General features: G+C 70.1%; 55 protein-coding genes and 2 pseudogenes (2 of these 57 only partly in view). 37 read left to right on the top strand and 20 right to left on the bottom strand.

Annotation, left to right across the window (positions count from 1 at the left end):
* Together ACZ6IM_RS31475 and ACZ6IM_RS31470 are read right to left on the bottom strand one after the other, a co-directional pair.
* Positions 1-673 carry the 5' portion of a M48 family metalloprotease gene (locus ACZ6IM_RS31475; RefSeq protein WP_469561150.1) on the bottom strand. 257 nt of this gene lie to the left of the window's left edge, so only the first 673 of its 930 coding nucleotides appear in the window; the start codon lies at positions 671-673; its stop codon lies beyond the left edge, outside the window.
* Positions 670-1,059: a BlaI/MecI/CopY family transcriptional regulator gene (locus ACZ6IM_RS31470; protein WP_011030855.1), complete on the bottom strand. Its 390-nt coding sequence runs from the start codon at positions 1,057-1,059 to the stop codon at positions 670-672. Before ACZ6IM_RS31470 ends, ACZ6IM_RS31475 begins: the two co-directional genes overlap by 4 nt.
* A gap of 135 nt (positions 1,060-1,194) precedes the next feature.
* Between ACZ6IM_RS31470 and ACZ6IM_RS31465 the strand changes: the two genes are divergently transcribed.
* The 6 genes and pseudogenes from ACZ6IM_RS31465 to ACZ6IM_RS31440 all read left to right on the top strand — a co-directional run.
* Entirely contained in the window at positions 1,195-1,863 is a 669-nt protein-coding gene (locus ACZ6IM_RS31465) for a DedA family protein (protein WP_052842361.1), read from the top strand.
* Positions 1,860-2,465 (top strand): phosphatase PAP2 family protein, encoded by a 606-nt coding sequence (locus ACZ6IM_RS31460; protein ID WP_011030853.1) that lies wholly within the window; start codon positions 1,860-1,862, stop codon positions 2,463-2,465. Before ACZ6IM_RS31465 ends, ACZ6IM_RS31460 begins: the two co-directional genes overlap by 4 nt.
* Positions 2,462-3,280 (top strand): phosphatase PAP2 family protein, encoded by an 819-nt coding sequence (locus ACZ6IM_RS31455; protein ID WP_319127595.1) that lies wholly within the window; start codon positions 2,462-2,464, stop codon positions 3,278-3,280. Before ACZ6IM_RS31460 ends, ACZ6IM_RS31455 begins: the two co-directional genes overlap by 4 nt.
* Positions 3,234-3,896 carry a response regulator transcription factor gene (locus ACZ6IM_RS31450; protein WP_052842331.1) on the top strand — a complete coding sequence of 221 codons (663 nt, stop codon included), beginning with the start codon at positions 3,234-3,236 and terminating at the stop codon, positions 3,894-3,896. The genes ACZ6IM_RS31455 and ACZ6IM_RS31450 overlap by 47 nt, the downstream gene beginning before the upstream one ends.
* Positions 3,893-5,272, top strand: a complete 1,380-nt coding sequence (locus ACZ6IM_RS31445) for a sensor histidine kinase (protein ID WP_469561144.1) — start codon at positions 3,893-3,895, stop codon at positions 5,270-5,272. The genes ACZ6IM_RS31450 and ACZ6IM_RS31445 overlap by 4 nt, the downstream gene beginning before the upstream one ends.
* A gap of 863 nt (positions 5,273-6,135) precedes the next feature.
* A pseudogene (locus ACZ6IM_RS31440) lies at positions 6,136-6,561 on the top strand (hypothetical protein); the annotation flags it as partial.
* A 22-nt stretch (positions 6,562-6,583) separates the two neighbouring features.
* Here the strand turns inward: ACZ6IM_RS31440 and ACZ6IM_RS31435 are convergent.
* Positions 6,584-7,666 (bottom strand): LacI family DNA-binding transcriptional regulator, encoded by a 1,083-nt coding sequence (locus tag ACZ6IM_RS31435; RefSeq protein WP_052837646.1) that lies wholly within the window; start codon positions 7,664-7,666, stop codon positions 6,584-6,586.
* Between the two features lie 48 nt (positions 7,667-7,714).
* On the opposite strand from ACZ6IM_RS31435, the gene ACZ6IM_RS31430 reads away from it, so the two are divergent.
* Entirely contained in the window at positions 7,715-8,110 is a 396-nt protein-coding gene (locus tag ACZ6IM_RS31430) for a discoidin domain-containing protein (RefSeq protein WP_469561140.1), read from the top strand.
* A 66-nt stretch (positions 8,111-8,176) separates the two neighbouring features.
* Here ACZ6IM_RS31430 and ACZ6IM_RS31425 read toward each other — a convergent pair whose 3' ends face one another.
* Both ACZ6IM_RS31425 and ACZ6IM_RS31420 read right to left on the bottom strand, forming a co-directional pair.
* Entirely contained in the window at positions 8,177-10,009 is a 1,833-nt protein-coding gene (locus ACZ6IM_RS31425) for a glycoside hydrolase family 35 protein (RefSeq protein ID WP_469561137.1), read from the bottom strand.
* Between the two features lie 284 nt (positions 10,010-10,293).
* On the bottom strand, positions 10,294-11,028 hold the full coding sequence (locus ACZ6IM_RS31420; protein ID WP_469561134.1) for a lytic polysaccharide monooxygenase: 735 nt from the start codon (positions 11,026-11,028) through the stop codon (positions 10,294-10,296).
* A gap of 235 nt (positions 11,029-11,263) precedes the next feature.
* Between ACZ6IM_RS31420 and ACZ6IM_RS31415 the strand changes: the two genes are divergently transcribed.
* Positions 11,264-12,871, top strand: a complete 1,608-nt coding sequence (locus tag ACZ6IM_RS31415; protein ID WP_469561131.1) for an amidase family protein — start codon at positions 11,264-11,266, stop codon at positions 12,869-12,871.
* Between the two features lie 253 nt (positions 12,872-13,124).
* On the opposite strand, the gene ACZ6IM_RS31410 is transcribed toward ACZ6IM_RS31415, so the two are convergent.
* The 8 genes and pseudogenes from ACZ6IM_RS31410 to ACZ6IM_RS31375 form a co-directional block, all read right to left on the bottom strand.
* On the bottom strand, positions 13,125-13,532 hold the full coding sequence (locus tag ACZ6IM_RS31410; protein ID WP_052837641.1) for a DUF6278 family protein: 408 nt from the start codon (positions 13,530-13,532) through the stop codon (positions 13,125-13,127).
* Positions 13,533-13,676: 144 nt separating this feature from the next.
* Positions 13,677-14,456 carry an exodeoxyribonuclease III gene (locus ACZ6IM_RS31405; protein ID WP_052837640.1) on the bottom strand — a complete coding sequence of 260 codons (780 nt, stop codon included), beginning with the start codon at positions 14,454-14,456 and terminating at the stop codon, positions 13,677-13,679.
* 60 nt (positions 14,457-14,516) lie between these two features.
* Positions 14,517-15,152 carry an MBL fold metallo-hydrolase gene (locus ACZ6IM_RS31400; RefSeq protein ID WP_052837705.1) on the bottom strand — a complete coding sequence of 212 codons (636 nt, stop codon included), beginning with the start codon at positions 15,150-15,152 and terminating at the stop codon, positions 14,517-14,519.
* Between the two features lie 44 nt (positions 15,153-15,196).
* Entirely contained in the window at positions 15,197-16,540 is a 1,344-nt protein-coding gene (gene pcaDC / locus ACZ6IM_RS31395; RefSeq protein ID WP_052837639.1) for a bifunctional 3-oxoadipate enol-lactonase/4-carboxymuconolactone decarboxylase PcaDC, read from the bottom strand.
* Positions 16,541-16,883: 343 nt separating this feature from the next.
* Positions 16,884-18,248 (bottom strand): tyrosine-type recombinase/integrase, encoded by a 1,365-nt coding sequence (locus ACZ6IM_RS31390; protein ID WP_469561126.1) that lies wholly within the window; start codon positions 18,246-18,248, stop codon positions 16,884-16,886.
* Between the two features lie 1,002 nt (positions 18,249-19,250).
* Positions 19,251-20,132 (bottom strand): aminoglycoside phosphotransferase family protein, encoded by an 882-nt coding sequence (locus ACZ6IM_RS31385; protein WP_469561123.1) that lies wholly within the window; start codon positions 20,130-20,132, stop codon positions 19,251-19,253.
* Positions 20,129-21,148, bottom strand: a complete 1,020-nt coding sequence (locus ACZ6IM_RS31380; RefSeq protein ID WP_318296102.1) for a hypothetical protein — start codon at positions 21,146-21,148, stop codon at positions 20,129-20,131. Before ACZ6IM_RS31380 ends, ACZ6IM_RS31385 begins: the two co-directional genes overlap by 4 nt.
* Before the next feature lie 204 nt (positions 21,149-21,352).
* A pseudogene (locus ACZ6IM_RS31375) lies at positions 21,353-21,532 on the bottom strand (helix-turn-helix domain-containing protein); the annotation flags it as partial.
* Positions 21,533-21,690: 158 nt separating this feature from the next.
* Here ACZ6IM_RS31375 and ACZ6IM_RS31370 point away from each other — a divergent pair.
* Positions 21,691-22,152 (top strand): ATP-binding protein, encoded by a 462-nt coding sequence (locus ACZ6IM_RS31370; protein WP_359578372.1) that lies wholly within the window; start codon positions 21,691-21,693, stop codon positions 22,150-22,152.
* Positions 22,153-22,433: 281 nt separating this feature from the next.
* On the opposite strand, the gene ACZ6IM_RS31365 is transcribed toward ACZ6IM_RS31370, so the two are convergent.
* Together ACZ6IM_RS31365 and ACZ6IM_RS31360 are read right to left on the bottom strand one after the other, a co-directional pair.
* Positions 22,434-22,931, bottom strand: coding sequence for an SAM-dependent methyltransferase (locus tag ACZ6IM_RS31365; RefSeq protein ID WP_193458526.1), 498 nt, complete (start codon positions 22,929-22,931; stop codon positions 22,434-22,436).
* Positions 22,932-23,003: 72 nt separating this feature from the next.
* Positions 23,004-24,392 (bottom strand): Tat pathway signal protein, encoded by a 1,389-nt coding sequence (locus tag ACZ6IM_RS31360; RefSeq protein ID WP_193458623.1) that lies wholly within the window; start codon positions 24,390-24,392, stop codon positions 23,004-23,006.
* Between the two features lie 189 nt (positions 24,393-24,581).
* Between ACZ6IM_RS31360 and ACZ6IM_RS31355 the strand changes: the two genes are divergently transcribed.
* The 8 genes from ACZ6IM_RS31355 (at position 24,582) to ACZ6IM_RS31320 (ending at position 32,349) form a co-directional block, all read left to right on the top strand.
* On the top strand, positions 24,582-25,079 hold the full coding sequence (locus tag ACZ6IM_RS31355; RefSeq protein ID WP_469561118.1) for a DUF6415 family natural product biosynthesis protein: 498 nt from the start codon (positions 24,582-24,584) through the stop codon (positions 25,077-25,079).
* A gap of 229 nt (positions 25,080-25,308) precedes the next feature.
* Positions 25,309-27,210 carry a glycoside hydrolase family 15 protein gene (locus tag ACZ6IM_RS31350; protein WP_469561115.1) on the top strand — a complete coding sequence of 634 codons (1,902 nt, stop codon included), beginning with the start codon at positions 25,309-25,311 and terminating at the stop codon, positions 27,208-27,210.
* A gap of 26 nt (positions 27,211-27,236) precedes the next feature.
* Positions 27,237-28,754 carry a sensor histidine kinase gene (locus tag ACZ6IM_RS31345; RefSeq protein ID WP_469561112.1) on the top strand — a complete coding sequence of 506 codons (1,518 nt, stop codon included), beginning with the start codon at positions 27,237-27,239 and terminating at the stop codon, positions 28,752-28,754.
* A gap of 61 nt (positions 28,755-28,815) precedes the next feature.
* Positions 28,816-29,331 carry a roadblock/LC7 domain-containing protein gene (locus ACZ6IM_RS31340; RefSeq protein WP_469561109.1) on the top strand — a complete coding sequence of 172 codons (516 nt, stop codon included), beginning with the start codon at positions 28,816-28,818 and terminating at the stop codon, positions 29,329-29,331.
* On the top strand, positions 29,328-29,735 hold the full coding sequence (locus tag ACZ6IM_RS31335; RefSeq protein WP_469561106.1) for a DUF742 domain-containing protein: 408 nt from the start codon (positions 29,328-29,330) through the stop codon (positions 29,733-29,735). Before ACZ6IM_RS31340 ends, ACZ6IM_RS31335 begins: the two co-directional genes overlap by 4 nt.
* A 43-nt stretch (positions 29,736-29,778) precedes the next feature.
* On the top strand, positions 29,779-30,369 hold the full coding sequence (locus tag ACZ6IM_RS31330) for a GTP-binding protein (protein WP_469561103.1): 591 nt from the start codon (positions 29,779-29,781) through the stop codon (positions 30,367-30,369).
* Positions 30,369-31,010, top strand: coding sequence for a GAF domain-containing protein (locus ACZ6IM_RS31325; protein WP_469561100.1), 642 nt, complete (start codon positions 30,369-30,371; stop codon positions 31,008-31,010). The genes ACZ6IM_RS31330 and ACZ6IM_RS31325 overlap by 1 nt, the downstream gene beginning before the upstream one ends.
* A gap of 85 nt (positions 31,011-31,095) precedes the next feature.
* The gene (locus ACZ6IM_RS31320; RefSeq protein WP_469561097.1) at positions 31,096-32,349 is read left to right on the top strand and encodes an acyl-CoA dehydrogenase family protein; all 1,254 of its coding nucleotides are present in this window, start codon (positions 31,096-31,098) and stop codon (positions 32,347-32,349) included.
* 168 nt (positions 32,350-32,517) lie between these two features.
* Here the strand turns inward: ACZ6IM_RS31320 and ACZ6IM_RS31315 are convergent, their stop codons facing one another.
* On the bottom strand, positions 32,518-33,732 hold the full coding sequence (locus tag ACZ6IM_RS31315; protein ID WP_435195462.1) for an IS110 family RNA-guided transposase: 1,215 nt from the start codon (positions 33,730-33,732) through the stop codon (positions 32,518-32,520).
* 247 nt (positions 33,733-33,979) lie between these two features.
* On the opposite strand from ACZ6IM_RS31315, the gene ACZ6IM_RS31310 reads away from it, so the two are divergent.
* The 12 genes from ACZ6IM_RS31310 to ACZ6IM_RS31255 all read left to right on the top strand — a co-directional run bounded on the left by ACZ6IM_RS31310 (position 33,980) and on the right by ACZ6IM_RS31255 (position 45,352).
* Positions 33,980-34,453, top strand: a complete 474-nt coding sequence (locus tag ACZ6IM_RS31310) for a LuxR C-terminal-related transcriptional regulator (RefSeq protein ID WP_469561093.1) — start codon at positions 33,980-33,982, stop codon at positions 34,451-34,453.
* Positions 34,454-34,536: 83 nt separating this feature from the next.
* A complete protein-coding gene (locus ACZ6IM_RS31305; RefSeq protein ID WP_469561091.1) occupies positions 34,537-35,100 on the top strand; it encodes a hypothetical protein in 564 nt (187 codons plus the stop codon).
* Positions 35,097-35,672, top strand: a complete 576-nt coding sequence (locus ACZ6IM_RS31300) for a DUF6624 domain-containing protein (protein ID WP_469561088.1) — start codon at positions 35,097-35,099, stop codon at positions 35,670-35,672. The genes ACZ6IM_RS31305 and ACZ6IM_RS31300 overlap by 4 nt, the downstream gene beginning before the upstream one ends.
* A gap of 74 nt (positions 35,673-35,746) precedes the next feature.
* A complete protein-coding gene (locus ACZ6IM_RS31295) occupies positions 35,747-36,214 on the top strand; it encodes a DUF6082 family protein (protein ID WP_469561086.1) in 468 nt (155 codons plus the stop codon).
* Positions 36,215-36,421: 207 nt separating this feature from the next.
* A complete protein-coding gene (locus ACZ6IM_RS31290) occupies positions 36,422-36,589 on the top strand; it encodes an FxLD family lanthipeptide (RefSeq protein WP_127435970.1) in 168 nt (55 codons plus the stop codon).
* Positions 36,590-36,695: 106 nt separating this feature from the next.
* Positions 36,696-36,827, top strand: a complete 132-nt coding sequence (locus ACZ6IM_RS31285; RefSeq protein ID WP_007491158.1) for an FxLD family lanthipeptide — start codon at positions 36,696-36,698, stop codon at positions 36,825-36,827.
* Between the two features lie 37 nt (positions 36,828-36,864).
* Positions 36,865-37,044 (top strand): FxLD family lanthipeptide, encoded by a 180-nt coding sequence (locus ACZ6IM_RS31280; protein ID WP_007491157.1) that lies wholly within the window; start codon positions 36,865-36,867, stop codon positions 37,042-37,044.
* An 86-nt stretch (positions 37,045-37,130) separates the two neighbouring features.
* Positions 37,131-40,229, top strand: coding sequence for a lantibiotic dehydratase (locus ACZ6IM_RS31275; RefSeq protein WP_469561082.1), 3,099 nt, complete (start codon positions 37,131-37,133; stop codon positions 40,227-40,229).
* Entirely contained in the window at positions 40,216-41,475 is a 1,260-nt protein-coding gene (locus ACZ6IM_RS31270) for a lanthionine synthetase C family protein (protein WP_469561079.1), read from the top strand. Before ACZ6IM_RS31275 ends, ACZ6IM_RS31270 begins: the two co-directional genes overlap by 14 nt.
* 18 nt (positions 41,476-41,493) lie before the next feature.
* A complete protein-coding gene (gene fxlM, locus ACZ6IM_RS31265) occupies positions 41,494-43,584 on the top strand; it encodes a methyltransferase, FxLD system (RefSeq protein ID WP_469561077.1) in 2,091 nt (696 codons plus the stop codon).
* Position 43,585: 1 nt separating this feature from the next.
* Complete coding sequence (locus tag ACZ6IM_RS31260; protein ID WP_469561075.1) at positions 43,586-44,695, top strand: hypothetical protein; 1,110 nt, start codon at positions 43,586-43,588, stop codon at positions 44,693-44,695.
* 96 nt (positions 44,696-44,791) lie between these two features.
* Positions 44,792-45,352 carry a peptide deformylase gene (locus tag ACZ6IM_RS31255; protein WP_469561192.1) on the top strand — a complete coding sequence of 187 codons (561 nt, stop codon included), beginning with the start codon at positions 44,792-44,794 and terminating at the stop codon, positions 45,350-45,352.
* Between the two features lie 105 nt (positions 45,353-45,457).
* Here ACZ6IM_RS31255 and ACZ6IM_RS31250 read toward each other — a convergent pair whose 3' ends face one another.
* From ACZ6IM_RS31250 to ACZ6IM_RS31235, 4 genes are all read right to left on the bottom strand, one after another.
* Positions 45,458-46,051, bottom strand: a complete 594-nt coding sequence (locus ACZ6IM_RS31250) for a phosphatase PAP2 family protein (RefSeq protein ID WP_318296081.1) — start codon at positions 46,049-46,051, stop codon at positions 45,458-45,460.
* Positions 46,041-47,240 (bottom strand): MAB_1171c family putative transporter, encoded by a 1,200-nt coding sequence (locus ACZ6IM_RS31245; protein ID WP_469561072.1) that lies wholly within the window; start codon positions 47,238-47,240, stop codon positions 46,041-46,043. The genes ACZ6IM_RS31250 and ACZ6IM_RS31245 overlap by 11 nt, the downstream gene beginning before the upstream one ends.
* Complete coding sequence (locus ACZ6IM_RS31240) at positions 47,237-47,791, bottom strand: secondary metabolite protein (protein WP_469561069.1); 555 nt, start codon at positions 47,789-47,791, stop codon at positions 47,237-47,239. Before ACZ6IM_RS31240 ends, ACZ6IM_RS31245 begins: the two co-directional genes overlap by 4 nt.
* A 180-nt stretch (positions 47,792-47,971) precedes the next feature.
* Positions 47,972-48,424 (bottom strand): helix-turn-helix domain-containing protein, encoded by a 453-nt coding sequence (locus tag ACZ6IM_RS31235; RefSeq protein WP_469561067.1) that lies wholly within the window; start codon positions 48,422-48,424, stop codon positions 47,972-47,974.
* Positions 48,425-49,110: 686 nt separating this feature from the next.
* On the opposite strand from ACZ6IM_RS31235, the gene ACZ6IM_RS31230 reads away from it, so the two are divergent.
* The 8 genes from ACZ6IM_RS31230 to ACZ6IM_RS31195 all read left to right on the top strand — a co-directional run.
* A complete protein-coding gene (locus ACZ6IM_RS31230; protein ID WP_469561064.1) occupies positions 49,111-50,007 on the top strand; it encodes a helix-turn-helix domain-containing protein in 897 nt (298 codons plus the stop codon).
* A 2-nt stretch (positions 50,008-50,009) separates the two neighbouring features.
* Entirely contained in the window at positions 50,010-50,723 is a 714-nt protein-coding gene (locus ACZ6IM_RS31225) for a zinc finger domain-containing protein (RefSeq protein WP_061441538.1), read from the top strand.
* Between the two features lie 160 nt (positions 50,724-50,883).
* Positions 50,884-51,525: a WhiB family transcriptional regulator gene (locus ACZ6IM_RS31220; RefSeq protein ID WP_406721904.1), complete on the top strand. Its 642-nt coding sequence runs from the start codon at positions 50,884-50,886 to the stop codon at positions 51,523-51,525.
* The gene (locus tag ACZ6IM_RS31215; RefSeq protein WP_469561060.1) at positions 51,522-53,153 is read left to right on the top strand and encodes a hypothetical protein; all 1,632 of its coding nucleotides are present in this window, start codon (positions 51,522-51,524) and stop codon (positions 53,151-53,153) included. Before ACZ6IM_RS31220 ends, ACZ6IM_RS31215 begins: the two co-directional genes overlap by 4 nt.
* Positions 53,150-53,341 carry a hypothetical protein gene (locus ACZ6IM_RS31210; protein ID WP_007491133.1) on the top strand — a complete coding sequence of 64 codons (192 nt, stop codon included), beginning with the start codon at positions 53,150-53,152 and terminating at the stop codon, positions 53,339-53,341. The genes ACZ6IM_RS31215 and ACZ6IM_RS31210 overlap by 4 nt, the downstream gene beginning before the upstream one ends.
* A gap of 584 nt (positions 53,342-53,925) precedes the next feature.
* Complete coding sequence (locus ACZ6IM_RS31205) at positions 53,926-54,321, top strand: plasmid mobilization protein (RefSeq protein ID WP_061446781.1); 396 nt, start codon at positions 53,926-53,928, stop codon at positions 54,319-54,321.
* Complete coding sequence (locus tag ACZ6IM_RS31200; RefSeq protein ID WP_469561056.1) at positions 54,318-56,060, top strand: relaxase/mobilization nuclease domain-containing protein; 1,743 nt, start codon at positions 54,318-54,320, stop codon at positions 56,058-56,060. Before ACZ6IM_RS31205 ends, ACZ6IM_RS31200 begins: the two co-directional genes overlap by 4 nt.
* Positions 56,061-56,272: 212 nt before the next feature.
* A protein-coding gene (locus tag ACZ6IM_RS31195) for a hypothetical protein (RefSeq protein ID WP_469561053.1) crosses the window boundary here: on the top strand, positions 56,273-56,299 show its beginning. Its footprint extends 417 nt past the window's final position; 27 of the gene's 444 nt are visible here — the first part of the coding sequence; it begins with the start codon at positions 56,273-56,275; its stop codon lies beyond the right edge, outside the window.

Here is a 56,299-nt window from a genome sequence, read left to right as displayed (position 1 = left end):
TGGCGATCAGGCGCCGGTCTCCGGTGACCTCGGCAGCGGCCTCGTCGGCAGCCCGCTCGGCGGCCAGCCGGATGGTGGCGCGGGTGGTGCGCAGGGCGGGGTGGCAGTGGGCGGCGAGTTCAGCGGCGGCCAGGAAGTAGTGGTGCCCGGCCCGGTTGTGGGCGCGTTCATGGGCGAAGAGGGCCTCACGCTCGGCAGGTTCCAGCGTGCGCAGCATGGCGGTGGTGACGACGATGCGGTGGGGTCGGCCGGGCAGAGCGTAGGCGTCCGGATCGGGCGAGTCGATCACGCACAGGTCGCCGGCGGCGGGGCGGCGGTCGGCCTGAGTGCGGGCGGTTTGAAAGGCTCGGGTCTGCCGGAGGGCCGAGCGGGCGAGGGTCCAGACGCTGAGGGTGAGCACCCCGGTGGCCGCCATGGCGGCGGGGAGGACGAAGTAGTCCGAGGGGGTCCGCAGGGGGTGGGCGAGTTCGCCGAGGGCGGCGAAGGCGGGGAGTTTGAGCAGTCCGGTCAGGACCAGCGCCCCGAGGGCGGCGACGCAGGCTCCCGCCAGGGCCAGGGCTGTGGCGGTGAGGACCCACAGGGCGGTGGCGGGGGCCAGGCGGTCGAGGGCCCGGCGGGCCAGTGCCGGCGCGAGGAAAGGCAGGACCAGCGGGAGGAGCAGCAGAGCGGTCATCGCTCGTCACCCTCCAGGAGCCGGCGCAGGTGCTGCTCGTCGCCGGGGCCGAGCTGGGCCACGAAGCGGGCCAGGACCGTCTCCCGATCGGTGTCCCGGTCGAGTTCGGTGTGCATGCGCCGGGCGGTCAGGCCGGGCGCGTCCTGGACGGGGAAGTAGGCGTAGCCGCGGCCCTGCCGTTCCCGGTCGACGACGCCCTTTTCGTGCAGGCGGGTCAGTATGGTCGCCACCGTGGTCCGGGCCAGGCCGGAGCCGAGTTCGGTCTGCACCCGTCCGGGCGTGAGGGGGGCCCCGGCGGCCCACAGCGCGGCCATGACGGCGGCTTCGAGCTCACCGGCCGGCCGCCTCTCGTCCCTCGCGTCCGTCTTGTCCCTCGCTTCGGTCATGGGAACGTTCCTCACTCCGCCATCGTCTACAGTTCAGTAGACCGTCTACAGGATTGTAGTCAGTCGCCGGATGCCGCCACGCCACCGTTCCGCCGCATCCGACAGTCCGGAAGAACGATGAAGGGGCCCCCGACGATGACCACAGCCATACACCTATCGTCGCAGCTCGCCGTCAATGTGCTCGACGCGCGGTCGCTGCTGTCCGCCTTCGGCGTGCTGGGCGTGGGCGTCGTGCTGTTCGCCGAGACCGGACTGCTGATCGGCTTCTTCCTCCCCGGCGATTCCCTGCTGTTCACGGCCGGTCTGCTGTGCACCGGCACCGCCGGGAGCGGCCTGACGCTGTCACTCGCCCCGCTCCTGGTCGCTGCGGCGGTGGGAGCGCTGGCCGGCTCACAGTGCGGCTACCTCCTGGGCCGGCGAGCGGGCGGCACCCTGCTCGCCCGAAGCCGCTCGGCCCGTCTGCACCAGGGGGCGAGACGCGCGGAAGAGCTGCTGGAACGCTACGGGTACGCGAAGGCGATCGTCCTGGCCCGCTTCGTTCCGGTGGTGCGCACGGTCCTGAACCCGATGGCGGGCGCCCTGCGGGTGCCGGTGCGGACGTTCACCGTCTGGCAGGTGACCGGCGGGCTGGTGTGGAGCCTGGGTCTCACCCTTGCGGGCTACGGGTTGGGCTCCTCCGTGCCGAACGTGGACCGCTACCTGCTGCCGATCGTCGCGGTGATCGTGGCCCTGTCGCTGATTCCGGTCGCCTCCGAGGTGTACCGCTCGCGCCGGGACGCGAAGACGAAGGAGGCGCGCGGATGATCATCGCCCTTGACGGCTCGTCGGTCGACGGCTCGGTCTACACCGACGTCGTGAACCTCGCTCGGCACTCCCCCGCCTGGCTGGACGACACGGTGTCGGCCTGGTCGACGTACGGGCTGGTCCTGTTCGCGGTGCTCATGGCCGTCGGCTGGTGGTACGCCCGGCGTGTGGGCGCCACCGCGTCGGTGACGGCGCTCGCCGTGCCGTTCGTCGTGGTCGTGGCCTTCGGAGTGGACGCGGTGCTGAAGCTGCTGGTGCGCGAGGACCGCCCCTGCCAGAGCCTGCGGGTGACCACGCTTGAGGCCTGTCCGGCGCCCGGCGACTGGTCCTTCCCCAGCAACCACGCGGCCATCGCCGCCGCGGCGGCCGTCGCCCTGCTGTTCGTCTCCCGCCGACTCGGCGCTCTCGCCGTGGTAGCCGCCTGCGCGATGGCCGTCTCGCGCGTCTGGGTGGGCGCGCACTACCCCCACGACGTGCTGGCAGGGGTCGTGGTGGGCGCCGTGGCCGCCCTGCTCGTCATGTCGGCGCTGCGCAGGCGTGCGGAGGCCGCAGCCCTACGGCTCTCGGCCACCCGTCTGCGTCCTTTGCTGGGGGTGTCGTGAAGCGCGGCGATGTCGCCGAACTGGCCGGCAGTTGCGGGCTCGGCGCGTGGACGGCGTTCGGCGTGCTGACCATGGCCGTGGTGGGCCACGACGGCATGGCGCTGTTCGCGGACGCCGACATCCTCGCGTGGTCCGTCGGCCACCGGCCCGACGTGGCGGTGGCGTTCGCCCGCGGGCTGACCGACACCGGGACCGGTCTCGTCCCGTACGCGCTGGCGGTACTGGCCGCGCTCATCGCTGGGCGCACCCCACGGCAGCGCGCGCTCGCCATCGCGCTCTGTCTGGGCTGCCTCGGGGCGGGCCAGGCGCTGCGGTACGCGGTGATGGCACTCGTCGCCCGGCCGCGACCACCCCTGACGGACTGGGCGACGCATGCCTCGGGATGGTCGTTCCCGTCCGGTCACACCACCACGGCGGCCCTCACCGCGGGTTTGCTGATCATCGCTGTCCGCGTGCGCGGCCCGCGCGGCACGACCCCGCTCACCCTGGTCATCGGCGGCTGGGGCGCGTCGGTCGGCCTGACCCGCGTCTACCTCGGAGTGCACTGGTTCACCGACGTCGTCGGCGGCTGGCTGTTCGCCCTCGGGTGGCTCGGCCTGTGCCTGTGGGCCGTGGCCCACTGGCTGCCCGACCGATGGACCCCCGGGACGACGGACACGGACACGGACTCGGCGCGCGGGACGGCAGAACCGACGGGCAGCACAGCAGGGGGCCGAACGCACACGGCACCGGAACAGACGGACGTGGCACGAGGGCAGAGGGAGGGCCATGCGCCAGACGATCCTGGTCGTCGAGGACGATCACGCCCTGCGTGACGTGCTGATGCGCGGACTGCGCGACGAGGACTTCGACACCGTCCCCGCACCGGACGGCGCCACCGCCCTTCGACTGGCCACCCCCGGCATCTCGGCCGCCGTGCTCGACGTCGGGCTGCCCGACGCCGACGGACGGGACGTGTGCCAGGCCATGCGGGCGAACGGTTTCCTCTCCCCCGTCATCTTCCTGACCGCCCACCACCGGCTGAACGACCGGCTGTCCGGGTTCTCGGCCGGAGGCGACGACTACCTGCCCAAGCCGTTCCACCTCACCGAACTCGCGGCCCGCCTGCGGGCAGCCCTCAAACGCGCCGCACCCCCGCCTTCCGCCACAGCGGGAGACTTGGCACTGGACGCCGTCCGGCACGTGGTCAGCGTCCGAGGCACCCGAGTCGACCTGACACCGACCGAGTTCCGTCTCCTGGCAGCGCTCATGGCGGCTTCCGGCAACATCGTGCGCCGCCGCGAGCTGGTCCGGGCAGCCTGGCCCGAGGGCGCCCAGGTCCACGAAAACACCCTCGACCAGTATCTGACCCGCCTGCGCCGCAAGCTGCGCGCAGCAGGCAGCGACCGGACCATCGGCACGGCACGCGGGATCGGCCACCGGCTGTCATGAGCGGCACCCGCCACCGGACGCGGCCCGCCCTGACCGCCTTCCTCCACCGTCTGGCGCCCCGCACGCTGCGCGGCCGGCTCTCCCTCGTGGCCCTCACCACGGCCGCGCTGCTGATGCTGATCCTCACCCTCGCCTTCAACGCCGTGGCCCAGCACCGCCTCCAGCACCAGGCGGACGACGAGCTGCGCACCCGAGCCGCCGCCGTCGCGACGACCATCGACACCACCGGCACGACCGTACGAGTCCTGGAAACCTCCAACGACGCCCTCCTCGACACCAACGTGTGGATCTACGCCGACGGACGCCTGCTGGAAGAGCCCCCGAACGCCGGGCCCCTCACCCGCGTCGCCGACGCCCTCGCCGGGCACGGCGGGCGGCGGTGCGTCACCGCCGGCGTCGACGGCCCTCTCCGGCTGTGCTCGCAACCGGTGTCCGGAGACAACAGCGAGGCCACGGTGGTCACCGCCCTCGGCCTCTCCCCGTACCGGAGTTCGGCCGACACCCTGCTCCTGGGCTCACTCGCCCTGGACGCCGTGATGCTCGCCTGCACCTACGCCCTGACCCGGCTGGCGGTAGGCCGCGCACTGCGCCCGGTCCGCACGATGACCGACCAGGCCACCCAGTGGAGCGCCGTCGCCTCCGAAGAACGCTTCGGCCATACGCGGCACCCGTCCGAACTCACGCGCCTCGGTACATCACTGGACGCCATACTGGACCGCATCCGCACCCTCCTGCGCCACGAGCGGCAGCTCACCGGGGAACTCTCGCACGAGCTGCGCACACCCCTGAGCCGAATCATCGCCGAACTCGACTGGTGGCAGACCCGCCCCCGCACCGCCGACCAGACCCACGCCACCCACAAGGTCATCGCGGAAGCCGCCCAGTCCATGCGCACCATCTGCGACACCCTCCTCGACGACGCCCGCGGCGGCGCACCCACCGCTCCCGGCACCGCCGAGATCCTCCCCACGCTGCGACGCCTCACCGAAGTCCTCGACGCACCATCCCACTTGACGGTCACCGCCGACGGCCCGCCCCTGGAGGCCGGAGTCCCACCCGCCCTCCTCGAACGCATCATCAGCCCGCTCCTGACCAACGCCAGCCGATACGCCCGATCCAAGATCACCGTCCACGCCTACCGCGCACCCGACGGCGTACGCATCGAGGTCATCGACGACGGCCCCGGCGTACCGCCCCCGTTCGCCGGACAGCTCTTCGAGCCCGGCCGACGCGCGGATCCCGGCGACGGACACAGCGGAGCGGGCCTGGGACTGCCGCTGGCGCGACGCCTGGCCCGCTCCGCCGGAGGCGAGATGACGTACGACCCCGACCACACCCCCGGGGCACGGTTTGTGGTCAGCCTGCCTGCCGGGTGACGGCGGCGCATCTCGGGAACATCTGCCATCAAGGCATGCAGCACCTCTGCCAGGGAGACGGTCCCTTCCTGCTTCTCGACCGTGACCGCCCAGTCCTCGGTGTCGCCGCTCATCCATTCGACGTCGGCTGGATGAGCGTCACAGACCCTGATCTCCAGGCTTCCTAAGAGATAGTTGCCACGCTGGGCCATCAGCAACGAGCCAGGCCGAAGAGACCCGACTGGCCGGCAGAGGTTGAGGTCAGCGCGACGCGTCATCCTCCGAACCTCAGGCAACTGAGCGAGTGCACGGCACCAACACGCCTGTTCACTTGTGTGCCACAGAGCAGCTGTCCCCCTGCGAATGACGTCGCTCTGGCAGTGAGTCTGCAGGGGCCGGTGGCGCTGCCGGCACTGTCGACGACGGGCCAGAGTTCACCCTGGTCGGGCAGGTGCCTGCCAGTGGTAGGTCCGGTCGGCATCAGCACGGTGCGCCGTCCTCCTTGTCCGCACTCGCGACCAGACGGGCTGCGCCGGTGGGCGCTCTGGATGACTGCCCCCATTACTGTCGGCAGCAGAGGATCCGTACCGGACAGTCTGTGCCTCCTCCTCGCGGTCGCGACGAGCGCATGTGCGGGTGATGCTCCGTCTGTGGGGTCGGCGATCCGAGCTCGAGCAGCTGATACCTGAAGGCCGATTGAAGACTGCTGAACAGACGTGCACGAGGGCGAGCCCGCTGGTCGAGCGACGGCTCACCACAGGCGCCGAACCAGCATCTACCGCTTCTGGTGACTCCCCCGTTCTCACTTCGAAGACCCTGCCTAAACGCAGGTCAAACGCCTACCATGAAGCTGAGTTCAAGGCGGGACTCTTGGAATCCGTCCGAACCGGCGCATGGCCGCCCACATGGCCGCGATGCTGCCCGGGGTGCGGGTGAACGTCGATCCTGAGCCCGGCCCGGACCGGGGCGCCTTCCAGATCGGCGGCGAGCGCTACCGGCTGGAGGCGGGCGTCACCGAGTACGTGCTGCTGGCCCGCCTGACCGCCGGGGACCGGCGCGAGGCCCGGCCCGCGTTCCTGTTCTGCGGCCAGCGCGCGATCACCAACCAGGCGGCCACCCGCTACCTCGCCCGGCACCACGAGAAGCTGGCCCGCAAGCACGGCAACAACTCCTTCGTGCTGCTGCTCAAGGTGGTCAACTCACAGGCCTACGGCCCGGACGTGGTGGAACTGGTCGGCGATGTCACCCGGGCGGCGACCAGCCCGCTGCCGGCCCCGGCAGCGGCCTCCCACACCTCCCACCGGGCCTGACCGGGCGGCGTGCGCGTGGCGCTCAGGACCGGCGTCCCGCCGGGCCGCCGGCCGCCGCCGTACTGGCGCGCACCACCAGCACGGGCTCGACGGAGGCGGGTTCCGGTGCCGCGTCCGGGTCCGCGATGTGCCGCAGCAGGTGGGCGACCGCGAGGGCACCCATCTCGGTGAACGGCTGGGCCACCGTGGTCAGCGAGGGCGAGCAGTACTCGGCGAGCGCGATGTCGTCCACCCCGACGACGGAGATGTCGCGCGGCACCCTGCGGCCGGTTTCGTGCAGGGCCCGGATCACACCGAAGGCCATCTCGTCGCTGGCCACGAACACCGCGGTGACGTCGGGGATCTTGCCCAGGACCAGCCCGTTGCGATAGCCGGATGCGGGTGTCCAGTCCCCCTCCAGCACCGGCGGCACGGACAGTCCCGCCTCCTCCAGGGTGTCGCGCCAGCCGGCGCAGCGGCTTGCGGCGTCGAGCCACTCCTGGGGCCCCGAGACGTGCCAGACGGTCTCGTGACCCAGCTCGATCAGGTGCCGGGTCGCCAGGCGGGCCGCCAGGGTCTGGTCGACGGCGACGATCTCGGTGGCCGGTGTCCTCGATCCGTCGACGGTGACGGTCGGCACCGAGCGGGTGAGCCGCTCGATCCCCGGGCTCACGTGCACCAGCGGCACCGAGAGGATGACCCCCTCGACGTCCTGCTCCGCCAGCCGGGACAGGGCGCCCTCGATGGCCGCGGTGTCCAGGGACGCCGTGGCGGCGGTACTGACCGCGTACCCGGCCTCGCGCGCCGCGGCCTCGATGCCGAAGAGCAGGTTCGCGCGGGAGTAGTAGGTGGTCCGCAGCGTCACGACGCCGATCGTCCGGCTGCGCCCCGAGGACAGCATCCGCGCCGCGTTGTTCTTGCGGTAGCCGAGTTCCTCGACGGCGGCCAGCACCTTGGCGCGGGTGCTGTGCTGGACGTTGGGATGACCGGCCAGGGTGCGGGACACGGTCTGCGCGGAGACCCCGGCGAGCCGCGCCACGTCGGTCATGCCGGGCTGCCGGGCTGCGGCGTCGGCCGTCCGCCTGCTCACGGGCGTCCGGTCGGCCGCCGGCGTTTCCGATGACATCGCTCGCCTCTCCACGAGAACCGCGGCTCCGGGCCGCCGTCGCGGGTGATGGTCCTGCCTCGGAGTCTAGCCAGGCGCGACCCATTGGCATCGATAACATACTCTGCCATAGCTCCAGCTAACGCGGACCTCGCGCGGATCGACGGGTTCGGGTACCTGGGCCGGCAGAGCGGGGGCCGGAACGGACGCGTCGCCGGCTACGAGGTCGCCGTGTCGGACGACGGCGAGGACTGGACGACGGTGGCCCGTGGCACGCTGAAGGACGTCCCGCAGACCCAGCGCGTGTCCTTCGACCGGGTCCGCGCCTCCTACGTGCGGTTCACCGCGCTCGACGCGCTCGACGGACAGCCCTACGCGGCCGCCGCGGAGAGGCGCGTGTACGGCGTGCCCGTGGACCTTCCCACGGGCTACCCGCCGGGGGAACGGCCCGCCGACGTCCGCTGAGACACCGGCCGGGTGCGGCCCGCCTCCCCGAGGGGCGGGCCGCACCCGGCTGTCCCGCTCAGGGCGTCAGCCGAAGGTCTCCACGTACTCCTCCGACGGCCCGAGGCCGGGGCGGTCGTGCAGGGCGACTCGGTCACCGAGGCGTTCGAGTTCCAGCACGGTCAGGGTGTTGTCGCCGGGGCCGAGGAGCGGCCCCGGCAGGTAGAGCGTGGTCTGGGGGCCGATCTCCCAGTAGCGGCCCAGCAGGGTGCCGTTGACCCAGAGGAATCCCTTGCCGAACCCGGGCAGGGCGACGAAGGTGTCCGCGGGCTCGGCCACGGACAGGACCGCGGTGGCGAAGCCGGCCCGGCCGTCCGGGGGCGCCGCCGTCGCGGCACGCGCCGTGTCGCGCCGCGTCCACGCGTCGAGCGGCAGCGGACGCATCGTCCAGCCGTTCACCAGCCGGCGTTCCACCCGGACGCCGCCGAGGATGCCCTTGCCCTGGCCGAGCAGCGGGCCGTAGTTGATCCGCCCCTGGTTCTCCACCAGCAGCGCCAGCCGGACCCGCGTTCCGCTGCCGGTGACGGTGAACGAGGCGCTCTCGCGGTCCAGTACGGCGACGGGCGTGTCGTCGACGAACACCTGGGCGCGGTCGTGCAGGCCGGTGACGGTCACCTCGTGGTCGCCCGGGGGCAGCAGCGGTTCGGCCTCGTAGAGCACCAGGCCGGAGGCCAGGGACAGTTCCTCGAAGCTCAGCGGCAGCGGTGCGGTCACCGGCCCGGCCACCGCGCGCAGCGCGTCGAGCAGGGCCGCCTGCCGGGAGACCGGCAGCTCGCGGGGGGCCAGCAGTGGCGGGTCCGCCGGGAGCGGGGGCCGGACCGCGGCGCCGTCGAGCGCGGTCAGCCGGTCCCGCAGGGCGAAGAACTTCGGGGTCAGGGCGCCGCTCTCGGCGATCGGGGCGTCCGAGTCGTAGCTGGTGACGGTCGGCTGAATGGCGTCGCCGTCGTGGTTGGCGCCCGCCCACAGCCCGAAGTTGGTGCCGCCGTGCGCCATGTAGAGGCTCACGGAGCCGCCCTCGTCGAGGATGCCGCCGAGGTCCTCGGCCGCGCTCGCCGCCGACCGGACGTGGTGCTTCTCGCCCCAGTGGTCGAACCAGCCGTTCCAGAACTCGGCGCAGAAGAACGGTTCCCCGCTCCGGCGTGAGCGCAGCAGCGCCGCGGCCTCGGCGGGACGTGAGCCGAAGGTCGCCGCCGCCAGTTCGCCGGGCAGGGCTCCGCCGTCCTGCATCAGCGGGGTCGGTCCGTCCGCGGTGTAGAGCAGTTCGGTGATGCCCCGGGCGACGAGGGCGTCACGGATGTGGCGGACGTAGGAGTGGTCGTCGCCGTAGCTGCCGTACTCGTTCTCGATCTGCACGGCCACGACCGGTCCGCCCCGGCCGGACTGGAGGTCCGCGACGCGTGGGATCAGTTCGTCGAACCAGCGGTCGACCGCTTCGAGGAAGGGGCCGTGGGACGTGCGCAGCCGCATGCCGGGGATGCCGGTCAGCCAGGCGGGCAGACCGCCGTTGTCCCACTCGGCGCAGATGTACGGGCCCGGCCGCACGACGACGTCCAGCCCCTCTTGCCGGGCGAGCCCGACGAAGCGGGCCAGGTCGCGGGGGCCGTCGAAGCGGATGTCGCCCTCGGTGCGCTCGTGGAAATTCCACGGGACGTAGGTGTCGACCGTGTTCAGACCGAGGGCGGCCAGCCGCCGGAGCCGGTCGGCCCAGTGTCCGGGGTGGACCCGGAAGTAGTGCAGCGAGCCCGCCAGGATGCGGTGCGGGTGCCCGTTGCGCAGCAGGGTGCCGTCGGCGTAGGTGAGGGTGGGTCGCTGCACAGTGCCTCCTTGACAGCGGTGGCGCGGGGAAACCGGACCGGCCATCGGTAGGTGCGACTATGGCAGATGATGTTATCGATGCCAATCGCTCGACTGATGAGATCAGCGAGCGCCTTGAAAGACAGCTCGGAGCACCTGGCATCGCTATCACGCTCGCGGACGACCGGGACCCGGTCGCCATGCCGCCGACGGCCCGCCCTCGGACCGCAGCGTCCGGGCCACCACCGGTCCGGAAGGGCGCGGGTCGGCGTACGCTCCTTCCGGTGCGTACGCCGACCTGTTGTACCCAGGCGCCGGGTCCGGTGGTCGAGATCCGGCGGTGCGGCGGTTCAGCAGGCGCCGAGGTCCTCCCAGACGCCCCATTCGCCGGTGGTGCCGGGCTCCTCGCCCGTCACCCACCACTTGGCACGCCAGGTGTGGCCGTCGTGGGAGACGGTCTCGCCGCCGTTGTAGACGCTCCCGGCGTTCCAGGCTCCCGCGACGCAGTCGCCCGGCTGGTCGCCGCCGCCGTCGTCGCCACCGCCGTCATCCCCGCCACCGCCGCCCCCACCGCCGACGTTGACGTCGATGCAGGCGTAGAAGGCGTTGGCGGTGTCCGCGATGTTCCAGACGGCGAGCACCTTCTGCCGCCCGCTGAACCCACCGAAGTCCAGCTGGTGGCTGACCGAGGCGGGCGGCAGGGCGCCGTGCCCGTCGAACTGGGCGATCTTCTGATTCCCGATGAAGTACTGCCAGTTGCTGGTGGCGTGCCGTGCCTCGATGGTCCAGGTGAAGGTGTGCGTGGTGCCGATCGGTGTGACCCGCCAGCCCTTGCCGTCGTCGTCCAGGTCGGCCCACCGGGCGTCCCCGCCACTGCAGTTGCGCAGCCCCTTCGGACCCTCGACACTCGCCGGTTCCCACTTGATCTGACCGCACTCCACCACGCGGTTGGCACACTGGTCCTGTCGGCTCCCCGGCGAGACCACCCAGCCGTGGGCGCTCGCCGTGGGCGCCGGCAGACTCAGGGCCACCACGGGAGCGACCAGCGCACCCACTGCGGCGGCCACCCTTCTTTTCATGCGCATGACATCACTTTTCCCTTCGGTCCACGTCGAATCAGCCTGCCCCGGCTTACGACGTTGCCGATCAGGCAACCCTCGCAGCGCAGGTCTAGACCTACGCATGCAGGTCTAGACCTTAGCGAAGGAGCGAGGGCCGTCAAGGGGTCGCACACCACCCCAGGCGCCCGGTCGCGCGCGCCAACTGCCCCGGCCGGGAGCCCTCTTGTGCCGGGCGGTCCCGTGTAGTGGGCTGTCCGCCATGAAGAAGAGAAGCATGGCGGCCCTGACCGCAATCCTGGTCGTGGTCCCCCTCGTCGCGGCGGCACCCGGTCAACGGGCCGGGGCCGCCGAATCCGGACCCGGCGACACGGCGCGATCCGCCGAGTCGACGCTGGTCGGCGGAGTCGACCTCGACACCGTGACCATCCCCGAACTCCAGGCCCGCATGAACCGCGGATCGCTGTCCTCGCTCAAGCTGACCCGCGCCTACCTGCGGCGGATCAAGGCCGTCGACCCGAGGATCAACGCGGTGCTGCGCACCAGCCCGACGGCCCTGCGCCAGGCCGCCGCCAGCGACCTGAGGCATCGCCTCGGCAAGACCCGCGGCCCGCTGGACGGCATCCCGGTCCTGCTCAAGGACAACGTGAACACCCGCGACATGCCGACCACCGCCGGATCGCTGGCCCTCGCGGGGAGCCCGCCGGACACCGACGCGGACCTGGTCCGGAAGCTGCGGGCTGCCGGCGCGGTGATCCTCGGCAAGACCAACCTGTCCGAGTGGGCCAACTTCCGCGCGGCGAAGCCGACGTCGGGCTGGTCGGCGGTGGGCGGGCAGACCAACAACCCGTTCGTCCTGGACCGCAACCCCTGCGGCTCGTCCTCCGGTTCGGCCGCTGCGCTCGCCGCGTCGCTGGCCCAGGTGGCGATCGGGACCGAGACGGACGGCTCCATCGTGTGTCCCGCCGGGATGAACGGCGTGGTCGGCCTGAAGCCCAGCCTCGGCGTGGTCAGCCAGTCGGGCGTCGTGCCGATCTCCGCCGAGCAGGACACCGCAGGACCGATGGCCCGCAACGTGATCGATGCCGCGCTCACCCTCTCGGTGCTCGGCGGCCGTGACACCGTGCGGGCCGACGGCGCCGCGAGCCTCACGGACGCGGCCGGCCGTCCCGGCACCCTGCGCGGCAAACGGATGGGCCTGTGGCGCCTGCCGTCCCTCGGCGCCGAGGTGGACGCCCTCATGACCCGTACGGCCGAGCGGCTGACCGCCGCGGGGGCCGAGGTCGTCGAGGTGAGCATGCCCTATCAGGAGCGGCTGGCCGAACTCGAGTTCCCGGCGCTGCTGAGCGAGTTCCACCGGGACATCGACGCCTATCTCCCCACACGCGGCGGGCCGCAGGACCTGGCCGGGCTGATCGAGTTCAACCGCGCGCACCCGCGGGAGCAGACCTGCTTCGCCGGCCAGGAGCTGTTCGAGCAGGCGCTGGCCGCGCCGCCCACCACCGACCCGGAGTACCGGGCGATGCGCGCGGAGTTGACCGACCTGTCCCGGCGGTCCATCGACGAGGTCATGGCCGCGCACGACCTGGACGCCATCGCCTCCCCCGCGAACCCGCCCGCCTGGACCACCGACTGCGCGCGCGGCGACAACGACGTGATCCCGTCCTCCACCCCCGCCGCCGTCGCCGGGTACCCCTCGCTGTCGGTGCCCGCCGGCTTCGTCGGCGAACTGCCGGTCGGGCTGCTCCTCATGGCCGGCGACCGCCAGGACGCCGAACTGCTGTCCCTGGGGGCGGCGGTGGAGCACCGGCTGGACGCCTGGCGGGCGCCCCGGTATCTGTCCTCGACTCCGTCCGGGACCGCGCGCTGAGCCGACCGGCGGGCGCCAAGTCGTCGAGTGGCGTCTCGACGCGGTCGCTCGCCGGTATGCAGCTGACCTTCTCCTCGCCCGCGAGCAGTGATCTCCGGCTGCACCCTGCGTAGTCCCCCGTGCGTTCGTGTCGGCTCCGACCACCGCAACGTATCGAGACAAACGTCGTGAATACCGCCGACACGCACCTTCGGTCATTACCCCTATTTAAGGCGGGGCTTCACGACCGGGGCCGCGAGGGCGGAGGCTCGGTTCATGCCTCGGCGACCTCGCCGTACAGCTGCGAGAGTTCGGGCACGCCGTCCTCCGCCCACGCGTGGCCGCTCGCCACCACGTCGAACTCCCGGCCGGAGGCGAGCCGGACGACCGGCTGCCCGTCGGACCGGATGGTCCAGACGGCGCCGGGCACGGTGCGCACGATCACGGTGCCGAGGTACAGACCGGCGTCGTTGCCGAGCCAGGTCAGGATCTCCTCGTCGCTGCGCCAGCGGGGCAGCACCTGGTCCAACTGCTCCAGGGAGAGCGCGGAGTCGTCGAGCCCGACCCCCTCCCGCAGCGCCTGCGCGCGCAGCAGATCGCACTCGGCGAGCAGGTCGCCGATGCCCTCCGCGTCATGCGCCCGAGGATCTTCGCGCCGCTTGCCCAGGAAGGGGAAGTTCATACCTCCAGACTGTCATTCGTACCGCCATGTGCACCACAGGGCACGCGGACGGCGTGCGCGTGCGGTGTGCGCGGACGGCGTGCGCGGACGGCGTGCGCGGACGGCGTGCGAGTGCGGCGTGCACGACGGGGCCCGTGTGGACGACTACAGGTCCAGGTCCACCACGACCGGCGCATGGTCCGAGGCGCCCTTGCCCTTGCGCTCCTCGCGGTCGACGTAGGAGTCGGTGACCGCCTTGGCGAAGGGCTCGTTCCCGTACACCAGGTCGATGCGCATGCCGCGGTTCTTGGGGAAGCAGAGCTGGCGGTAGTCCCAGTACGTGAAGGGGTGGTCGTACTTGAGTGGGCGCGGGACCACGTCGGACAAGCCGGCGCCGCGCAGGGAGGCGAGGGCGGCGCGCTCGGCGGGGGTGACATGGGTGGCGCCCTCGAAGGCCGACCGGTCGTAGACGTCGTCGTCCGTCGGCGCCACGTTGTAGTCACCCATCACGGCGAAGGGCCGGCTGCCGGCGGCGTCGCTCTCCACGGCGGCGCGCAGGGCCTCGAACCACTGGAGCTTGTACGCGTAGTGGGGGTGGTCCACCTCGCGGCCGTTGGGCACGTACACGGACCAGACGCGGGCCGGTCCGCAGGTGGCGGAGATCGCGCGGGGCTCCTGGACGCCCTCGTAGCCCGGATCGCCGGGCAGGCCCTTGACCACGTCCTCTAGGCCGACGCGGGAGAGCACCGCCACCCCGTTCCACCGGCCGGTGGCGTGGACCGCCGCCTCGTAACCCGCCTCGCGCAGCTCGTCGAAGGGGAACTGCGCCTCGGCGACCTTGGCCTCCTGGAGGCAGAGCACATCGGTGCCGCTGCTCTCCAGCCAGGCGAGCAGCCTCGGCAGGCGGGCGGTGATCGAGTTCACGTTCCAGGTCGCGATGCGCATGTCCCACAACCTACCGGGCGGGACTGACAACCGGTCCCGCCCGGGGTCCGGCCCCGGGTCTCACACCCGCGCGGAGTCGCCCGGCGTCAGCCGCAGGTGCTCGGAGCCGCCCAGCTCGCCGATCTGACGGTCGTAGATCGGGCGGGCGAGGTCGGTGAGGAGCGCGTCGTGGATGTCGTAGGCACGGCGCGGCCCGACCTCGCGGACGTACTCGATGACCTCGGCGATCTTGTTCCAGGGGGCCATGACCGGCAGCATCAGGGTCTCGACCGGGTGGTCGGGGACGGTGAGGGCGTCGCCGGGGTGGAAGACCTTGCCGCCGTCCACGAGGAAGCCGACGTTGGTGACGCGCGGGATGTCCGGGTGGATCACCGCGTGCAGCTCCCCGTGGACCTGTACGTCGAAGCCGGCGGCGGTGAAGGTGTCGCCGTGGCCGACGGTGTGGACGCGGCCCGGGAACGCCGCCGAGATCTTCTCCGCGACCGACTTCAGCGTCCAGATCGCGGCGGCCGGGTTGTCCTCCATGGCGGCGCGCAGCCGCAGCTCGTCGAAGTGGTCCGGGTGCTCGTGGGTGACGAGGATCGCGTCCGCGCCGAGGGCGGCGTCCTCCTCGCTGAACCCGCCGGGGTCCAGGACGAGTGTCTGCCCGTCCTTCTCGAGGCGGACGCAGGCGTGCGACTTCTTGGTGAGCTTCATGCCCTCCATCCTGCCGCCGGGTGCCCCCTCCAGGCCCGCCGGGCTCACTCCGGTGGTGTCGTCTCCTCGCGGATGACCTGCTGGGCGACCCGGAACGCCCCGTTCGCGGCCGGCACGCCGCAGTAGACGGCCGCCTGGAGCAGTACTTCCTTGATCTCGCCCGGGGTGAGGCCGTTGCGCAGGGCGGCCCTGAGATGGGGCGCCAGCTCGTCCAGGTGGCCGCCGGCGACGAGGGCGGTGAGGGTGACACAGCTGCGGGAGCGCCGGTCGAGGCCCGGCCGGTCCCAGACCTCGCCCCACGCGTACCGGGTGAGGAACTCCTGGAAGTCCCCGGAGAACTCGTCCGCCTGCGCGAGCGCCTGGTCGACGTGCCCGTCGCCGAGGACCTCGCGGCGCACCTTGAGCCCCGCGTCGTACGGATCGGGCCGCCCCTGGGCCTGCGGCGGTACGACGGGTGCCGGGGCGATCTCGGCGATGGGCGCCGTCTGCGGCGGCTGGGCCGCCACCGGCTGGACGGGCGCGGCGGCGGGCCCGGCGACCGGGACCGGGTGTGCGGCGGGGTGGACCGGGACGGGGACCTGGCCGGTGGCGGTGGCGTCGTGGGGCGTCTGCCAGGCGGTGGTGAAGTGCCGCACCAGCAGGTCGGTGACGGCCGCGGGCTGCTCGACCGGGACCAGGTGGGAGGCGCCGGGGACGACCGCGAGGCGGGCGTCGGGGATGCCGGCGACCAGGGTGCGGGCCTCGGCGGGGCCGGTGACCTGGTCGTCGGAGCCGACGAGGACCAGGGTGGGGACGCCGACCCGGCCGAGTTCGCCGCGGACGTCGAAGGCGGCGAGGGCCTCGCAGGCCGAGATGTAGCAGCCGGGGTCGGTGGTCCGCACCATCTGCACGGCCCACTCGGTGATCGCGGGCTGGGCGGCCGCGTACCCGCCGGTGAACCAGCGCTCCGGGGAACTGCGGGCGATGGGGTCGAGCCCGTTGGTGCGCACGATCACGCCGCGCTGGCGGAACTCGTCGGCCGTGCCGAACCGGGGCGAGGCGGCGATCAGCGCGAGCGAGGCCACGCGCTCCGGGTGGCGCAGGGCCAGCTCGATGCCGACGGCGCCGCCGAACGCGCAGCCGGCGTACCCGAAGCGCTGCACGCCGAGTCCGTCGAGGGTGGCCAGCAGACGTGTGGTGAGTTCCGCGACGGAGCCCGCCGGGTGGGCCGGGGCTCCACCGTGTCCGGGCAGGTCGTAGCGGAAGACCCGCCACTGCTGAGCCAGCTCGGGCACCTGCCGGTCCCACATGTGCCATGTGGTACCCAGTGAGGGACCCAAGATCAGGACCGGGGCGTCTTCTGGCCCGTCAAAGCGGTATTGCAGGGTGTTCGGTGGTGTCTCACTCACGCCCCAGACCCTCTCACGTCTCACGAAATCTCACACAGCCCGGGGAAGCCGGCGGCTCGACGCACCCGCAGCTCGACTCGTCGGGCACTGCCGACGGCCTCGCCGATCGAGGCTGAGCCGCTCAGCGTGTACGCGCGCCCCTGACGCAGCGTGGCCTGCCGGCCGCGCTCTCGCCCGGTCCTCACGTCGTCGCGCTGCTTCCTCCATCAGCACAGCTGCCAGCTGTTCCGAGTTTGCAGCAAAGCATGTGGTGCCATCCCGAAGGACGGGACAACGTAGCGGGAAACCTTTCGGGCCGCTCCGATCACCACCTGAAAACCACCCTTGGGAAACGCCGCCGAACTCACGCACGACCCTCCGCATCACCGTGCAGGCCGTCCCATGTAGTGGCGGCTTCGCGGAGGTCTTCCACATCTGGCTTCACGTACCACTTCTTCGTGGTCTTCACGTTCGTGTGCCCGGCCCACCGGGCGAGGATGTGATCCGGCACGCCGTTGTTGGCAAGGAAAGTGAGGCAGGAGGCACGAGCGTCATAGAGACGTACTCTGCGCAGGCCAAGGACCTCCATGAGCCGGTACGCGCGCCTGCGGAGTTGCTTGATCGTGAAAGCCTCCCCGGTCTCGTGCACCACGACGTATCCAGAGTCCGAGTAAGCCTCACCAAGGACGAGCCTCTCCTTGGCCTGGAGATTCTTGAACGTTCGGAGGGCCATCAGTACTGGACCCGGCAAAGGAAGATCACGTTCTCCGGCCATGGACTTGGTGTCCTTTTCCACGACGTATCGATTCCCCATCATCGTCCGGGTGTTGGCTATGGTGATCGTGGCCTTTTCCAAGTCGACGTCCTCCCATCGAAGTCCGCAGACTTCAGCAGGACGCAGACCCATGAGGGACAGCAGAAGGGGGGCATAGAGCCGTTCCGTCCTGACGCCGTGAATGAACATCTGGACTTCCTGGACGTTCCATGGCTTCACTTCCTGCTTCTTCTTCCGATCCTCCTTACGCGCCCGACGTGGAATTGTGACGTGCTGAGCCACATTCATGGTCAGCAGCCGCCGCGTCACTGCCCGATTCAAGGCATCCTTCAATCGCGCAAGGCTCATTTCCACACTGGTCACCCCGAGCGGAGTGCCAGCTTTTCCGCCGCGTGCGCGTCCATACCTCAACGCCCAATGCATCCACTCTTCTACATCTTCCTCCGTGAGCTCTTGAAGCCGGATGTGGCCCAACTCTCCGCGAACCCGATCCAAGGTAATCCGGTAGTTGTAGATCGTGGTTTCTTCCAGATCATCCGCTTTCATGACCAGCCACCGATCTAGCCACTCATTGACAGTGATCTGCTTAGGAGGAACGAGCGTCCCTTCCTGGCGACGGTTGGTGATGCGGGCGTACTCAACCTTCGCTTCCTTGAGCGTGGCGAACGTACGAGTCAGCTGTCTGCGCTTTCCGGTAGCAGGGTCGACTCCCACGTCGACCACGAACCGGTATCGCACCTGCCCCTTCGAGTTGGGTGGGAGCTTCTTGATCGGATCGGACAGGAGGTACTCACTCTCCTTCTGTGCGTGGCCTACGCCGACTAGGCACTGGCTCATCTGATTGGCAGCAGACCAGCACCGTTCCGCGCCATGGCGCAGAGCGGCATCTGCAGGTTCGCGTAGCTCCACCGCCAAGCACAGCCGCGCACGCGAACGTGCTTCGAGGATCGCCACGATCGCCGGTTTTGCTAACCGGCGATCGTCGTCTATGTTGCGCTCGCCGTCCGCACGCGATCCATGCTCTGAGTGCGTCGCGCACGTTGGTGGGGCCAAGAGAAGGCGGACACATCGGCAACGTTCGCGGACAGGGTGAGCTCCTCGCTACCTCGGGGACGGGTTGACCGGCCACACGGTTCAGGGTGTTGTACGTTGACATACCCCCACGGCGACTTCCACCCTTTCCAGCGCCTTTCTCTTCTGCCGTGGGCGAATAAGGAAAGGTAGCTGCCGAACCGGGGTCAGGTACCGCGGCGTGTAGCGCCAGAACCTACCCATGAATCACCAGCGACGAGTCGCGACGAGTTCCTGTCCTGCGATCGGAGCCGTGATGAGCACCCGGCCAGGAAGAAGGCGGCGCAGATCATTACCAGTTCTGCAGTTGTTTCTCTTGGTGCGGCCCAGTCCCTCGACTCACCTGCTTCTCAGAGGGGTGAGCGCTCTGGATATGACCTACGGCCTAGTTGTTCGAGAAGGCAAGCGGTCGGCGGAGCACCTAGAGGGGGAAGCGCCCGCGATGTCACCGCGCAGTGTCCGTTGTACGTCTAGCGGGCAGTGATTCTCGGCTCCGTTCCTGGGCCGCTGTCCTGCCGGTCCTGCCACCACACCTGGCTGAGCGCCGAAATCACGGCTGCCGAGTGCAGACCAGGCATCCATGTCGCCCAGTGCCCCGACTGCTACGAGACCGAGGTCCTGATCCACCTCGCCACCGTGTTCTCCGCCCCGCGCCAGCGGCAGTCGATGTGCTTCGCTGGCGTCACCGGATGCAACGCCCTGGAGGAGCGGAAGCTGCGAGCAGTGCTACTCCCCCTAGGCAGGAAGAGGACGGACTCCGGGCTGTGCCCAAACTGCCTGGCCGCTCGATGGCCCAGTGCTGATCGCTCGACCCACCTGATGTCCTCACATGCCGAACACCGATCCCGCCCCTGCCTGAGTATCTGGTTGTCGGCCTGTCCGCGGCTACATGATTGCCTTCCATCGCCACGGCGGTGCCCCTGCCCGGCCGCGCAGGCAGTCGATGCGGTACTGCGCCTCGCGCCGCCACTCAGGGCGGCTGGCTGCGTGCTGCGCAGCGTACGTCGTCATCCGCAGCTCTCGCGCGCCAGCCAGAATTGAATACCCTTCCCACTCCGTGACATCAACGCCGTAGGTCTCGCAGAACGCGGCGTACTCCTCCGCAGACACCGCGCCGGTCGTGGTGAGCTTCACTGCGGTCGACACGAGATCCCATTCCGGTGGGCCAAACGAAGCGCGCTCGAAGTCCATCAACAACGGGCCGGCCTCCGTGCGCGCCACGTTGCCAACCCATGCATCCCCGTGGACTACACACTCCGGCAGGCCCTTCGGCCTCGAGGCCCATTGCTGCTTGAGATCCTCAAGCTGGCCCTTCAGCCACAGCCGGTCATCGTCAGAAATCGTGCTCGCTGCGTCGATGCGCTCAACCAGCCGGACGAACGGGTCCAGCTCACCCAGTGGCAGGTCTGGTTTCGGCAGGGCGTGCAGTTGCTTGAGGAGCACGACGACGTCGGTGACGGTCCCGATTGCGTGTGGCGGCAGCTCTTCCCAGAACGTCACCGGGTACCCGCTGGCTGCTACCGGCTGCCGCAGGTCAAGGGCGCGTACGGCGGGCACGCCCTGGGCTGCCAGCCAGCGGGCGACCTGGACCTCGCGCGTTGCGGCGGCGGCCTGGCCAGGCCGGGCGATACGCACCACCATCCCCCCGGGCAGACGCCAAACGGCGTTCTCGGCGATCCGTATCGGTTGGGCGTTGGTCGCGTCGAGGCCAACGGCGTGGCACGCCTCCTCAAGTACGGCTTGGGTGGGCGTGGGTGAAGTAGTCACGCCTGCACCGTAGCTGCGATGCGCTCGCGCAGGTCGCTGGCCTCGGGGAGGTTCCGGTGTCGGCCTGCGAACCGGGCGAGTTCCCGCAGGTCCTCGGCGGCCCGGCAGGAGGTCAGCTTGCCGACGTCGTCCAGCGCTCGGTGGCCGAGCACGACCGCGTGCCGCGGATCGTCGCCCTTGGCCATGACCAGGGAAGCGAGTTTTGTCTCGGAGATGGCGCGCGAGCGGGCGAAGGCGTTGCCGTGTCCTTTGACCGCGATTTCGAAGCGGCGGGCCGCCTGCCCGGGGTCCTGGTCCGCGTGGACCGCGAGATCGAATAGCGCGTGGGCGGTGTCGCCGTGGTGCTGGGCGTAGTCGTAGTAGGCCATCCACGGCGGGTCCTGTGCCGGGTCGGACTGTTCGAACGCGGCGTCGGCTTCTCCGACCGCGCGCAGGGTGTTGGCTACGTCGCGCATCTTGCCGAAGGCGCGGGCGCGTGCGGTGTGCAGCATGGCACGCTCGGTGGCGCTGAGTCGGTCGGAGCGCACCAGACCCTTCTCTGCGTGGGTTAGGCCAGTATCCGGATCTCCGACCCAGATTTCCTGCCGAGCCATGAACGAGTACGTCTTGGCGCGCAGGTGCCACTCCCCGGCTTCTTCCGCGCACTCAGCGGCTAGCCGGAAGCTGACTCGGGCATCGTTGTGGGCGTACGCGTCGAACTGCGAGGCGCCGACGACAATCCCTAACCGAGCCACAGAGGCCAGGAGTTCAGGCCGCAGGGGCTCGGGGCAGGGCACCGGCAGCAGGGAGGCTCCCCACATGATGGCGCCGCGGGCGAGTTCTCGCACCGCGCCGCCGCCTCCGTACTCGTTGTCCTGGCGATGGATGACATCGGCCAGCGACTTCAGCTGCCTGATCTCGCGCGGGCGGATCTGAGTCGGGATCTCCCGGGGGGCTGCTGGGGTCACGAGGTGGACGAGGTCTATCGGGGCAATGGCGGCAAGGCCGCTCGTGGCAAGGAAGGCGCGACGGTCCACAGAGGCAGGGCTCCCGCTTGGAGGTGTTGTACTACCTCTGCCCAGGATGCGGCCGTCATGGACCTGAACCGGCACCTCCGCCCTGCCAGGGGGTGCACTTTCCGTTTCGAGGCGGGCTTTTTCCGTTTGCCCGAACACCATCCCCCACGCCCGGGTGAGGACTCCGCCGGTCTGCAGGGCCTCGTCCAAGCGCTCAGCCAAGTCCCTCGAACAGGTAGCAGTCGCCTTCTCGATCTTTTCGATGAGTGAGCCGCTGACCTGCACTTTCGCGCCCAAATCGGCGTGTGTGAGAGGGCCGCACTTCTTACGCCAGGTCCGCAGTTCATGACCGAACCAGTCACGCGGGGACGCGTCCGGAGTCAGTTGCTTCTCGGGTCTTGGCATGGGCTGTTCCTCGCTCGCGAAACGGAAGATCGAGGTTTCCGAATCAAGGTCTGCACGCGGTCCTGTCGGCCTGGCTCAATGGTTGCTCACGGCCGCCGCCCCAGTACACACCGTGTCCGGCGCCGGTTGGAGAGATTTCGTCGAACGAGGGACTCCCCGTGAAGGCAGACCTGATGGAGGCTCAACAACGCGTTACCGACGGCACGAGCGCTGCGGTCCGGACGCGTTCCGGAGCATGCGAAATCGACGTCACTCTGACAGCCGCTGCCGTCTCGGGCGTGCGTGACCTCGTCAGTGCGTGCCTCCGTTTGTGGGGCCTGACCGAACTCGACTGGCGGGTCACTCTCACTGCGTCCGAGCTACTGACGAACGCCTTCCAGCACGCCCGCAAGGAGGATGAGTCCTCGGTTCCAGTGAAGGTCGTCCTCACCCGGACCCCCGACGGGGTCTTCCTGTGCGTCAGTGACCCGCATCCCTGGCTCCCAGCCCCCGTCTCGGCAGGCGACAACGACGAGGGCGGGCGCGGCCTGATGTTGATCAAGACGCTCAGCAACAGATACGGCTGCTCGTCCACGGCCCACGGCAAAGACGTTTGGGTCACGATCCTGCACTCGGCGTAGCCGCAATCTCCCTGCCTCTGACGAGAGCCGAAAGGACCACCATCATGTGCCGGCACTCGCCGCCGTTCCCCGGGGCCGACGCGAAGGCCGACGGCCGTTCATCGTCAGCGACGCTGCGCTCGGAAGAATCGAATGACAGCTTCGGGTTGAGGCACGGCCCTCGCGCGAGACCTCTTCTGGGAGGGCGACGTCAGCGAGGTCGCTCGTACTTCCTGGTCTGCCTTCCGCGCCCCCGCGGACAGGGCGCGATGTACGCCCGCACGGGCTGCAGCGTCGTGGAATTACGGCAAGCCTGCCTCCGGGCGCTCCGCTGCGTCGCGCCAGTAGTCGGCAAGCATCTCGCTCGGCCAGGCCGGCTGGCGGATGGAACCTCGGGGCCCCATTTCCTGAAAGTAGGGGGCCAGATCAATCACCGGCGTCCCGTCGACTGCGTCGAGGTCGGTCACCAGAAGGTCGCGGCCGTCCACGCCCAGCAGCCTCGGGTAGCTGACAGCCAACTGGTTGGGGCGCCGATGGTTTCGGTGGACGAAGGTTCCGGTCGCTGGCCACTGCACGTTGCCCCTGGGGCTGCGGGCGTGGAGCTGCACGTCCTCGGGCTGCGCCAGGTGGAAGCGCCACGTCACCGTCAGGTGGGAGAACTCGTCGATTCCCCGCAGCGTTTCGAGGGGGTACGCCTCGTTGAGTCGAATCACCGACTCAACCCCACCCTGGTAGTCGTCCTGAACGCGGGTGTGTCCCCCGACGACCGTTGCGATCGACTCGACCTCGTACGACGTCACCGGTACTGGTTCCTCTCCTCGGGCGATGCTGGTCCGCGGGCTGCCATGGGGCATCGAACGTCCGTGTCGCGATCAGCCTATGGCCCGGAGCATGCCGCGTGCCCGGCGATCCAGCTCGGTGACATGGCGGCCTCCGCGTTGCCGGACGGGCGAGAGATCGCTCTGGATCCGGACGATGACGTCACGTGCCCGGCCGGACTGGACGCCCGTCATGGCGTCGAGTGCTTCGTTCCAGGTTGCGCACGCCTCGTCGAGGTTTCCCCGCTGCACCTGGACTGCACCGAGGTAGCCGAGCGTCACGCTGTGGGTGCGGGCGAACTGCTGGCGCCGGCGCGTGGCCACACTCCGCTTGAAGTGGATCTCCGCGTCGCGGGGCTGACCTATGTCGCGCAGCGCGCAGGCCGTCTCGTGGGCGAGGGAGGCTTCCTGGAAGAAGCCGACGCGAGCCGGCGCCTCGGTGGTGTCGGCGCGGGCGAGGTCCCGCTCCGCGCGGCTGATAGCCGCGAGGGTTCCGGAGCGGTCGCCGTCAGCCGCGAGCGCGCGGGCGTACACGATCGCCAGCAGCGCCTTCTCTCGGTGGCTGGCCTGGCCGTAGCGGTCGCGAGACATCGAGGCGTCGGCCAGGGCCAGCGCCCTGCGTGGGTGCCCGAGGTCGACGGCCTGGTGAGCGAGGGCGCGCAGGACGTGGCCACCGAGCGGTCCGTCACCGGCCTCCGCCGCGATCCGGGCGGCGATGGTGAGGTAGCGCTGGGCGGTGCGGTGTTCGCCGGCGTCGAAGGCCATCCAGCCAGCGAGGTACGTCATCTCTGCGACGGCGGAGTGCGTGTCGCGGCGGAGCTGATCTGTACGAAATCGGCCACCGAGCAGCGGCACCGCCTCGTCGAGCAGGTGGCTGGCGAGGGCTTTGCGGCCGGTTGCGCCGCCTCGCTGCTGGTCCCGCGCGGAGTAGTAGACCGTGAGGTCGCGGACGTCGTCGATGTCGGCTCGGGTCACCGAGCGCGAGGAGGACGGTCGGCGGTTCGCCGCTGCGGCGGGGGCGGCTGCCCACCACGAAGTGGTGGGCAGGGCGAAGCCGGCTGCGGAGTAGGCGGCGGTGGCCAGCAGCTTGCGTCGGTGCATGTCGAGATCGTCGCTTCCCAGCTCGGCCAGTGCGGTCAGAGGGTCGACGCTCCAGTCGGATCCGGTGTCAGTCGTGCCTGTCGGCTCTTCTTCCAGCCCGAGGTCGGCCAGGGAGAGCCAGCGGCCAAGCCTGCGGGACAGCGTCTCACGCAGGATATGCGGCGCTCTGCCACTCGGCTTCGTGCCGAGCACCCACATGGAGATGTGCGAGCGGGAGATCGCCTCCAGCTCACGCACTCCACACTCCGCCGCCACGCGGGCAACGGCGGCAGCTGCTTGCGGCTGGGACCAGCCTGCTTCGCGCAGGAGTGCGGCAAGGGCGACGTTGCGGTCACGGGCCATGGACTGCCCCTCGGTTCCGTAATGATCTTTGGCGCCTTTGGCGACCTTCCCGTCCACCAAGGCATACCCCTCGAACGGGATTCGCGGTTCGCTCAACGTAGCGGCCAGATCACTCACATCGCACGCCGACCGACGCCTCCGACAGGCGATCTCGGCTCACTTTGGCTTGATCCGAACAGGAGTTGTGGCATGCGCTTTTCGCTGGATCCTCGCCGAGACGGCAGCCAGCTCGTGGGCGAGCGCAGGCGGCAAGCGCCCGTCACCGCGGCACCGGCGCCGGAGCGCGATCACGTGGTGGCCGCGTCGGAGACGGTGACGCTGGTACTGGGCGAAGCCTCGCCACTACCCGAGAGCGCTGCCGACGTGGAGGACCTCGTTCGCCTTCTGCGCGGCCACATTGCCCAGTTGGGCGCACGGACCGCTCCGCATGTTCCCGCCCTGCTGCGTGCGCAGCGGCTCTGCTCCGACAGCATCCCCGAGGGTTATGTGTCGAGCCGGGTGCACCTAGTCAGGCTCGCCAAGGCCACCCAGGAACTGACGGCTTACGTGGAACGCGGCGGCCTCGGGCCGAACAGCAAGGAGGGCGGGCGGCGTTGGCCGAGGCCAACGCTCAACGTGCTGCGCGGCACCGTCTTCGCCCTCGCCCTGGCCTGCCTGATCTTCGCCGCTTCGGTGCCGCGGACATGACGGTGACCGGTGCCGTCGTCATCGCTCTGGTCCTCGGGCCGACGGCCTGGCTAATGCTTCGCGGCGAGCGGGCGGCCGACCCTGCACGAGCCACCGAGCACCTGCCACCGCCCGGCAAACGCTCCCTCTCTACCTGGCGAACACGGACCTACCTACCGCCCACCGTTCCCGGCCGCTGCGACGGCCCCGATACGGCCCCGAACCTGCGGGGCTAACGGAGATCCACACGATGAATCGGCTCCCGCGCATCGAGCAGTACGGCCTGATCGGCGACACGCAGACCAGCGCCCACGTCTGCGATGACGGTTCGATCGACTGGCTGTGCCTGCCCCGCTTCGACTCGCCGGCCGTCTTCGCCGGTCTGCTCGGCACGCAGAAGCACGGCTCCTGGCAGATCTCACCGGCCTCGTCCGCAGGCCGGAGGGGCTCAGAGAAGGTCGCTGAGCGCCAGTACCGCGGTGACTCGCTCGTCCTCGAATCGGTGTGGCGCGGCCCAACGGGTTCGGTCCGCGTCCTGGACTTCATGCCGCCGCGCGACGGCACCCCACAGGTGATCCGGATCGCCGAGGGCCTGACCGGCGAAGTGGAGATGGTCTCGGCCATGCGCCCTCGGCCGGGATACGGCAGCGTCAGCCCGTGGATCCACGAGGTCGGTGGACGCATGGTCGCGGAGGCTGGCGCGGACGCTCTCTGGCTCGACACCTGCGTCCCGCAGATGGAGAAGGACGGCGTGGTCGTCAGCGCCTTCGTCATCGGCGCCGGGCAGAGCGTGGCGTTCGTGCTCAGCTGGTGCCCGTCCCACGCCCCCGCACCGGACGTTCCTGACCCGGAGGCCGCGCTCGCCGAGACGCTCGCCTTCTGGCAGGACTGGACGCAGGAGAGCACCTACGACGGGCCCTATCGCGAGGCCGTGGTCCGGTCCTCGATCACGCTGAAGGCCATGACCTACGGGCCGAGCGGCGGGATCGTCGCGGCGCCGACCACGTCGCTGCCCGAGGAGATCGGCGGCGACCGGAACTGGGACTACCGCTTCACCTGGCTGCGCGACGCCGCCACGACGCTTGCCGCGCTGCTGGGGACCGGATACCGGCAGGAGGCACAGGCATGGCGGCGGTGGCTGCTGCGCGCTGTGGCCGGGGACCCGGAGAACCTGCAGATCATGTACGGGATCACCGGGGAGCGTGACCTGCGGGAGCGGGAGCTTCCCTGGCTTCCCGGGTACGAGGGATCGGCTCCGGTCCGGGTCGGGAACGGGGCTGCGGACCAGCTACAGCTGGACGTGTACGGCGAGGTCATCGACACCCTGTACCTCGCGCACCAGAGCGGAGTCGCTCACTGCGCCGACACCGCGGTCCTGCACCAGCGGCTCATCGAGCACCTGGTCCAGCGCTGGCGGGAGCCCGACGAGGGCATCTGGGAGATCCGCGGGGCCCGTCGGCACTTCGTCCATTCCAAGGTGATGGCCTGGGTGGCGGTCGACCGCACCATCCGCCTGGTCGAAGCCGGCGCGCTCCACATGGACGTGGCCCCTCTGGTCGAGTTGCGGGCGGCGATCCACCGGGAGGTCTGTGACAGGGGATTCGACCCGGTGCGCAACACCTTCACCCAGTCCTACGGCTCGCAGGAGCTGGACGCTGCCACGCTGCTCATCCCCCGCACCGGCTTCCTGCCGCCCGATGACCCGCGCATCATCGGCACCGTGGATGCGGTGCGTCGTGAACTCTCCACGGACGACGGGCTCGTGTACCGGTATCCGACCTGCGGTGAGGACGTCGGGGTGGACGGCTTGACCGGCGACGAGGGCGCCTTCTTCCTGTGCAACTTCTGGCTCGTCGACGGCCTCGCCCTGACCGGCCGCCTCGACGAGGCCCGCGCCTTGTTCGAGCGCCTCCTGGCTCTGCGCAACGACCTCGGGCTCCTGGCGGAGGAGTACGACCCCGTCCAGCAGCGCCAGCTCGGCAACTTCCCGCAGGCGTTCAGCCACATGGGCCTGATCCAAAGCGCCCTGCTCCTTCAGCAGATGGCGACGCAGTCCTCCCCCCGCCACGCCGCGCTCGCGGTTCCCGCGCCCCGCTCAACCTCCCGCAGCACGCGCCAGTCCACCGCCGACCTGACGCCGCAGCACGCATAGCCACCCCACCCCTGACGAGGATTCCCATGCCTGACAGCGCCTTCCCGGCACGGCCGGCCGCTACCGGCCACCGCAGACGGCGGCCCCTGATCGACGCGACCACGCTGTACCTCGCCCGTCGCGCCGTGGCACTGCCCCTGGCACTCCTAGCCGCGCTGCTGCTCGCCGCCTTCGCTCTCCGGTCGGGGTCCGTCGTAGGCCCCGGCTGGGTCCTGGCCGGCCTGGTCTGCGGACTGGCGGCGATCGTCGCGGTGGCGGCACACGGAACACGCACCGTCGCCAGTGCCGTGCAGTCGGCAGTGGAGGAGTCCCAGTCAGCAGCGCTGACAGCGGTCACAGGGGCAGCGGCAGCCGTTGAGAAGTCGGTGCAGTGGTCGGCGGACGAGCTGTGCCGCGGAAAACGTCCAGCGTTGCCGGACCCGCACACCGCGCAGTCGCCCACTCCGAACGCCGGGATCGACAACGCGCTGAGTGCCCTCCAGGCGCAGGCCATCATGTCGCTGATCCGCGTGCACGACGAGTCCCAGTCCGTGGTCCTCCTGGAAGTGCTTCGCCGCCTGGCCATGCGCGAGCACGCCCTGGTCAGCAAGGCACTCCAGGCACTGAGCCAGCTGGAGATGCTGACCGACGACCCGGAGCTGCTGGCCAAGATCTTCGAGATCGATCACCTCGTGACGCGGATGCGCCGCCAGGTCGAGAGCACGGCGGTCCTGGGCGGACAGTCCCTGCGCAGCGTGCGCCGGCCCGTTCCCGTCACGACGGCCCTGCGGGGCGCTGTCTCCGAGGTCGTGCAGTATCCACGGGTGGCCGTCGCGGCCGGGTCCGTGGGTGCCGAGCTGGGTCTGCCCGGCCATGTGGGGCCGGACCTGACGCACCTGCTGGCCGAGCTGATCGAGAACGCCTGCGAGTGTTCGGATCCAGAGACGCGGGTGATGGTGCGCGCGCAGCGGGTACCACACGGGCTGGCCATCGAGGTCGAGGACCGCGCCATCCCCATGCACCCGCAGACGCGGGCACAGATGAACTGTCTGCTCAAAGCCCCGGACGAGGTCGACGTCAGCGGCCAGGTCCGGGCTGGACAGCTCGGCCTGCTGGTCGCCGCGAAAATCGCCCAGTCACATGGGTTGACCGTCCTCCTGCAGGAGAACGCGACGGGAGGCACCACCGCCCTGGTCGTCATACCGGCACGGCTCCTGGTAGCAATGCCATCGGTCGAGGATGCGGGCGCACCGCCGCCCCAGGAAGCCCGAACGTCCGGGCGGCAGCCGCAGCAGGTGGCTGCGGCTCCAGCCGCCTCGGGGGCGGGTCAAGCCGCACGCCCGGGCGCCGCTGGGGCGCCGACCGCAGAGGCAGGTCAGTCGGCTGACGCGCCCGCTCTGCCGACGCGTACACGCCGGACGGAACCTTTCCGTCCACAGCACGAGCGGGAGCAAGCCCCCGTGGCCGCGGCGACGCCCGGGCTCGCAGCCGCCTTCCGCGACGGCCTCCAGGCCGGCGGCACCGCCAGTCCCCCTCCCGCCTCGACAGAACACCCCACCCCCTGACCCGTCCGTTCCCGGTGGCCCGGCACATCCACTGGCCCTTCCCCCTTCTGGAGCGATCCCTATGAGCACCCACCCCGCGATGAACAACATGACCGGCGACATGCCCGCATCCGCGACGACCGCAAGCGGACAGCGGGACAGCATGGTCTGGCTGCTGCGTCAGTTCGCCTCCGAGACGCTCGGTGTCACGCACGCCGTGCTGATCTCGCGCGACGGACTGCGGCTGCTGGACAGTGACGTCGACAAGGACTGGGCGGACGAGCTGTCGGCCGCCTTCAGCGGGGTGGCCTCCCTCGCGGCGAACATCACCGGTCCGCGTGGGAAGAAGAGGCCGGCGGGCCAGGTCATCATCGAGCGAGACGACTGCCTGTTCTTCGTCCAGAGCGCCGGGCGCAGCGCGGCCTTCGACAACCACCCCGGGGCCGAACGGGGTGAGGTGGACACGATCCTCGCTGTCATCGCCACCCGGGACGCCGACGTGGGCACCATCGGCTTCGAGATGGGGCGCCTGGTCCAGAAGTTCGCCCCGTACATGGTGATCCCCGTCCGTGGCGGCACGGGCGGAGAGGTCCGGTGAGCACGTACGGCCGCGCGGCCGAGGAGTCGGCGTTCGTGCGGACCTACGCCGTGACGCGCGGGCGTACCAAGCCGCGGCACCTGCTCGCTCTGGAAACCGTCCTGGAGGCCGGGCAGGGAAGGCCCGGCCCGGCGCAGGCCGAGGAGTGCGAGGAGATCCTCGCCCTATGCAGGGAGCGCCGGCGGTCGGTGGTCGAGCTGGCGGGTCGCCTCGGCCGGCCCGTGACCGCCGTCAAAGTGCTCGTCTCCGACCTCCTGGACGCCGACGCCCTCGTCGTCCCCCTGCCCCAGTCCTACCCCGATACCGGCGCAGGGTCCGGTCCGTCTACCCAACTGCTGGCAGCCGTTTCCGCCGGCTTGAAGAGGAAGTGGCCTGATGCCGTCGCCTATCCCCAGGCCGGATGACCCGACCACGGTTTCGCCTCACTCGCAGGCCGGTGCGCCGACCGTGCTGAAGATCGTGATCGCCGGCGGTTTCGGCGCGGGCAAGACCACCGCAGTGGGCGCCGTCAGCGAGATCACGCCGCTGAGTACGGAGGAGTACCTGACCGAGGCGAGCGCGGACGTCGACAGCCTGGCTGGCCTGGCGTCCAAGCGGACCACCACGGTCGCCTTCGACTTCGGCCGATTGAGCCTGCCCGATGCACCGATGCCTCTGGAGCTGTTCCTGTTCGGCACTCCGGGCCAGGACCGGTTCGTCGACCTCTGGTACGACCTCTCCCGCGGCGCCGTCGGCGCGGTCGTCCTGGTCGACACCCGCCGCTTGGAGAGCAGCTTCACCCCCGTCAGCTTCTTCGAGGACATCGGCCTGCCCTTCGTTGTCGCGGTCAACCAGTTCGACGGGGCGCACCGCTACCACCCCGAGCAGGTCCGCGCCGCTCTCGAACTCCCCGCTGCCGTGCCGGTGGTCACCTGCGACGCCCGCGACACGAATCACGTCGCCGGCGTTCTGCTGGCCCTCGTCGACCACGCCGTGACTTGCGCTGCCACCACCAATCGCGCTGGTCACACCCCTTCTACCACCCTCCAGGACGCCTGATGTCACAGCACCCCAGCGACCCCTACCGCACGCCGCAGACTGCCCCGCCCGCCCGGTCCTTGCCTCGGCGCGACATGCGGGACACCAACCTTGGCCCGTTCGCCCCGCCCGCCACCACCCTCACCAGCCAGCGACCTCAGCAGTCGCTGGAACTGGCTCAGCGTTACGAGCTGCTCAACCGCCTGGGCGTACCCCCGGTGGCCAACGAGGACTTCGACGAGCTGGCCCGCGACATGGCCACACAGGCCGGGTTCTTGTATGGGTTCGTCAACCTGTTCCTGGAGGAGCAGACTTTCGTCGGGCTGCACCAGCCGCCGGCGGACAGCGGGTTCGTGATCGTCGGCCGCACCATGAGCCAGGACCACGGCTGGTGCCCGGAGGTCATGGCCCGCAGGAAGGCCCTCCCGCTGCACGACGTGCACGCGTCCCCGCGCTTCAGTGGCAACGCGGTGGTCGACGCCGTCGGGATCCGTTCCTACTTCGGCGCTCCGTTGATCCACGACAGCGGCACGGTGCTGGGCACGGTGTGTGTGATCGACCCGGAGAAGCGGCCCCTGAGCGAGGCACGTCGTCTGCGGGACATCGTCATCAACGCCAGTGCGCGGGTGATGGACCACATCGCCCGCGCCCCCGTCCGCTAAGCCGTTCCACAACCCCCCCACCCGGGAGCCGTAGGCGATCCCCGGCCGCTCCGCGTTGCGACCTTCATCCAGGGAGAGGGAGATCATGTCCGCCACACCCACCACGCCTCCACCGGCGCTGCGTCCCTACCTCACCGCCCGCCACGATCTGCTGTGGCAGGAGGCGGACGCCTTCGCGGCCGAGCACGTCGCGTCGCGCGCCGCGCGGATGGAGGCCGCTCCGGGCAGGGTGGAGCGCAAGGTCGGCGACCTGATGGCCGCCCGGGGCTGGTTCGCCGTCACCGTACCGGCGGTCTTCGGCGGGCTGGGCGCCGGACACGTAGCCAGGACCGTCTTGGTCCACCGCATCGCGCGGGTCTCGGCGGCTGCCGCGGCCATCTTGCAGGCCACATTGATCCCCGTGGGCGCTCTGCTGCACTTCGCCACCTACGAGCAGAAGGGCCGCTGGCTTCCCAGGGTGGCGGACGGTTCCCTGCTGCTGTCGATCGCCGTGACCGAACCGCTCGCCGGCGGACACATCGGCGGCATCGAGACCACCGCCGAACGCGCTGGCAACGGGTGGGTGATCACCGGCAGCAAGATCCATATCGGCAACAGTCACCTCGCTGGAGCCCACCTCGTCGTCGCCCGCACCGCCGCGGCCGGAGTGAGCACCTCCCAGGCGCTGACCGCGTTCATGGTCGAAGCCGACCGCCCCGGACTTTCCGTCTCCGACCACCGTGCCGGCCTCGGTCTGCACGGCTTCTCCGCCGGCCGCCTCGACCTCGATCACGTCCGCGTCGCCGAAGACAACGTGGTCGGGGAGATCGGCCAGGGACTGGCCGTGGCCCAGAGCAGCAGCATCCTCTACGGCCGCCCCAACCTGGCCGCCGTCAGCCTCGGCATCCACGAAGCCGTCGTGGACACCACCACCAGCAGGCTGAAAACCCGCCCCCGCTACCAGGGCGCCCTGTCCGACCTGCCCGTCCTGCGGGACCGCGTCGGCGGCATGGAGGCCCGCCTGCGCGCAGCGCGGATACTCGCCTACCAGGCTGTGCACCTTCTCGACCAGGGCCTGCCCTGCGACGCCGACCTGATCAACGCGAAATACCTTGGCCACCGGTGGGCCATGCAGTCCGCCCAGGACGCCATGGAACTGCACGGCGCCCACGCCCTCAACCGCGACTACGTCCTCCAGCGTCTGTGGCGCGACATCCAGCACACCTACCCACCGGCCGGGACCGGCGAAGTCCAGCGCATACGCCTGGCCGACGCCGCCTTCGGAGAGGACCACATCCAGTGGTCCGAACGCCTCGCCGCCGAAGCCGCCTGGGCACGCCCCGACCCGACCGCCGCATGAGCCCCCGTGCGCGGCACCCCGTGACTCCCCATCGCCGCGCACGGGCCCGTGCCGCCGGCCCCCGTCCCCCGCGGGGACCGGCGGCACCCCTCCCCGTGACCATCCACCCAGCCGAGAGAGATTCCCAATCATGATGTCAAGCCGGGGCGGTGACGCCTCGTGACTAGGTCATGCCGCTGCGGCGGCAGGTTGAGGCGTGACGGCCTCGAAGGTCCGGTGGTCGCGTATCAGGGCCCAGAGGACGTTCAGGCGGCGTCTGGCCAGTGCGAGAACGGCCTGTTTGTGGGACTTTCCCTCGGCGCGTTTGCGCTGGTAGAAGGTCTTGGACTGGGGGCAGTGCACGCTGGCGACCTGAGCGGAGAGGTAGAACATCCGCAGGAGCCGGCGGCTGTAGCGTCTGGGCCTGCGCAGGTTGCCGCTGACCTTGCCCGAGTCGCGGGGGACCGGGGCGAGTCCGGCAACGCCGGCGAGTCGGTCGGGGCTGCCGAAGGCGGCCATGTCTCCACCGGTCGCGGCGATGAACTCGGCGCCGAGCATGTCGCCGACGCCGGGCATGCTGGTGATCACCTCTGCGTCGGGATGCTCGCGAAACCGGCCCTCGATGATGGCGTTGAGCTCGGAGATCTCCTCGTCGAGGGCCATCACCTCCCTCGCCAGGGTGTGGACCATCTTCGCGGCGGTCTTCTCCCCGGGAACGACGGTGATCTGGGCTCCGGCGGCGGTGACCGCGGCGTCGGCGGCGCTCTTTGCGGTGTTCAGAGTGCGGACGCCGTGGTTCTTGAGCCAGGTGGCGAGCCGGGTCCGGCCGATCCGGCGCAGGGCGGCCGGGGTCTGGTACCCGGTCAGCAGGATGAGCGCGGCCTTGGATGCGCTGTAGTCGAAGGCCCTCTCCAGGGCGGGGAAGTACTCGAGGATTTGGGCCCGGAGCCGGTTGATCGCCCGGGTGCGGTCGGCAGCCAGGTCCGTGCGACGGGCAGTGAGGATCTTCAGATCGACCGCGATCTCGCTGGTCTCCTGAAGCGGCTGAAGGTCGCGGCGCATGCGCGCCTGGTCGGCAATGACGAAGGCGTCCTTCGCATCGCTCTTGCCGTCTCCGCGGTAGGAGCCGGAGGCGTGATGAACGGTCCGGCCGGGGATGTAGAACAGCTGCTGTCCGTGGTTGACCAGCAGGGCGATCCACAGCGCGGCGCCGCCGGCGTTGAGGTCGACTGCCCAGGTGACGGGGTCGCCATCGGCCAGGTCCAGGACGTCACCGAGGAGTTGCAGCAGTTCGTCCTCACTGTTCGGCACCCGGCGCGAGAGCACCTTCGTGCCGTCCGCGTCGATCGCAGTGCAGTGATGTTCGGCCTTGCCTGCGTCCGTCCCCGCCCACAGTTCGGGCACCGGCCCCTCCCTCGTCGTTCTTCTGCGCTGTCCCAGCAGACGACCTCGCTGTCACGTCCATACGAGCGATTCGGTTCGCGCATCCCAATCAGCAGTCGAGTCGTCGCGGGACGCCGGACGGCCAATCTCTCTGAGCCACGCATGCGGCAACACCATGACAGCCACACCCGGCATCCCTGGGTGCCCCGATCTTACGAATGACCGCGATCAGCCCACGTAGAAAGGTATGGACACCGTGACCCCGCCCGTGACGACCAGCGCACCGATCACACCCCTGACGCCGACCCTGCGGCGCGTCGCCCAGCACCTCGCGAACGGCCTCTCGGCCCAAGAGATCGCCACGCAGACCGTCCTGTCACCCGTGACCGTCCGCCAGTACCTCCGCGACATCCGCGAGAGCCTGCACTGCCCGCCCCGCTGCAAGCCCCCGGTGATCGTGCACCGCCTGTTCACCACCCAGCAGGTGGTCCCGCCCACGGCGGACAGGCCAGCGCCATCCCTCACCCCGGAGCAGCGGCTGCTGCTCCGAGCTGTCGCCGAGCACAGCGACCCCCGCGATATCGCCGTCGCCGCCAAGCTCGCCCCCGCCGACCAGCGCGCCGCACTCGACCAACTCCTCGCCGACACAGGCGCGCGGGACGCCACCCACCTGGTGATCCTGGCCCACAGCTGGAAGCTGCTGCCGACCGACACGACAGCGCGAAGCGGAGCGAGCCAGTGAGAAGGCCCCCCACTCCCCTGGCCAACGAGGAGCCTCCGGCTTCCACCTCGTTCGCAGCGAAGTACCCAGACGCCGTATACGCAGTGCGCACGTTACGTACGGACGCCGAGCGCGCGGAAGCCGCTGCTCTCGTGCAGGACCGGCAGCGATGGCTCACCCTGCGCGGTCTCCCCGTGCCCGCCCAAGCCGACGTGCCGGCCCTGTTCCGCGACCCGCACACGACGTCGGCCGGTCTGTTCGAGGACGGAAAGCTGCTCGCCTGCATGGTCCCCGCGCGCGACCCCGGCCTCAGCTGGGGCGAAGGCCCCTGCCTCCGCCTGGGACGCGTCCACACCCTGTCCGAGCAGCCCGACGACATCACCCGGCTGATCACCCTGTGGGCCTCCGACCTCGCCGCCCGGCAGAGCCTCCCGCTCGTGCGGGCCGAGCTCCTGGCCCGCCACGCCTTCCAAGCCGAGCCCATCGCCGCCCTGCTGCGTCGACTCACCGACATGGGCTGGGACGTGCGGGGTTCCGGTCCGGGACGGGAGGGGGACCGGGTCGCCCGCCTCGAACTGGCCGCTGAGCACCGCCCCGGACTCAGCGCACTGATCAGCTGCCAGGTCCACGCTCCTCATCTGACAGGGGACGATCGGAGCACCGCGTGACAACCATCGAGCCACAGCGACCCGACCTCGCCCACGAGCTGATCGCCCGCGCACAGGCGTCGGCCGCACACCGGGCCAAGCGCGTGCGCAACCAGCTCGACGCCGTCCAACTCGGGCAGGGCCGGCACACCGACCACGCCAACACCAACGTGCTGCGCCGCATCCTGGCTGAATACGACTGGCCCGGCCACCACCTCGTCGGCTCCGAAGCGGCCCGCGCTGCCTGGAGCATCGCTTTGCACAGCGACGACGGCCCCGCATTCCAGCGCGCCGCCGCCACCCTGCTGGGCCGGGCAGTCCAGGCCGGCGACGCCCCGGTCCAGCACTGGGCACATCTGCACGACCGCGCCCTCATCACCAGCAGGCACAACCAGGAGTACGGCACCCAGCTCCTGCTGCGCTCCGACCGCATCGAGCTGTGCCCACTGCGCGCGCCGGGATCCGTCGACAAACGAAGGGCCACGGTCGGTCTGCCGCCGATCGCTGTCGCACTGGAGACGGAACGTAGCCGGTACATGCCTAACGGCTCTACCGATGAAGTCCTGAGCGTCGTCCTCGCGGAGGCCGCGTGAACAAGCGGAACACCGCGGTCCCCACCATTCGGCCTTCATCCCGCACATCCGCTCTGCGAAAGGGTTGTTGATCGATGAAGCTACCTACCGCCGTCCTCGCTGCCGGTGTTGCCCTGTCCCTCACGACCGCCGTGGTCGGAGCCGCCCGGCTCAGGCAGAACGCACGGCACCAGGCCGAGCGGCACGAGGCGCTCCTCGCGGGCAACCAGCTCGACTGGCTGAACCGGGTGTCCACCAACGCCGACCTCGCCGAGCTGTGGAAGCCCGAGGACATGAAGGCCGAGGAGTACATGCAGCTCATGTCGGCCAACCGACTCATCTGCGCCCTCAGCCTCCGACACTGCCTCGGCCGCGTCCGCGACGGACAGCTGCCGTTCTACGCCGAGATGGTCATGAGCAGTGACGTCTGCCGGCGCTACTGGCAGCGCTTCGGCGACCTCCGCGCTCAGGAGGCCGAGGGCGACAAGCGGGCCGAGCACTTCACCCGGGTGCTGGACCAGGCCGCGAGAAACCATCCTCAAGCGCAGCCCGCGGCAGCCTGACGGCGTATCTCGGTTCACCTTTCGGACTTCCGTGTCCCGTCCCCAACTCCTCTTCCGGACAGCAGTTCTCGTGTCTGAAGAGGTGGCCGGCGAGGACCCGACTGGCGCAGGCCACACAGCTGCTGCCCACCGGGGTCGGCCGTACCGCAACACACCGAATCGAAGTGTTCCACCGGACCAATCAGGAGGATTCCCGTGACTCCCAGGGTGACCGACCAGGGCATGAGGACCGCCTCGGCCTCTGCCGCGCAGGATCCGTTCGACCTCGACATCAGCGTCATCGAATCGGGTGGCACGGTCGGGGCGAGTATCGCCTCCGACGGCGGCTGCGGCTCAACCTGCGGTGGCAACGCCTGTATCTCCAGCGGCTCCTGACCGCACCAGACCACCGGCACGACGCCCATGTCCTGTCGGCGCCGCCCACGCGGCACGTCCCTCGCGGCTCGATCGGAGCCGCGCACGGCAACGGAGGAATCACCACATGCAGATTGACGAATTCGACCTCGACATCAGCGTCCTGGAGTCCGACGACGGCTCCGCCACGCTGATCAACCTCACCGACGACGGCTGCGGCAGCACCTGCTCCAGCCCGTGTGCCACCAACGTGGCCTGATCATCTTCCACCGCACGACGAGTAGGGAGAAACCCGCATGAACGCGAACACGATCAAGGTCCAGGCACAGTCCCCGGCCGCCACGGCGGGCGGTGACGCGTTCGACCTGGACATCAGCGTCCTGGAGTCCGGCGACGGCTCCGCCACGGTGATCAACCTGACGGACGACGGCTGCAAGCCGAGCTGCCAGGGGTCCTGCGCCACCAACGTGGCCTGACCTCGGCGCATTGATCTGCCAGCCCGCGCGGCCTTGCGCCGCGCGGGCTGGCACCCACCCCAACACACCACAACCAGGGAGGGTGCATGGGTTCCCGGAAGGACGGCCCGCTGTACCGGTGCGCGGATACTGCGCTGGTGCGCGCCGCCCGTTCCTCGAGGCTGCGGCTTCCCGCGTGGCCGGACCTCACCGACGACACCCCGGGCTGCGAGGTGCGGTGGCAGACGTGGCTGCGCGACGTCTGGTCGCTGTCCGAGGCCGCCGACTCCATCGAGCAGGCCAGCCCTCTGCTCGCGCAGCAGGTTCAGACCCTGTGCTCGGTGGCCAGTCCCGAGACCCGTCAGTTGCGCCGCGCAGTGGTGTCGGTCATGCGGTACCTGCTGCGTATGACGGGCCGGGCGACCCCGAACGGTCTGTTCGCCGGTATCGCGCCCGCCTCGTTCGGGGAACGACCGGGATGGTCCTGGGGTGAGTGGCATCGACCCGTCATCCGTGCCGACGGCGACTGGATCGCGGACCTGGTCGCCCGTCTGGAAGCAGATCCTGAACTCCTGCGGCACCTGCATGTGATGGCCAACAACACCATCTTCGTACGGGGCGATCGGCTGATCGTGCCCTACCCGCCCCGTTCATGCCGTACCGACGGCAGCCCAGCGGCCGAAGTGTCCCTCCGGTACACCAGCGCCGTACGTATCGCCGTTGATGCCACCGCCTTGCCCGTCCCCGTCCATGCGGTGGTCGCACTGATGAGGAGCGAGTTCCCCGACGTTCCCGCGGACCGGGTGGAAGGGCTCGTCAGCAGCCTCGTCGAACGCGGTGTGCTCATCAGCAGCCTGCACGCGCCCTCTGCCACCCTCGACGCCCTGGACCACCTGGTCGAGCAGGCCGAAGCAGCCGCCGCCTCATCAGCCACGGACCTCGTGGCCGACCTGCGGACGGTCCGCGACGCCATCGCCCGGCACAACCAGGTACTGGCCCCGGCGGACGGCCGGCGCCTGCGTACCGCCTTACGTCGGAAAATGACCGCTTTGAGTAGCGTCAAGGCTCAGCCGTTCACGCTGGACCTTCGCATGGACTGCTCCCTCACTCTGCCCCCACAGGTTGCCCGCGAGGCGGAGCAGGCCGCCACGGTGCTGGCCCGGCTGAGCGCGTATCCCTTCGGCACTCCGGCATGGAAGGACTTCCACAACCGATTCTTCGAGCGGTACGGCATCAACTCACTCGTCCCGGTCCGGGACCTGGTGGACCCCGATGTCGGCCTCGGGTTCCCGGTCGGATACCGCGATGCGCAACCTGAACAGGGTGAGGCCCTGACCGCCCGTGAACAGCGGCTGCTCTCCCTCGCCCAAGCGGCCGTCCTCGACGGCCGCGACGAGATCCGCCTGGACGAGGACCTGATCCGCACGTTGACGGTCGGAGATCGCAACGCCCCGCAGGTACCGGCCCACACGGAGCTGCGCTTTCGAATCCGTGCCGCTTCGCAAGAGGCCCTGGAGAGTGGAGACTTCGTTCTCCACGGCATCGCCCCGTCCCGCGGGATCGGCACCACGATCGGCCGCAGCCTGGGGCTGCTCGCATCAGACGATCAGGCCCGCGTGGCCGTCATGCTGGAAGAGCTGCCGGTCTACACGCCCGGCGCGGTGCCCACGCAGGTCTCCTTCACCCCACTCGACCGGGGCGACACCAACGTCACCCGCGTTACAGAACTCCTGCCGGCCGTCATCAGCCTGGCGGAGCACCGTCCGGTCGACGCGCGCACCATCCCGCTCGACGACCTCGCCGTGGGCTGCGACCGCCGCAGGCTCTACCTCGTCTCCCTCTCCCGCGCCTGCCTGCTGGACCCCATGACGCTGCACGCGCTGGACCTGCGCGGCCACACGCCGCCGCTCGCACGCTTCCTCACCGAGATCAGCCGGGCCCAGACCGCCGTCCTGACCGTCTTCCCCTGGGCGTCCGCTACCGCACTGCCGTACCTGCCGCGGGTGCGCTACGGCCGCGCGATCCTCTCTCCGGCGAGGTGGCGACTGGACCGGTCGGAGCTGCCCGACCGCCGCGCCTCCTGGGGCGAGTGGCACAAGGCGGCCGACGAGTGGCGCGCACGCCGCCGAGTTCCGGACGAAGTCGCGCTGGCCGAGGGCGACCAGCTTCTGCCGCTGGACCTCTCCGAGCGCGCGCACCTCGCGCTGCTGCGCGCCCACCTGGACACTCATGAATCGGTGATCTTGACGGAAGCGGAATCCGAGGAAGGCTGGTTCGACGGACGGTCCCACGAGATCATCGCCCCGATGACGGCCGTCCGCCCGCCGCAGTGGCCGGCCGTCCCTCCCGTCACCGCGGACCAGCTCGTCACCCGCGACCACGGTCACCTTCCGGGCGCCGCCTCCTGGCTGCTGGTCAAGCTGTACGGGCACGTCGAACGGCAGCCCGAGATCCTTGCCGACCACCTGCCCGCGCTGCTCGGCCAGTGGATCGAGCCGCCGACCTGGTGGTACATGCGCTACCGCGATCCCCGCTGGCACCTGCGCCTGCGCATCGCGGTCCCCAGCGAGCAGGACTTCGCCCTCACCGCACAACGCGTGAGCGCCTGGGCGAACGGACTGCGCCGTGCCGGGCTCCTCACCGACATGCAGTTCGCGACCTCCTACCCGGAGACCGGCCGGTGGGGCCCCGGGCCGCTGATGAGCCTGGCCGAGGACGTCTTCGCCGCTGACTCCCGAGCCCTGGCCGTCCAGTTCGCCCAAAGCTCCCGTCCGCACCAACAGGTCCTCGCCGCAGCGAACTTCGTCTCCGTCGCCGCCGCCTTCACCGGCAGCACCGCAGCCGGCATGAACTGGCTGATCGCCCACGGCCGGATCACTGACCCGCGCCCTATGGACCGGACCGTGCGCGGTCAGGCGTTGCGCCTAGCCGACCCGGCCGACGGCTGGGCGGCCCTGCGCGCGGCTCCCGGCGGCGACGCCATCGCCAGCGCCTGGAGCGAGCGCGACGCGGCCCTGGCCCGCTACCGGCAGAAGCTGGACGCGTTCGGTGGCATCGACCCGGACGTCGTTCTCGACTCGCTGCTGCACGCCCACCACATCCGCGCCGCCGGCATCGACAAGGACGACGAGCGGATGTGCGTACGGCTGGCCCACGCCGCCGCCATGGCCTGGACTCACCGAGGAGATCACCATGAATCTGCGTGAAAGCGCGCGGGCAGCCGCCGACACGATCGCCGAGCGGCTTGCCTCGCCGCAGGATGTACGGGGGCTGCATCACCGCCAGGGCTGGTGGCCGCAGTCGCTCGCGCACGGCGCGGCCGGTGTCGCGCTGCTGCACATCGAGCGGGCCCGCACCGAGCTGGGTCCGTGGCAGCGCGCACACGACTGGCTCGCCTGCGCCGCAGCCGAACCCGCTGTCGGCGGCCCGGACAGCCACCTCTACTACGGGGCGCCCGCGCTCGCCTTCGCCCTGCACGCCGCCGCCGACCGCCCCGGACGCTACGCCCGCGCCCTGGACACCCTCGACCGGTACGTCACGAAGGCGATCCGGGACCGGCTCGCGGACGCCCACGCACGCATGGACCGCGGCGAGATGCCCGCGCTGGCGGAGTTCGACGCTATCCGCGGCCTGAGCGGGCTGGGCGGGCTCCTGCTGCACCGCTACGTCCATACCGACGTCGTCCGCGAGATCCTGACCTACCTGGTCCGCCTGACCGAGCCGGTCAAGCAGGACGGGGAAGTTCTGCCCGGCTGGTGGAGCTCCCTAGCTCCCTCCGGCACGATCTCCCCGGAGTATCCGGAAGGGCACGCCAATAACGGCGTCGCCCACGGCATCGGCGGCCCCCTCGCTGTGCTCTCCCTCGCAGCCCGCCGCAGCGTCACCGTCGAGGGCCACCTCGACGCGATCACCCGCATCCTGGCCTGGCTCGACCACTGGCAGCAGGACGGCCCCGCCGGCCCGTGGTGGCCGTACTGGATCACCCGTGAGCAACTACGCTCCGGCACGATCGGCCCCGGACCATCCCGGCCGTCCTGGTGCTACGGCACCGCAGGATTCGCCCGCGCCCAGCAGCTCGCCGCCCTCGCCCTCAAGGACCCGGCGCGCCAACACGCCGCCGAATTCGCCCTCCTGCGCGCCATGACCGACCCCGGACAACTCGACGCGACCGTGGACGTCTCCCTGTGCCACGGCTTCGCCGGCCTGGCGCACATCACACAACTCGCTGCCACCGACGCCCTCACTCCCGGCCTCACCGAATGCCTGCCCCGGCTCCTGGCACCAATCACCGACACCACGCCCGGCGCCCTGGCGGACTCCCTGATCAACCCTCCCAGCGGCGGCGACATCGGACTCCTCGAAGGCGCCGCCGGCACCGCCCTCGCCCTGCACTCCTTCCACACCGGAACGCCGTCCGCGTCCGGGTGGGACACCTGCTTCCTGATCAACTAGCCGACGAGAAGAGGAAACATGGCAGCGGACGAATGGCCGCAACGCCTCATCCGGTTCACCGACTGGAGCCGCGCGGAGGCCACCGCCGTGGAGCATCTGCTCCCAGTGCTGATCGCCCAGGAGTCGGAACTGGCCCAGTGGTCATTCCTGCGAAAGTTCCCCTGGTGGCGGTTGCGGTACCGGGCCGCGGGCCCGGACACGGCGAAGGCCCTGGACGCTGCCCTGGACGAGCTGGTCGACGCCGGCGTCCTCGCTTCCTGGACGCGAGGCATCTACGAGCCGGAAGAGACAGCCTTCGGCGGCCCCGCCGCGATGAAGATCGCCCACACCCTGTTCCACTACGACAGCCGTCACCTGCTGGAGGAGGCGGCCCGCCAGCAGGCAGTCACCGGTCCCCAGCTCGGCCGCCGCGAGCTGGCGGTGCTCCTGCTCAGCGTGGCGATGCGCGCGGCGGGTCTCGACTGGTACGAGCAGGGCGACGTCTGGGCGAGGATCGCGGCCGAGCGCCCCGGCGACGACATCCGCACCCTGCAACGGCACCGGGCCGCTGTCCACCGGTTGATGACCACCGACGTCAGCACCACCAGCCGCAGCGTCACCCAGGGCCGACTCGCGCCGCTGGCCGAGTGGATAGCCACGTTCGAGTGGCTTGGCCAGCAGCTCGCAGACCTCAACCGTCAGGGCCGCCTGGAACGAGGGTTGCGGGCCGCGATCGCCCACCACGGCATCTTCCACTTCAACCGCCTGGGCCTCCCCGCCCAGGACCAGCGCACCTTGTCAACACTCGCGAAAGAGGTAGTCATGGGAACGAGCGACAACACCGCGTCCACCCGAGCTGAGGGGACGGCGAGCACTACGGTCAACGGGGTGAACAGTGACACCATCGAAGCCCCCTCCGCAGACCGTCTGCGCGCCCAGCTGATCGACCACCTGGTCGAGACCGGGTGCGTGCGCACGCCCCGGGTGGAGGAGGCCATGCGGACCGTACCCCGCCACCTCTTCGTCCCCAACGCCCCCCTGGAAAAGGCGTACGGCAACACACCCGTGGACACGAAGTTCGACGGATCCGGCCGCTCCATCAGCTGCGCCTCCCAGCCCGACATCGTCGCCATGATGCTGGAACAACTCGACGTCCAGCCCGGCCAGAAGATCCTGGAGCTGGGGGCCGGCACCGGCTTCAACGCCGGACTCCTCGGCTACCTCGTCGGCGAGACGGGACACGTCACCACGATCGACGTGGACGAGGACATCGTGGACGGAGCGCGCGGCGGGCTGGCCGCCGCCGGCATCCACAACGTCGAAGTGGTCCTCGGAGACGGAGCCGTGGGCCACGCCTCCAACGCGCCGTACGACCGGATCGAAGCCACCGTCGGCGCCCACGGCGTTCCGCACGCCTGGCTCGACCAGCTCGCCCCAGGTGGACGACTCCTCACGCCACTACGCCTGCGCGGCAGCGTCTCCCGCTCGATCGCCTTCGAGAACCAGGACGGAGCCTGGCGCAGCGTCGGCAGCCAGATGAACACGTTCATGCCGCTGCGCAGGGGCATCGCCGACGACCCGCGCGTCTTCGTTCCCCTGGACACCGACAACACCGTCACGCTCGTGACCAACGGAGACCAGAAGGTCGACGCGGACGCCCTGCGCGACATCTTCCGCCAGCCGCGCGCCGAGGCGTGGACGGACGTCACCTTCCGGGGCCCGGAATCGGCGGAGTACCTGGAGCTGTGGCTCGCCTGCGCCATGCCGAACGGCCTGAGCCGGATGCCCGCCAACAACGAGGCCATCGAGAAGGGCCTGGTCACCGCGCCCTACCCGTCCTCGACCGCGGTCTTCGAGGGTGGCACGCTCACCTACCTCACCCGGCGCCCCTACGCGAAGAAGGCCCCCGATGGCGCCACCCTGTACGAGTTCGGCGTCATCGGCCACGGCCCTGACGCCGAAGCCCTCGCCTCGGACGTCGCGGACCAGGTCCGCACCTGGAACCAGGGCTTCCGGGCGCTCGACGTCGGGTTCGAAATCCAACCACTCGACGCGACCCCGCTCGCCCCGAAGCCCGGCCGCTTCACCTTCGACAACCCACTGAACCGCCTCGTCATCGAATGGCAGTGACATGGACGTCAGCCAGATAGCGAAGCGGTTCCCGCTCGTTGCCCGTCCACGTCCAGCGTGCCCGCCCCTCGCTGAACGCATCCGCGAAATCACCGACCTCGCTGCCGCCGCCGAGCGCGACGGCAACGTGACCTCCGCAACCGTCGCCCTGAACAAGGCGGCACTGATCGCAAGCGACTGCGGCATGCCGGACCTGGCACGCTCTCTGTGCTGGCGCCACGCCGAGGCCGTCCTGCGCGCCCAGCCCCTGGGCGCGCAGGAAGCCCGGTACGCCCTGGAACCCCTGGTCAACCTGGCCCGACTGCGCATCCGCGACGGCGACGGGACTGGCGCGTATCATCTGCTCGATTCCCTGAACCGAGCAGTCAGATCGAAGACGGAAGCGGTCATCGACGACCGCGCCACGTCCTTCCAGCGCCTCACGAAGTCGGCTTCTGACCATCAACAGGTATGCCAATGGCTGTGGGCCGTACTCCTCGGCGACGGAACCCGTGCCCTCGTCGCAGCAGGTGAATGGGACTACGCCCGGGCGCACAGTAGGCAACACCGGGGCGTGGGACAGCGCCTCTTCGACGGGCGCCAAGTCGAGGTGCTCGTCCGCTGCCTCGGCGAGCAGCCCAGCGACGCGTTGAAGTTCCTACACGAGAGCACCCTGGTGGAGCCATGGGAGCACGCCGTCGCGGCAGCCCTTGCCGTCCTCTGCCACAGGGCAGCCGACGAGCAGCCAGTCGAGCCGATCAACAAGATGGTGCAGCACTACCTGGCTCTCGACTCGGCCCCCGACCTTGCCGTCTTCCGCTCTCGTGTAGGACTAGTTGTGCTCGACCTCTCCCCAGAGTCCCGACAAGCCGAATTGATGCGCCGCCTCACCAGCGAAGCGACGACGCATCCCGACGGGTACATCGCACGAGACGTCCTGGCCCACTCTGTGTGCCGCGAAGGGCTGAGCCAGGACGAGCGCAGAACGCTCTCCACTGCAGTCGCCTCCGCCGGCCTCGGACGGGGCAGCATCCCCGACCCTCTGGATCAGGCCATACGGGACGCTTCAACAGTCGCAGCGGATGTCTGGCAACGCCACGCTAGCTGCCGAGCTAACGCCTGGCCCGCATGACCGGCACCCCGAGCGGCGCACCCCGTCGTATGTCCACTGCAACCGCGGTTGGCCGTGCGAACACGACGCGAATCAACAGGAGTTCTCGTGAACGAGATGCGGCCCAGCGAGCAGATGCGCAACCTCGGCGTAGTCCAGGAAGGCGCCTCCGTCCTTACCGAGCCAGCACGCCCCTTCTCACTCCCTGCCGAACGTCAGGCCGCCGAGCAAGCCGTGGAAAGCCTGTTCACCTCCATGGCGCGCATCGCAGGCGTCCACACGTTCGCCAAGGGCATGGGCATTGCAGCCCCACAGATCGGCATCCGCCGGGCCGCGGCCGTCGTCCAGCCCGCCGAGCCAGGAGCGGGCGCGATCGTACTGCTCAACCCCCGGGTCATCGCCGCCTCGCAGGAGACCGACGACCAGTACGAGGGGTGCCTGAGCTTCTTCGACGTACGCGGCCTCGTCCCTCGCCCCCTCCGGATCACGGTCGAGACCACGACACTCGACGGGACGACCGTGACCACTGACTACGAACGCGGCCTCGCCCGTCTGGTCCACCACGAGATCGACCACCTCGACGGCCACCTGTACACAGCCCGGATGCGCCCCGGAGTGCAGCCCATCTCCGTGACCGAGTACCGGCAGACCGGACGGGCCTGGTCCTACGAGCACTGAAACCCAATCCTGCCGGCCCGCGAGCTCGGGGATGCAGGGGCCCGAAAGCCGGGTGAGATACCTGGGAGGCGTAGCGGTCGCTCTCAACCACGCCCCTCCTTCGGATCAGCGCGCCAGGTGGAAGACGGCTGCGGCCACGATGGTGCCGAGGATGGTGCCTGCGATCACTTGGTTGCGTGTGTGGTCCCGCAGCTCGACGCGGGACCAGCCGACGACGACGACCAACAGGAAGCCAAGGGCCATCCACGGGCCGTAGGTCTGCACGAGCATCGCGCAGGCACCTGCGGACACGGCCTGGTGGACGGAGATCTTCCAGGCGAAGGTGATCGCGGTGAGAATCGCGAGCGTCACGAGCATCGAGACGATGAGGGCAACCATGGTGCGCGGCGCCCCCGCGACAAGCATCAGGACGATGCCAGTGGCTACGGAGAGCAGGATGACGGCCATCACGACTAGCCGTGCTGGCTTCGCTCCGACGTGTCTGTCGCCCCAGTGACCCTTGCGAATGCCGTACTTGATGAAGGTGATCGGGATGACGGCCGCGAAGAGGGCGCCGACCACACCCCAAGCAACACCTGTCCATTTTGCGGTGTGCCAGCCGACCAGCAGCGTGACAGCGATGATCCAGTTCTTCGGCTCAAGCCAGTCTGTAATGCGGCGGGCCAGCCGCGACTCGCCGGGGCGGACATCAGTTGCCATTTGAGAGGATCCTTTCCGAAGCGCCCTGCTCGTGGGAAACGGACGAATGTTCCTGCCGGACGAATTCGGAAACGACTGGCGAGGAGAGGTACGCGCGGGCAACGGTGCGCAACCATGACAGTTCGCTCGCTCTGTCTCGGCCAGTGACGCCGAGGGGTGGATATTCAACTCCCCGCAGCCGTTCCCCATTTCGTGCGCTCTGGACGGCTGCACGCAACCAGCAGGCTTCCGCCACTGCGTCAGAGAGTTGCGCAGCGACCCCTTCCTGACGGACGAACCTCCGGGCCTTTGTGTGCATGTCGACTGACACGTACTCGCGAAGCGCCAGGCAGGCATCCTCGATCTCGATGACGCACCGTTCCAGCCGGAAGCGGACACGCCACCTGCCTACAGATGTCGCCAGCACCACATACGGGGCTGCTTCCGTGAGCTGCACCCAGAGGGGACGCAGTTTCCGCAGGGTGCTCCACGCGGCGACGTATTCCACGGCGACGGAGAGAGGAGGCAAGCAGACGCCGACGGCGACCGACAGGACGGTGGCTTGCTTGAGCGTTGTGGAGAGAAGGTTCTCCAAAGCTGGATAGCTGGTGCCGGAGGCAAGCTGAACCGTCACGAAGACGATGCGCTGGAGGGCGTACAGGCTTCCGAGCAGGGTTCCCAAGCCCAGAAATCCGAGGCCGGCCTTCCCCAGGAGAGTCCGGCTGTGACGTACGCCGCCGAGGAACAGCCATGTAGCGACGACCATGGCGATGCCGATGTACAGCGTGAAGACCGTCATGTAGAGGACGGGAAAGAGGGCGCCACGGCCCTCCCCAAGCCTGACGGGCCCTCCTGACGTCCAGTTGGCCAGGGCGTAGAAGGCGAGCATGAGGGGCAACGTCACGCCGGCGGCCACCAGCCGGGTGCGACTTGCCAGGCCCTGCGGTCGAACGACTGCGATGACGAAGTCGAGCAGATATGCCGCCGAGGTAACGCCGAGCAGGTGCTTCAGCAGCGGCGACAGCCTGGCGTCTGCGCCGACGGCGGCATCGACTGCCTCTTTGACCGGCGGAACCTCGAACGTCATGGCAGCTGCGAGAGCCACCAGGGTCAGCGCCAGACTTCGCTGCTTGCGAGAGTGCCGGAGGGACGGCAGCCGCCACAGAGCCACCAGCCAGAGGACGCCGGCGATGAGGGTGGATGTACTCATGAGCGGCGGTTCCTCCGTGGGTGGACCAGGGCGTCGTCGAGCCGCGCCACGGCACCGGACCGACCGCGTTCCCGGCCCGAGTGGGCAAGATCGTGAAAGAGCTCTCCCAGGCAGGAGGCGGCCATTTCGGCGTCGTACTCGGTCTCGCTGTCGTAGCTCGTCCGGCCGAGAGCGGAGAGCACGGCAGAGGGGTCGACCCCGTCAGGCAGGACTCCCAGTAGAGACCTGACGACGCTCTCGTTGTTCCCGGCGTGCCCGAGCAGCAGGTGCGCTAGCTCGTGGCGCACGATTTGTGCACGATGCCGCTCGCTGGTAGCCGCGACGTGAAAGACGTAATCCCCGTGGTCGAACGAGAGGACCATTCCGCAGGGAGCGTTGGCCCCTCCGGTCTCAGGCAATTCATGGAGGTGCAGGGGGCGGCCACGCTTGACGGCGAGCTGCCGGCATATTTCATCCACCGCGTAGGGATCGGATATCTCGATCCCCCGCAACTGCTCCTCACACAGTCGCCTCAGCTGCGCCTCTCTGAGCGCGAATTGCCGCTTGAACATGGACGAGATCCTTGCTGTAGCCCCCGAATGAGCGCTGACACGGCCTGCGCTAACCGGAACCCACCATTCCGCGTGGTTCTAGCGGAGCTTTGCATAGGTACAGATGGTTGCCCAAGGCGATCTTGAAGATCCATGCGCGGCATACCAGTCAAATCCACCCAGCAGGTGAGTGAGGTCACATCACTGCCCGGGCTTGTCGAGCCCTTCCCACCGTCTCGCCTGATTGATCACATCCGTGATCATCCTCAAGCTGTCCGCCGAGAGGCCGTTGGCTCGAAGCGCAAGGCCGCGGACGTCGCTGTCGGCTACGGCCTCGATGAGTTCCATGGAGGCGCGCACCTTCTCGGCCTCCTCGGCGTCGTAGTCCGAGAAGAAGTACTGCTCTTTGACGTGGAAGTGGCCGGCCAGTCGTTCCACCGTCGTGTAGGTGGGGTTGGGCTTCGCACCGGTCCGCAGCTGCGAGATCGCACTCTCGGACACGGAGATCGCCCGGGCGACCTCGGCATTGGTGTAACGCTTGCCGGTCTCCGGGTTCGTCACGGTCTGGAAAAGGTGGTTGAGCTTGTCGGCGAATGAGCGCCGAGCGTCGGCCGCGCCGCCGGGCGCCTCCGCCGACCCGCTGGACTCCACCATCACCGACTCCTCTCATCTAGACGCCGACTCCGGACTGTACTGCAGTGTAGTTCCCAGGACCAAAAGGCCGAGAGGCTTCACTTCAGTGTTGACAGACTGGGATCACTCTGGCGTAGGTTTTCGAACACAGCTTCACTGAAGTGATGTGACGCCGACGGGGTGCGGTAAGCGCTCCTTGCCCGGCCGTCGTGACCTACGTACGCGCTAGGACTCGCCCATGCTCGCTCCACCCCCGTCGCAGCAGCTCACGCGACTTCTACAGGGTTTAAGAACCAACTCTGGACCTTGACGCGGAGCCGTGCGTATGTTCGTCGTCCCCCGCCGGGCAGACCGCCCGCACGGACGAGCACAGGAGCAATGACGTGCACAACCTCCGGGCCTCATAGGCCCCAGAACACAGCGACGGCGCCCGAGAGCGGCAACTCCCGGACGCCGGACGCTTAACGGCTGTACCGCCCCGGCAAGGGCGGAGATCGCCACCATCACCACGCTGATCCCTTCCACGGGGCGTCTCAGCGTGGCAACACCAAAGGAGATTCTTGCATGCGCTCCGCCCTGCGCAAAAGGCCCTACCGTCCGGCCTGCGCGGCAGCTAGCTCCGCCTCGGCGCCTCAGCGCCCCGAGCCGGACCGCACCATCCAGGCCCCCGCGAGCCGCCCCGCCCGCCCGCTTGCCGGGAGCGGCCGATGAGCAGCGAAGCTCGCGAGTGGGTGTGGGAGCACAGCTCCAGCCGAGGGGCCGCGCGTCTGGTCCTGCTGTCGATCGCCGACCGGGTGGCCGACGACCAGTGCATCTCCTGGGCCTCCCTGTCCAGCCTGGCCAAGCGCACGCACGCCTCGGTCTCCACGGTGCGCGAAGCCGTCGAACGCCTCGTCCTCGCCGGCGAGCTGGAACAGCTCGACGACCTGGTGGGCCCGCAGCGCAGCACGGTCTACCGCCTGCCGCTCGCCGCCGAAGCAGTCGCACAGGCGCTGCGAGAGCAGCGGGAGGAAACGGGCGAGACGGCAGTGCCGGACGAGCCCGCTGGCACTGCCAAGCTCCGGCTGTCGGCCCTGCGGCGGTACGGAATCCGCCCGCGTGAGGTGCCGGAATCCCCCGCCAGGGTCCGGAAACCGGCAGTACCGGAAACCGGCAGGCCCAGGCGGAAACCGGCACAGCGGCGTACCGGCCACCGGCACAGCGATGTACCGGCCACCGGCACACAGAACCGTAGTGAACCTGATTTGAACCGGAGGTACAGCAGTGGTGGTGCTGCCGTCCTCCCGGCTGCCGAGTGGCAGGTCGACCCCGCCACCCACACCTGGGCCCGCCAGCAGGGACACCTCGACCGCCTCGGCGAGCATGGCCTGCAGGCCGCCGACGCGAAGTGGCGTGCCCACCGGGCGGCCCACGCCCCGAGGCCGGCGGAAGCCTGGGCTGCCGACTGGCGAGCCTGGATCACCCGGGAACACGCCCCCAACCGCCCGAACCTCTACGCCGTGCCCGGCCAGAACACCGCCGCGCCCGGTGGCATGACGCGGGCCGAGAAGCACACCGCCGCCCTTCTCGCCGCCCTGGACGAGCCGACCGGAACGGAGGGCTGACCGTGGACCGCCGCGAAATCGCCGCCCTGCTGGCCTACATCGGCCGACTCGACCCCCGCAGCATCCGCACCGACGAGGGCGAGGCCCGCGACCAGCTCGCCCAGTGGCACGAGCTGCTCGGCGACGTGCCGATGGCCACCCCGCACGGCTGGGACGCCCGCATCGCCGCCCGCCAGCACTACCGCACCTCGCCGTACCAGATCCAACCCGCCGACGTGGTCCGCCCCTGGGAGAGCTACCGGCGCAACCGCCTGGCCCTCCACTGGGACCCCACACCGTCCGCGGACCCGGACGACCAGGCCGCCTGGACCGCAGAGCTGGTCGGCACCCGCCGTGCCGTCGCCGCCGGCATAGCGCAGCCCGCGTATGCCCCGGCCATCACCAGCAGCCAGGAGGGGATCAACCCGAGGCTGCAGGCTCGGCTGGACCAGATCGGCTCCTGCATACCGCCCGCCGCCCGCGCCGCTCTCGCACCGTTCCGGCCCGCCCGGGCAGCACGCGAAGCCGCCGTCGCGCAGGGGCTGCCCGATGCCCTGAGCGTGCGATGCGAGTGGTGTCTGGCCCCGGTCGGCGAGCCGTGCCGGCGCCGCCGGATCGGCCCCAACGACGGGGTACGCGCCATCACGCCGCGCGCCACCCCGCACCCCGGCCGTGTGGACCTCGCCGCCCAGCAGGCCCAGCACGCCGAGCAGGCCCAGCAGCCCGCCCTGGCCTGACCGGCGCCTCCGGCGCGTGCATCCCGTCCGCTGCACCGCCGCAACCTCACCGTCCCGCACCGGATGCGGCGCACACCCACGCGCCGCAGCCGGCGCCCGACGCCGCACCCGCCAGGCACTGCGCCAGCCGGCCGGTGTGGCAGCACATCGGAGACTCGCCTTGCGCCACATCACCACCCACGACGCGCCGGCCACCGGCCTGCGCGGCATCGCAGACACCAGCTGGCACGTCCGCGGAGCGTGCCACGGCATGGACGTCGAGGACGCCGACGCCGTGTTCTTCCCCGGGCCCCGGGATCACGAGGAGATCGCGGAGGCGAAGGAGCTGTGCGGCTGGTGCCCCGTCCGCCGCGCGTGCCTGGACTTCGCCCTGGAGAACGTCCTCAAGGAGGGCGTCTGGGGCGGGCTCACCGAAGCCGAGCGGCGCCCGCTGCACGACAACCTGCACCGGCGCCTGGACTACCGGCGTGTGACCGCCTTCTTCCAGGGACGCGACGTGCACCTGACGGAAGCCGAGCGGCAGGTGGCCATCGACCACGCCTACGTCCGGGGCTGGCAGCCCGACCGACTCGCCGCCGCCCTGCAGATCAGCCACAAGCACGCCCGCGACCTGCTCCGGCAAGCGGCCAACAAGGTCTTCGACCGGGACCGCAACTACGGCGTGCCCCGCTCCAAGAAGAAGCGGAAGAAGACCTCCAAGGCCAAGGGCACCCCCGCGCCCGCAGCTCCCGGCACTCAGCAGCCGACAGGCCGCCCGGCGGCGTCGACCCCGGCGCACGCCCCACTCGGAAAGGCAGCATGACCCACCCTGTCCTCGCCTTCGGTGCTACTTCGGACCTCCCTCTCCTCCTCGCCGCCGCCGTGCCCGCCGCCCTCGCGCTCGTGCTGACCGCCTGGGCGATCCGGCGCCGGGGAACCCGCCCGCGGAAACGTCTCGGCGGCCCGGCGGTCAAGGTCGCCGCCGTCGCCGCCCTGGGCTGCACCGCCTACAGCGCCGACACCAGCTGGCGCTTCGCGGCCGACTACCTCGACATGGCCGGCACCGCCGAGCGCGCCGGCATGTTCGCCGCCGCCGAACTCGCCCTGTTCGCCACCGCGCTGATGGCACGGCAGAACCTCGCCGTCCAGGGCGCTCCCGGCCTGCCGGGCACGCTGGTCTGGGTGATCACCACAGTGCAGGTGATCCCCGCCTACGCCGAGAGCGGCCCCATCGGCGGCACGGTCCGCGCCTTCGTCGGACCGGTCATGGCGGCGATGCTGTGGCACCTGGCCATGGGCATCGAACTGCGCCTGCGCACCCCGGGTGCAGCCTCGAACGGACTGCTCGCCGTCCTGGGCCGGGAGGCACGCGAGCGGCTGCTGTCCCGCCTGGGCATCGCCGCGCGGGACCGCGACGCAGCGCAGATCACCCGGGACCGGGCCACCGCCCGTGCGGTCACCCTCGCCGCCCGCCTCGCCGAGCGCACACCCGAGCAGCAGCAGAGCCGTCGCGGCCGGCGGCTGACGCGACGCCTGTCGAAGGCGGTCGGCAGGGCTTCGGTCGGCACCGACCCTCACCAGCGGGCGCAGCTGCTCGACCAGCTCGCCGCTCGGCGACACGCGCTGGCGCTCGCCACGGTCCCGCTCCCTTCTCCCTGGTCCCCGGCGCACAGCAGCGCATCGGCGGCCACGGTCCCCGTACAGCCGACATCGGATGTGCCGGTCCCCGTCCCCGGTCCCGATGGTTCCGACGAGCCGGTCCCGGACCGAGGACCGAGGGCTCCTCGGGGCCCCGTCCCCGAGAACCCGGAAGCCGAGGTCGACGCAAGGACCAAGGGCGACGCAACGGGAACGTTCGCGGGAACCAAGCCCTCTGAAGACGGTGCGGTCCCAGGGACCGTGCTCGCCGGACCGGGAGCCGCAGCGCGGGACGCAGCGGCCATGAGGACCGACCACAGCACGCGAGAAGTGGCAGCTCAGGACCCGGATTCTCATCGGGGACCGGGCATCACGAAGTCGGGGACCGAGACCACCGAGGACCGAGGACCGACCGCCCCACAGTCCGGGACCGAAACCACCCAGGACCGAGGACCGACCGCCCCACAGTCCGGGACCGAAACCACCCAGGACCGAGGACACAAGGTCCCGCTTCGCCGGAAGCCGACCAGGACCTCCCGGACGAAGAACAAGGACAAGCGTGCACGGTCCCGCTCGCAGACGGAGCGCCAGGCACGCGAGCTGGGTGAATCCGAGCGCCAGCTTGTCCGTGAGGTGCGTCCCCATGTGCCGGCTCTGCTCGAACGGGACGGCAACGGCGCGATCACCCGAGTGCAGCTGCGCGAAATCATCCGCCGCCAGGGCCTGACGGGTGTCGGTAACGACCGACTCGGCCTGGTCCTCCAGGAGCTGCGGAACGCGGACATCACGACGACGAGGAGCACCGCCCGATGAAGACCTGCCACCAGTTCAAGACGGTCCGCGCCGAGTACGAGCGCGAGATCGGATTCATGCTCGCTCACTCCGAGCGGCATGCGGGCAGGCCGGCGGCGAAGTCCAGCGCGAAGCAGGCAGCCTCGGCGAAACAGCGGATGGCCCGCGCGCTCAACAGCCACGTCGGACGCTGCCCCGAATGCGGCTGAACCGGCAAATCCCAGCACAAGGCCCGTATCCGTAAAGGTGGCCCGGCTCCACGCCGGGCCACCGCCCCGCTTAGGAGGTACGCCATGATTCCTCGTCCCCCTCGCTTTTCCGGGCCCACCACCGCCGAGGCCGGTGCCTGGGCGGACGTCTTGGTCCGCCGGCAACTCCTCCACGCCGTCGTCCTCACGCCGACCGGGCAGTGGCTCGTCCAGGACCGTCCCAACAGACCGGTTCGCGTCCTTGCCAGCCCAGCCGAAGTTCTCGCGCTGGCCGCAACCATCCAGCAACGCACCCGCTCTACGAGGCCCGAACCCCGATGACGAACGCACCCAAGAACGGCACCACCCCGGAACCTGATCGCGGCTCCAACTCGGTCTCGGGGCGAGCAAGTTATCGCAAGAGCATTGCTCCCGAGGGGAGCAATGCTCTTGCGTTCCCCGCCCCTGGAGTGGCGGGAGCGGAACGGCACCGGGGGGCGCCGATCCGTGAGGATGCGACCGAGGGCGGCTCGCATCCCGAGGGGCAGGACCAGCACGCCTGCCACAGTGCGCACTGCACGCACACCGCCCCTTCAAAGCCGCATGTGCAACAGCGTGAGCGCCTGCGCGACGAGAACAAGCGCATGCGCCAGCCCAGCTGCCGCATGAACGACGACGAGTACCAACTCCTAGCTCGTGCAGCCGCCGTGTGCCACATGAGCGTCGCCAGTTTCCTCGCCCACGCCGCTCTCAAAGCCGCCCACGATCTCGACCGTACGGCGGCGGAAATCGCCGCCCAACGAGAAGTTCACAACGAGCTCTTCGCTGTGCGCCGGCACCTCGGCCACATCGGCAACAACGTCAACCAGGTAGCTAAGGCCGCCAACTCCGGTGCCGACGTCCCCTACGCCGAAGCCGTACTCGGCGCCGTCCAGCGCGCCACCCAGCGCGTGGACGCCTTCATCCAGCACTACCTCGACACCGAAAGGCGAACCGGTTGATCCCTCGCGTCCACAAGCGTGGCTCGAACACGTTTGGCCTGCTCATCTACCTCTACGGCAAAGGGACCCATGAGGAGCACGTCGATCCGCATCTCGTGGCGGCATGGGACAGCTTCGCTCCCGACCCCGGTCGCGATCCTCAAGCTACGAAGAGACAGTTGCAGCAGCTCCTGGACCAGCCCGTCCAGACGCTCGCGGAGTCGCGCCGCCCGGCCAAGCACGTCTGGCACCCATCCGTCCGGGCCGCACCCGACGACCCGGTTCTCTCCGACGAGCAATGGGGGGAGATCGCCCGACGCATGGTCGCCGCGACCGGCATCGCTCCGGCCGCCGACGAGGCGGGATGCCGCTGGGCAGCCGTGCGCCACGCCGACGACCACATCCACATCATCGCCACGCTCGTCCGCGAAGACGGCCGGCGCCCCCGACTGAACAACGACGCCAAGCGATCCCAGGCCGAAGCCCGCCTGATCGAAGCCGAGTACGGGCTCAAGCAGCTCAGCACCGGGGACGGGACCGCAGCGCAACGACCGACCAGCGCCGAGCGCCACAAGGCCCAGCGCCAGGGCCGCGAGCGCACCGCCCGCGAGGAGCTGCGGGAATCCGTGCGGCATGCGGTGGCTGGCGCGAGAAGCGACGAGGAGTTCTTCGACCGCCTCGCCGCCGCCGGCCTCCTGATCCGCAAGCGCGCCGCGCCCTCCGGTGACCTGCTCGGATACAAGGTCGCCCTGCCCGACGACCTGAACAAGGACGGCGAGCCGGTGTTCTACCCCGGCGCGCGCCTCGCTCCCGACCTGTCCTTGCCTCGCATCCGCGAGCGGTGGTCCGGTGATGCGCAGGATGTCCCTGCGGCCCGGCGGGAGGAAGCGATTCGTACGGGGCCGGGCAGTCCGGCCTCCGCGCGCCGCGGCACGGCATCGGCCGTGTGGCAGGCCGTGCTCGTCGTCGACCACGGCGAGGACGGGGTCGCCGCCGCCCACATCGCCGCGGTCGGCGAGGTCCTGGACGCCCTCGCGAAGACGTCTGCCGCTCACACCCGTCGCGAACTGCACGACGCTGCAACGGCCTTCGAACGGGCCTCGCGCTCTCACGTCCGCGCCGTACGCGGGCACGATCGAGCCCTGCGGCAGGCCGCCCGCGACCTCGTCCAGGGCGGCCCGGCCCTCGGCCGCGGTGAGGACGGAGCCACCACGGCGATGGCGATCGACATGCTGTTCTTCCTGATCATCGCCACCGCGCACTGGCACGCCCGGAAGGGCCACGCCCAGCAGGCCGAGGCCGCCACCCGAGCTGCCGAACACCTGCGCACCGCTTACCAGGCCGCCTCGGCCCAGCCGCTCGGTGTGCTCTATCAGCGTGGTCGGCGTCTGAGCCGGCCGGTGCTCCAGCGGCAGACCGCGCTGCTGCGCGAGGCGCTGCCGGAGCTGGCCGAGCAGATCCTCGCCGAACCCGGCTGGTACGCCCTGGCCGCGACCATCACGGAAGCCGAAGCCGCCGGCCACGACCCGGCCGCCCTCCTGTCCGACGTTGCCGCTCGGCGGGAACTGGGCACCGCGGACTCCGTCAGCGACGTGCTCGTGTGGCGGATGCGGCGGACAGCCGACCTGCCCGCCGATGCATCGCAGCTTCCCGAGACCAGCACCGCAGTGAACCGGTCCGCGACGCGTAGGGCGACGACCAGGCCCTCCGCGCCCGGCAGGCGGCGCAGCGGAGAGGAGTCACCGCGTCAGGCCCGATAAGTACACCAGACGGCACGCAGGCTCCCCGGATCGCCGTTGTGCCGTACCGAGACATGCGTCGTGGCCTCCTCGTCACCCGGGCAGCCGAGAGGCCACACCCATGCTGAACTGGCCGAAGGGACTGTGGACGTTGTGAATTGAAACCGCCGAGGGCGTGGGGCACGATCATGAAACGCGCAGGACGAGGTGCCGAGGTAGAGGAGGACGCCAGGGTGTTTCACCGAATACGCCGCAGGGCG

Source organism: Streptomyces sp. NPDC042336 (assembly GCF_055581985.1).
Note: the sequence above shows the minus strand (reverse complement) of the source record. Positions and strands in the feature narration are given on the sequence as shown.

Excerpts from the sequence above, each read along its gene's own strand:
- ACZ6IM_RS31470 (WP_011030855.1), bottom strand. The coding sequence starts at position 1,059 with ATGACCGAAGCGAGGGACAAGACGGACGCGAGGGACGAGAGGCGGCCG.
- ACZ6IM_RS31465 (WP_052842361.1), top strand. The coding sequence starts at position 1,195 with ATGACCACAGCCATACACCTATCGTCGCAGCTCGCCGTCAATGTGCTC.
- ACZ6IM_RS31460 (WP_011030853.1), top strand. The coding sequence starts at position 1,860 with ATGATCATCGCCCTTGACGGCTCGTCGGTCGACGGCTCGGTCTACACC.
- ACZ6IM_RS31450 (WP_052842331.1), top strand. The coding sequence starts at position 3,234 with ATGCGCCAGACGATCCTGGTCGTCGAGGACGATCACGCCCTGCGTGAC.
- ACZ6IM_RS31445 (WP_469561144.1), top strand. The coding sequence starts at position 3,893 with ATGAGCGGCACCCGCCACCGGACGCGGCCCGCCCTGACCGCCTTCCTC.
- ACZ6IM_RS31435 (WP_052837646.1), bottom strand. The coding sequence starts at position 7,666 with ATGTCATCGGAAACGCCGGCGGCCGACCGGACGCCCGTGAGCAGGCGG.
- ACZ6IM_RS31430 (WP_469561140.1), top strand. The coding sequence starts at position 7,715 with ATGGTCCTGCCTCGGAGTCTAGCCAGGCGCGACCCATTGGCATCGATA.
- ACZ6IM_RS31425 (WP_469561137.1), bottom strand. The coding sequence starts at position 10,009 with ATGGCCGGTCCGGTTTCCCCGCGCCACCGCTGTCAAGGAGGCACTGTG.
- ACZ6IM_RS31420 (WP_469561134.1), bottom strand. The coding sequence starts at position 11,028 with ATGCGCATGAAAAGAAGGGTGGCCGCCGCAGTGGGTGCGCTGGTCGCT.
- ACZ6IM_RS31415 (WP_469561131.1), top strand. The coding sequence starts at position 11,264 with ATGAAGAAGAGAAGCATGGCGGCCCTGACCGCAATCCTGGTCGTGGTC.
- ACZ6IM_RS31410 (WP_052837641.1), bottom strand. The coding sequence starts at position 13,532 with ATGAACTTCCCCTTCCTGGGCAAGCGGCGCGAAGATCCTCGGGCGCAT.
- ACZ6IM_RS31405 (WP_052837640.1), bottom strand. The coding sequence starts at position 14,456 with ATGCGCATCGCGACCTGGAACGTGAACTCGATCACCGCCCGCCTGCCG.
- ACZ6IM_RS31400 (WP_052837705.1), bottom strand. The coding sequence starts at position 15,152 with ATGAAGCTCACCAAGAAGTCGCACGCCTGCGTCCGCCTCGAGAAGGAC.
- ACZ6IM_RS31360 (WP_193458623.1), bottom strand. The coding sequence starts at position 24,392 with ATGGCCCGTGACCGCAACGTCGCCCTTGCCGCACTCCTGCGCGAAGCA.
- ACZ6IM_RS31355 (WP_469561118.1), top strand. The coding sequence starts at position 24,582 with ATGCGCTTTTCGCTGGATCCTCGCCGAGACGGCAGCCAGCTCGTGGGC.
- ACZ6IM_RS31350 (WP_469561115.1), top strand. The coding sequence starts at position 25,309 with ATGAATCGGCTCCCGCGCATCGAGCAGTACGGCCTGATCGGCGACACG.
- ACZ6IM_RS31345 (WP_469561112.1), top strand. The coding sequence starts at position 27,237 with ATGCCTGACAGCGCCTTCCCGGCACGGCCGGCCGCTACCGGCCACCGC.
- ACZ6IM_RS31340 (WP_469561109.1), top strand. The coding sequence starts at position 28,816 with ATGAGCACCCACCCCGCGATGAACAACATGACCGGCGACATGCCCGCA.
- ACZ6IM_RS31325 (WP_469561100.1), top strand. The coding sequence starts at position 30,369 with ATGTCACAGCACCCCAGCGACCCCTACCGCACGCCGCAGACTGCCCCG.
- ACZ6IM_RS31320 (WP_469561097.1), top strand. The coding sequence starts at position 31,096 with ATGTCCGCCACACCCACCACGCCTCCACCGGCGCTGCGTCCCTACCTC.
- ACZ6IM_RS31295 (WP_469561086.1), top strand. The coding sequence starts at position 35,747 with ATGAAGCTACCTACCGCCGTCCTCGCTGCCGGTGTTGCCCTGTCCCTC.
- ACZ6IM_RS31285 (WP_007491158.1), top strand. The coding sequence starts at position 36,696 with ATGCAGATTGACGAATTCGACCTCGACATCAGCGTCCTGGAGTCCGAC.
- ACZ6IM_RS31280 (WP_007491157.1), top strand. The coding sequence starts at position 36,865 with ATGAACGCGAACACGATCAAGGTCCAGGCACAGTCCCCGGCCGCCACG.
- ACZ6IM_RS31275 (WP_469561082.1), top strand. The coding sequence starts at position 37,131 with ATGGGTTCCCGGAAGGACGGCCCGCTGTACCGGTGCGCGGATACTGCG.
- ACZ6IM_RS31270 (WP_469561079.1), top strand. The coding sequence starts at position 40,216 with ATGAATCTGCGTGAAAGCGCGCGGGCAGCCGCCGACACGATCGCCGAG.
- fxlM (WP_469561077.1), top strand. The coding sequence starts at position 41,494 with ATGGCAGCGGACGAATGGCCGCAACGCCTCATCCGGTTCACCGACTGG.
- ACZ6IM_RS31260 (WP_469561075.1), top strand. The coding sequence starts at position 43,586 with ATGGACGTCAGCCAGATAGCGAAGCGGTTCCCGCTCGTTGCCCGTCCA.
- ACZ6IM_RS31255 (WP_469561192.1), top strand. The coding sequence starts at position 44,792 with ATGCGGCCCAGCGAGCAGATGCGCAACCTCGGCGTAGTCCAGGAAGGC.
- ACZ6IM_RS31250 (WP_318296081.1), bottom strand. The coding sequence starts at position 46,051 with ATGGCAACTGATGTCCGCCCCGGCGAGTCGCGGCTGGCCCGCCGCATT.
- ACZ6IM_RS31245 (WP_469561072.1), bottom strand. The coding sequence starts at position 47,240 with ATGAGTACATCCACCCTCATCGCCGGCGTCCTCTGGCTGGTGGCTCTG.
- ACZ6IM_RS31240 (WP_469561069.1), bottom strand. The coding sequence starts at position 47,791 with ATGTTCAAGCGGCAATTCGCGCTCAGAGAGGCGCAGCTGAGGCGACTG.
- ACZ6IM_RS31235 (WP_469561067.1), bottom strand. The coding sequence starts at position 48,424 with ATGGTGGAGTCCAGCGGGTCGGCGGAGGCGCCCGGCGGCGCGGCCGAC.
- ACZ6IM_RS31230 (WP_469561064.1), top strand. The coding sequence starts at position 49,111 with ATGAGCAGCGAAGCTCGCGAGTGGGTGTGGGAGCACAGCTCCAGCCGA.
- ACZ6IM_RS31215 (WP_469561060.1), top strand. The coding sequence starts at position 51,522 with ATGACCCACCCTGTCCTCGCCTTCGGTGCTACTTCGGACCTCCCTCTC.
- ACZ6IM_RS31210 (WP_007491133.1), top strand. The coding sequence starts at position 53,150 with ATGAAGACCTGCCACCAGTTCAAGACGGTCCGCGCCGAGTACGAGCGC.